Genomic DNA, 55,393 nt, shown 5'->3' with positions numbered 1-55,393 from the left:
TTTTACCCAGGGTGCCGGGCATGCAGAGGTGGCGCTGGCTGAAGTGCAGACTGCTGGCCGAGGCCGGCGGGGAAGGGCATGGAGCAGTCGCTGGGGGCAGGGTATTTATTTATCACTGGGCTGGCGGTTTAGTTGTGGTGTGGCTTCGCTTGAAGGATTAAGCCTTGCCATCGGTGTGGCCATTGCCGAGGTGTTGAGAGAGATTGGTGTGCCGGCCGAGCTCAAATGGCCCAACGATATTCTGATCAGCTGCCAGGGAGAGTATCGCAAGCTGGGGGGTATTCTGGTCGAAATACGGGGGGATGTTGAAGGGCCCTGTGATGTGGTGGCTGGGATAGGGCTAAATATGGACAAGCCTGATCTGTCCACGATCGAGTCCGTGCAGCCGGTAGCCGGGATCAGGCAATACAATGAGGCGCTGGGTCGTAATGTGCTCGTGGCTGCTCTGTTGAATCGACTTCTGGTCATGATGCCCTTGTTTGCCCAGGAAGGCTTTGCTGCATGGCAGCCGCGCTGGAATGAGTGGCACGCGTTCGCAGGTCGGCGCGTGACCATTCATCAGGGGGAGCATCAACGTCAGGGAGTGGCGGGAAGTGTGGATGGGTCCGGCCGGCTGGAGGTGGCCGTCGAGGGTCAGTCCGAGTGGCTTATGGGAGGGGAGATCAGCGTGCGAGATACGCCATGATTCTTGATCTGGATATTGGTAATACGCTGTCAAAGTGGCGCCTGAAGGATCCCCTGTCCAGTGAAATTCGCTCGCGGGGTGCAGTGTGGACGCGTGATCAATGGCAGCCTGGAGCAGATATACCTGATCTTAATGTGATTGAACGCGTCAGAATATCCAGTGTGGCACACAGTGATGTTCTGCGTGAAACCGTCTCCCTGTTGCGAAGGCGAGTTCCCACCGTTCATGTGGCACGGCCTGCTGCCGAGGCAGCAGGCGTGACATGCGGCTACGATGTGCCGGCGCGGCTGGGAGTGGATCGGTGGCTGGGGGCGTTGTCCGGGTACCAGTTGACTGGCGGATGTTGTGTAGTGGATTGCGGTAGCGCGATCACGATTGATTTTGTACTTCCCGGTGGGCAGCACCTGGGAGGGTATATCATTCCTGGTCTACGGCTCATGAAAGAAAGCCTGAAGCTCGGGACGCGACATGTTCGCATTGACCCTGAGGTTGAGGTGGCACGCCTTCATGCGCCAGGCCGTAATACTACGGATGCGGTCAATCATGGCGTCTTCATGGCGGCTGTCAGTGCTATTCATCGCATTTATTGCGATGTTTGTGATGAGCAGGGGGTTGCTCTGCCATTGCTATTGACCGGAGGGGATGCGCGCGTTGTGTCGGCCGCACTGTCCGTGCCTCATGGGCTTTGGCCCGATATGGTATATGGCGGGCTGGAAGTGCTTTATCCCATGACCAGTGCCGAGCGGGCGGGTCGCATGAGTGGTGCACCGGCAGTGCCGAGCGTTCCTCCCCTTGAAAAAATTCGAGCAGGGGTTGCTTTCTCCACGCTGCTTTGACACAATTCGCCGCGTCTTGAGGTGAGCCCTTCGCGCTGTGCAAGCAGTTGATATAAAAAGGGTTGACAACGCATTAATTTGATTTAAAATGCGTCGCCAGTTGGAGGGGTTCCCGAGTGGTCAAAGGGAGCAGACTGTAAATCTGCCGCGAGAGCTTCGAAGGTTCGAATCCTTCCCCCTCCACCATTTAGTCAGCAGGTTTTGCCTATTGGGCAAGATTGGATAGGCGGGCATAGTTCAATGGTAGAACCTCAGCCTTCCAAGCTGATGATGCGGGTTCGATCCCCGCTGCCCGCTCCAGATAGGCTCATGTAGCTCAGGGGTAGAGCACACCCTTGGTAAGGGTGAGGTCGACGGTTCAATTCCGTCCATGAGCTCCATAAGTCGCCATGATTTATGGGTATTCCTGTCAAAGTTTTGCTTTTTGGGGTTGTTAATAGTGTGGCTATCGGATAACATATCGGCCGCACTTTTTGTGCACCTTAAAGCAATATAGATAGGCCAGTAGCTCAATTGGCAGAGCAGCGGTCTCCAAAACCGCAGGTTGGGGGTTCGATTCCCTCCTGGCCTGCCACTCTTGAAAGCAAGAGTAGGCACTTCCTGTATATGTTCCAATGTGAATTGATCGGCTGTCGCACGCCCTGGGGAGTTTTTCCATGAGTCAAGAGGCTGAGGTGCAAGAGTCGCGCCACGATGTATTCAAGTGGGCGGTTGTTGTAGTCCTTGTGGCAGCTGTTGTTATCGGGAATTCCTATTTTTCTGATCAGGCTATTCTGTACCGCGTGCTGGGTATAACCGCGCTCGGTCTGATGGCTGTGTTCGTGGCTCTGTTGACCAAACAGGGGCGCGAGCTTTCAGCGCTTGCGAAAAATTCCCGCAAGGAGATTCAGCGTGTTGTCTGGCCTACTCGGCAAGAGACGTTCCAGACCACGGCTATTGTGCTTGCCGCGGTATTGCTGGTCGGGCTGGTGTTGTGGTTGATCGACACCTTCTTCGGTTGGGCGGTATCGGGAATCATTGGTTAGGAGGCTTCATGGCTAAGCGCTGGTACGTCGTTCACGCTTATTCCGGTTTTGAGAAATATGTAATGCGCGCCCTTAAAGAGCGCGTTCGCATGTATGAGGTGGAGGATCTCTTCGGTGAGATTCTGGTGCCTACTGAAGAAGTCGTCGAAATGCGTGACGGCAAGCGTCGCAAGAGCGAGCGCAAGTTTTATCCCGGTTATGTCCTTGTTGAAATGGACATGAACGATCAGACCTGGCACCTCGTTAATGAGACGCCACGTGTCATGGGTTTCATCGGCGGTACGCCGGAGAAGCCTGCTCCCATTACGCCGCGTGAAGCAGATGCGATTCTGCAGCGCGTTCAGGACGGTAATGACAGTCCTCGTCCGAAAACCATGTTTGACGCCGGTGAGACCGTTCGTGTGACCGATGGTCCCTTCGCGGATTTCAATGGTGTGGTCGAGGAAGTCAATTACGAGAAAAGCCGTCTTCAGGTAAGCGTATTGATTTTCGGGCGTTCAACGCCGGTAGAACTGGAGTTTTCTCAGGTCGAGAAAGACTGAGATTGCTCAAGCGTCTGTCCTGATGGGGCAGGCACCTAGGGGAGCCTTTTTGAGGCGCTACCACCCAACTGGAGGCCAACATGGCGAAGAAAGTCCAAGCATATATCAAGCTGCAGGTTGCAGCCGGCAAGGCTAACCCGAGTCCGCCCGTAGGTCCGGCTCTGGGTCAGCACGGTGTCAACATCATGGAGTTCTGCAAGGCGTTCAACGCTGAGACGCAGAACCTTGAAGTCGGCCTGCCGACGCCTGTAGTCATTACGGTTTATTCTGATCGTAGTTTCACGTTCGTTACCAAGACCCCGCCGGCGGCCGTTCTGCTCAAGAAGGCAGCAGGTATCAAGTCTGGTTCCGGCGTTCCGAACAAGACCAAGGTCGGTACCGTGACGCGTGAGCAGCTCGAAGAAATTGCTCGTGCCAAGGAACCTGATCTGACAGCTGCTGATCTTGATGCTGCTGTACGTACCATCGCTGGTAGTGCCCGTAGTATGGGTCTGAACGTGGAGGGGCTCTGAGATGGCTAAACTGAGTAAGCGCGTCAAGTCAATCCGCGAGAAAGTGGACCCGGCCAAAACGTACACCATTGAAGAAGCCGTTACTCTTCTGAGTGAGCTGTCTTCCGTGAAGTTCAAGGAATCGGTCGAAGTGGCTGTCAACCTTGGCGTTGATCCGCGTAAATCCGATCAGGTTGTTCGTGGCGCCACCGTCATGCCCAACGGTACAGGCAACGATGTTCGCGTCGCTGTTTTCGCCCAGGGTGCTGCGGCAGATGCAGCTAAAGAAGCTGGTGCAGACATCGTTGGCATGGAAGAGCTTGCCGATGACATCAAAAAGGGCAACATGGACTTTGATGTTGTTGTTGCCGCTCCTGATGCCATGCGTGTTGTTGGTCAGCTGGGTCAGATTCTCGGTCCGCGCGGCCTGATGCCAAACCCGAAGGTGGGTACGGTTACTCCTGATGTCGCCACGGCTGTCAAGAATGCCAAGGCTGGTCAGGTGCGTTTCCGTACAGACAAGAACGGCATCATTCACGCCGGTATCGGTAAGGTCGATTTCAGTGCTGCTGATATTCAGGGTAACCTGGATGCGCTGGTTGCCGAGCTCAAGAAGCTCAAGCCCAGCACGTCGAAGGGTGTTTACCTTAAGAAGGTCTCCCTGTCCTCGACGATGGGTCCCGGCCTTACAATTGATCATTCCTCCTGGGCGTAAATCCGGGCTGGAAGAACCTTTGCGGTCCCCGTATTCCGTGCGGGGTGCCGTCAAAGACCGCAGGTGCCAAGGCTTAATGTGCTGAGCATGCCTGCGCAGATGGTGCCAGTGTTCTGCACTGACCATCATTCATACTTCACCGGCTGTATCAGGTGGAGATAGATGGTAACCCTGCCGTCCGATTTACAGGACGGGTACGAAGGAGTGAAGAAAGTGCCATTAGGTCTCGAAGACAAAAAGGCAATTGTTGCTGAAGTCAGCGAAACCGCCAGCGCTGCGCTCTCCGTCGTTGTTGCCGACTCTCGTGGTGTTACTGTAAGCGCGATGACTGATCTGCGCAAACAGGCCCGCGACAATGGTGTCCAGTTGCGTGTTGTTCGTAACACCCTGGCCCGCCGTGCTCTTTCAGGTTCTACCTATGAATGCCTCAATGAGTCATTTGTTGGTCCTACCCTGCTGGCTTTCTCCATGGAACACCCGGGCGCTGGCGCTCGCTTGTTCAAGGAATTTGCCAAGAAGCAGCCGGCTTTTGAAGTCAAGGCAATGGCGTACGAAGGCGAATTCATCGCCGCATCTGATATCGATCGTCTGGCTACCCTGCCGACTTACGACGAAGCGATTGCAAAACTGATGTCGGTAATGAAGGAAGCATCTGCTGGCAAGCTGGTTCGTACTTTGGCTGCGCTGCGTGATCAAAAGGAAGAAGCTGCTGCCTGATGGCAGGCATTTACCTTCTGACGCAGTGTGACCATTCATTCGTTAGAGCACACGATGCTCCGCAAAGATTTAGGATTAGAGAATCATGGCATTGAACAAAGAAGACATCATCAACGCAGTTGCTGAAATGTCTGTCATGGAAGTTGTCGAACTGATCGAAGCAATGGAAGAGAAGTTCGGCGTATCTGCAGCAGCTGCTGTAGCTGCAGGTCCGGCGGCGGCTGAGGCTGCTGTTGAAGAACAGACCGAATTTGACCTCGTTCTGACCAGCGCTGGCGAGAAGAAAGTCAACGTCATCAAGGTTGTTCGTGAAATCACCGGTCTTGGCCTGAAAGAAGCCAAGGGTGCTGTCGACGGCGCACCGGCTACCATCAAGGAAGCCATGTCCAAGGACGACGCCGAAGCAGCCAAGAAGAAGCTTGAAGAAGCAGGCGCTTCCGTGGAACTCAAGTAATCCTCGTGGTTACAGCGTTGCACGCTGCTTAAGCGTCTACGGCTGGTGGCGGAACTCCGCCGCCAGCCTTTTTCTGTTGTTACCCGACAAACTCAAGCGTCAACTAACGTTATAGTGTGGGTTGTCGGACGAATCTCTCAACGGCGAGCACATGGCTTGCCGTTGGCGCCTGACAGGTAGGGTCCTGTCGCGGCGTGCCGACCGTGCCGGTCACTCATGGTGAACAAGCTGGGGAATACAGATGGCTTACTCATACACTGAGAAAAAACGCATCCGCAAGGATTTTGGCAAACTGCCGCAAGTGATGGATGTGCCTTACTTGCTGGCCATCCAGCTTGACTCCTATCACGATTTCCTTCAGCAGGAAATGACGCCTGAGCAGCGTCGTGATATCGGTCTGCATGCCGCTTTCCATTCGGTGTTTCCGATCGAGAGTTTTTCAGGCAATGCAGCCCTGGAGTACGTCAGTTATCGTTTCGGGACACCTGCCTTTGATGTCAAGGAATGTCAGCAGCGTGGCGTAACATATTCAGCGCCGTTGCGGGTCAAGGTTCGCCTGATCATTTACGATAAGGAATCATCGAACAAGGCGATCAAGGACATCAAGGAGCAGGAAGTCTATATGGGGGAAATCCCCCTTATGACGGAAAACGGTACTTTCGTTGTCAATGGCACCGAGCGGGTAATCGTTTCTCAGCTGCACAGAAGCCCTGGCGTCTTTTTTGATCACGACAAGGGCAAAAGCCACTCCTCCGGGAAGCTTTTGTACTCTGCACGGGTTATTCCGTACCGTGGTTCCTGGCTCGATTTCGAGTTTGATCCCAAGGATAACGTCTTTGTTCGTATTGACCGTCGCCGCAAACTGCCGGCGAGCGTGTTGCTGCGTGCTCTGGGCTTCTCCTCTGAAGAAATTCTTGATCGTTTCTTCGATACGACCGTTTATAACATTGAAAAATCCGGTTTCTCTGTCGAGCTGGTTCCTGCGCGTCTGCGCGGTGAGACTGCCAGCTTTGACATTCGCGACAACGAAGGTGGGTTGATCGTCGAAGAAGGGCGCCGTATTACACAAAAACATATCCGTCAGCTCGAGAAGGCCGGCATTGACCGCCTTGACGTGCCGATGGAATACCTCTTTGGCAAGACGCTTGCCAAGGATCAGGTTGACCCGAACACCGGTGAGCTGATCACCGAGTGTAATGTCGAGTTGACTCCGGAGCTGCTTGAAAAAATCGGGCAGGCCGGTATTACACGCTTTGAAGTCCTGTATACCAATGATCTGGATACCGGGGCGTTCATCTCCGACACGCTCAAGATCGATACTACCAGCTCGCAGCTTGAAGCACTGGTCGAGATTTATCGCATGATGCGTCCGGGCGAGCCGCCGACCAAGGATGCGGCTGAAACCCTGTTCAATAACCTGTTCTTCTCGGCAGATCGCTACGACCTGTCCGGAGTCGGTCGGATGAAATTCAACCGTCGTCTGCGCCGTGAGGGCGACGAAGGTGAAGGCATTCTGACTCATGAAGACATTGTCGATGTATTGCGTGAGCTGATCAGCATTCGTAACGGCGTGGGTGAAGTCGATGATATCGACCACCTGGGTAACCGTCGTATTCGTAGTGTTGGTGAAATGGCCGAAAACCAGTTCCGCGTTGGCTTGGTGCGTGTCGAGCGTGCAGTGCGTGAGCGCCTTTCCATGGCGGAAAGTGAAGGCTTGATGCCGCAGGATCTGATCAATGCCAAGCCGGTTGCCGCAGCCGTCAAGGAATTTTTCGGTTCCAGTCAGCTGTCCCAGTTCATGGATCAGAACAACCCGCTGTCGGAAGTGACGCACAAGCGTCGTGTTTCCGCGCTTGGGCCGGGTGGTCTGACACGTGAGCGTGCCGGCTTTGAAGTGCGTGACGTACATGCAACGCACTATGGTCGCCTGTGCCCGATCGAGACGCCTGAAGGTCCGAACATCGGCCTGATCAACTCTCTGGCGACCTACGCGCGCACCAACAGCTATGGTTTCCTCGAGACAACCTATCGCAAGGTCATTGACCGCAAGGTGACCGATGATGTCGTAAACCTGTCTGCGATTGAAGAAGGCGACTTCATCATCGCTCAGGCATCTGCCACGGTAGATGAGCAGGGTAACCTGATCGATGACCTGGTTCAGGTACGTCACAAGGGTGAAACAACCTTCATGACACCTGACAAGGTGACACTGATGGACGTATCGCCGCGGCAGGTTGTTTCCGTTGCTGCTGCACTTATTCCGTTCCTTGAACACGATGATGCCAACCGCGCCCTGATGGGCTCGAACATGCAGCGTCAGGCTGTTCCGACACTGAAGGCTGAAAAGCCGTTGGTGGGCACGGGCATGGAGCGTTTCGTGGCACGTGACTCCGGCGTATGTGCCGTGGCGCGTCGTGGTGGCGTAGTGGACTCCGTGGATGCCAAGCGTATCGTCATTCGTGTCAACGAAGATGAGATCATTGGTGGTGAAGCGGGTGTGGATATCTACAACCTCACCAAGTATGTGCGTTCCAACCAGAATACCTGCATGAATCAGCGTCCGATCGTGCGCCCGGGTCATCAGGTCTCCGTGGGTGATATTCTGGCGGATGGCCCTTCTGTCGACATGGGCGATCTTGCCCTGGGCCAGAACATGCGCCTGGCTTTCATGCCGTGGAACGGATACAACTTCGAGGATTCCATCCTCATTTCCGAGCGGGTTGTGGAAGAAGATCGCTTTACCACGATTCATATCCAGGAGCTGACCTGCGTTTCCCGTGATACGAAGCTTGGATCCGAGGAAATCTCGGCGGACATTCCCAATGTGGGCGAGTCTGCACTTTCCAAGCTGGATGATTCGGGGATCGTATATATCGGTGCCGAAATTCATCCGGGCGATATCCTGGTGGGTAAGGTCACGCCGAAAGGTGAGACTCAGCTGACACCTGAGGAAAAACTTCTGCGGGCCATCTTTGGCGAGAAGGCTTCCGATGTGAAGGATACGTCCCTGCGTGCCTCTACCGGCATGAAGGGCACGGTTATCGACGTTCAGGTTTTCACGCGCGACGGGGTCGAGAAGGATACTCGTGCACTGGCCATCGAGCAGATGCAGCTTGATGAGGTGCGCAAGGACCTTCAGGAAACCTATCGTATTGCTGAAGATGCCACGTTCGAGCGTCTGCAGCGCACCCTGTGTGGCCAGCCGGTCAATGGTGGTCCTCGCCTGAGCAAGGGCGACATCATTGATGACGAGTACATGAACGAGTTGCCGCGTCAGCAGTGGTTCAAGCTGCGGATGCAGGACGAGTCTCTCAATGAGCTGCTGGCTCAGGCTGATGAACAGCTTCAGAATCGTCGCAAGGAAATGGACGAGCGCTTCGAAGACAAGAAGCGCAAGCTGACCCAGGGTGATGATCTGGCGCCGGGCGTTCTCAAGATCGTCAAGGTCTATCTTGCAGTGCGTCGTCGCATTCAGCCGGGTGACAAGATGGCTGGTCGTCACGGTAACAAGGGTGTTATCTCCGCGATCATGCCGGTGGAAGACATGCCGTTCGACGAGACCGGTATGCCGGTGGACGTGGTGCTTAACCCGCTGGGTGTACCGTCGCGAATGAACGTCGGTCAGATCCTTGAAACGCACCTTGGTCTTGCAGCGTGGGGTCTGGGCGAAAAGATCAACCGTATGCTTCGTGATGCGCGTGAGCAGCAGCTCAGCGAGATTCGTGCATTCCTTGGGCGCGTGTACAACGAAAGTGGTGGCCGTCAGGAAACCCTCGATGAACTCGACGATAACGACATCATCGAGCTGGCCCGCAATCTGTCCAAGGGTGTGCCGATTGCCACGCCGGTCTTTGATGGTGCCAAGGAGCATGAGATCAAGGGTCTGCTGAGGCTGGCTGATCTGCCGGATTCCGGCCAGATGAAGTTGTTTGACGGGCGTACCGGCGAGAAGTTTGATCGCCCTGTAACCGTGGGTTACATGTATATGCTCAAGCTCAATCACCTGGTTGATGACAAGATGCATGCTCGTTCCACTGGTTCCTACTCGCTCGTTACTCAGCAGCCGCTGGGTGGCAAGGCGCAGTTCGGTGGTCAGCGCTTCGGTGAGATGGAAGTGTGGGCGCTGGAAGCCTATGGCGCTGCCTACACTCTGCAGGAAATGCTGACAGTCAAGTCTGACGACGTCGAAGGGCGTACCAAGATGTACAAGAACATTGTTGATGGTGATCACAGCATGCAACCAGGCATGCCGGAATCCTTCAACGTTCTTGTGAAGGAAATTCGCTCGCTGGGTATTGATATCGAGCTGGAAGGCTAAGGCTTTTCTTCGATCCCTTTGTTGGTCCGCGGGAGGGGTATTACCCTCCCGCTCATGACAACTCCGCAACGGAGCCGACCCCCATGAAAGATTTGGTCAAAGTTCTCAAATCGCAGGCACAGTCCGACGAATTTGATGCCATAAAAATTACGCTGGCGTCACCGGACATGATTCGCTCGTGGTCCTACGGCGAAGTCAAAAAGCCCGAAACCATTAACTACAGGACCTTCAAGCCCGAGCGCGATGGCCTGTTCTGTGCCAAGATTTTCGGCCCTGTAAAGGATTACGAGTGCCTCTGCGGCAAGTACAAGCGCATGAAGCACCGTGGCATCATTTGTGAAAAATGTGGTGTCGAAGTTACCAAGGCCGCGGTTCGCCGCGAGCGTATGGGCCATATTGAACTGGCTAGCCCTGTCGCACATATCTGGTTTTTGAAGTCGCTGCCGTCTCGTATCGGCATGCTGCTCGACATGACCCTGCGTGATATCGAACGTGTTCTTTACTTCGAGTCCTTTGTCGTCATTGATCCAGGCATGACAACGCTTGAGCGCGGTCAGCTTCTTAACGATGAGCAGTATTTCGAGGCTCTCGAAGAATTTGGCGACGATTTCGATGCTCGTATGGGTGCCGAGGCAGTACAGGCGCTTCTGTCCGACATCGAGCTGGACGAAGAAGTGGAGCAGCTGCGTGAAGAAATTCCGCAGACCAACTCCGAAACCAAGATCAAGAAGCTTTCCAAGCGTTTGAAGCTGATGGAAGCTTTCCAGAAATCCGGTAACAAGCCGGGCTGGATGATCATGGAAGTGCTGCCGGTGCTGCCGCCGGATCTGCGTCCGCTGGTGCCGCTGGATGGCGGTCGTTTTGCGACGTCTGATCTGAACGACCTTTATCGTCGCGTGATCAACCGTAATAACCGTCTGAAGCGTCTGCTCGACCTCAATGCGCCGGATATCATCGTGCGCAACGAGAAGCGCATGCTTCAGGAGTCTGTGGATGCGCTGCTGGACAACGGCCGTCGTGGTCGTGCCATTACCGGTTCCAACAAGCGTCCTCTGAAATCCCTTGCCGACATGATCAAGGGTAAACAGGGTCGTTTCCGTCAGAACCTGTTGGGCAAGCGCGTTGACTACTCTGGCCGTTCCGTTATCACGGTTGGTCCGCAGTTGCGTCTGCATCAGTGTGGTCTGCCGAAGAAAATGGCACTTGAGCTGTTCAAGCCTTTCATCTATTCCAAGCTGCAGTCGCTGGGCCATGCGTCCACGATCAAGGCTGCGAAGAAGATGGTTGAGCGTGAAGTGCCCGAGGTCTGGGATATCCTGGCCGATGTCATTCGTGAGCATCCGGTTATGCTTAACCGTGCGCCGACGCTGCACCGGTTGGGTATCCAGGCCTTCGAGCCGCTTCTGATCGAAGGCAAGGCGATTCAGCTGCACCCGCTGGTGTGTGCGGCTTACAACGCTGACTTTGATGGTGACCAGATGGCTGTTCACGTACCGTTGACGCTGGAAGCCCAGCTGGAAGCGCGTACGCTGATGATGTCGACCAATAACGTGCTGTCACCTGCCAATGGTGAGCCGATTATCGTCCCGTCTCAGGACGTGGTGCTTGGCCTTTACTACATGACGCGCGAAAAAATCGCCGCCAGGGGTGAAGGTATGGTATTTGCCAACCTGAATGAGCTTGAGCGCGCATTCGGTACGCAAAGCGTTGAGCTGCACGCTCGCGTCAAGGTGCGCTTGACCGAGTGGCTGGCCGAAGAGGACGGTGGCGAGTTCCTGCCGGTAACTTCCATCAAGGAAACCACGGTCGGTCGAGCGCTGCTGTTCCGAATTCTGCCGAAGGGACTGTCCTTCGAACTGGTCAATCGCCCGATGAAGAAAAAGGCGATTTCCCAGTTGATCAACTCGGGCTACCGCCAGGTAGGCCTGAAGGAAACGGTCATCTTTGCTGACCAGTTGATGTATACCGGCTTCCGCCTCGCGACCTGGTCTGGTGCATCCATCGGTGTCAATGATTTCGTTATTCCCGATTCCAAGAAGGCGATCATTGAAGCTGCCGAGGAAGAGGTCAAGGAAATCGAGGCGCAGTTCTCCTCCGGTCTGGTAACTGCCGGCGAGAAGTACAACAAGGTCATCGATATCTGGTCCAAGGCCAACGACAAGGTGGCCAAGGCGATGATGACGGGTATTTCCAAGGAAACCGTGACAGATCGTGAAGGAAACGAGGTTGAGCAGGATTCCTTCAACAGTGTCTTCATCATGGCCGATTCCGGTGCACGTGGTAGTGCAGCCCAGATTCGTCAGTTGGCGGGTATGCGTGGTCTGATGGCGAAGCCGGATGGCTCCATCATCGAAACGCCGATTACTGCCAACTTCCGTGAAGGTCTGAACGTACTTCAGTACTTCATCTCGACGCACGGGGCTCGTAAGGGTCTTGCGGATACCGCACTGAAAACGGCCAACTCCGGTTATCTGACACGCCGTCTGGTAGACGTGGCACAGGATCTGGTCATTACCGAGCATGATTGCGGCACGGAAGATGGCGTAACGCTGCACCCGGTAATCGAGGGTGGTGACATCATCGTTTCTCTGGCGCAGCGTGTACTGGGTCGTGTCGTGGCGCAGGATGTTGTTGATCCCAAAAGCCAGGATGTGCTGATCCCGCGCGGTACGCTGCTGGACGAAGCATGGTGCAGTAACCTGGAAACCATGGGTGTGGACGAGATTGTTGTCCGCAGTACCATCAACTGTAATACCCGTCACGGCGTGTGCTCCAACTGCTACGGACGTGATCTGGCGCGTGGCCATCTGGTGAACGTGGGCGAGGCGGTTGGTGTTATTGCAGCCCAGTCCATCGGTGAGCCGGGTACCCAGCTGACAATGCGTACGTTCCACATCGGTGGTGCCGCTTCGCGTGCGTCCGCGGTCGACAGTGTTCAGGTCAAGCACGGTGGCAGTGTCCGCCTGCACAACATCAAGTCGGTTGAGCGTGCTGATGGCAAGCTGATCGTGGTATCGCGCTCCAGTGCTCTGGCCGTCGCCGATGACCATGGCCGTGAGCGTGAGTACTACAAGCTGCCTTATGGTGCCGAGCTTTCCGTCAAGGATTACGATCCGGTCGAGCCTGGTCAGATCGTTGCCAAATGGGATCCGCACACCCACCCGATCATCGCGGAAGTAGCCGGACGGGTGCAGTTCACGGACATGGAAGAAGGCCTGACCATGAACCGCACGGTGGATGAGATGACGGGGCTCTCCTCGATCGAGATCACCGAAAGCGGAAACCGTCCAGCAGCAGGTCGGGACAAGCGTCCAATGATCATGCTGCAGGACGCAGCGGGTGAGTCCATTTCCCTGCCAGGCTCGAATACGCCGGTTCAGTACCTGCTGCCGGGTAATGCAATCGTATCGGTGGATAACAACGCACCTATCGATGTCGGCGAAGTTGTTGCCCGTATTCCGGTTGAGGCGTCCGGTAACAAGGACATCACCGGTGGTCTACCGCGTGTGGCGGACCTTTTCGAAGCGCGTAAGCCGAAAGAGCCGGCCATTCTGGCGGAGATTTCCGGTACCGTTACCTTCGGCAAGGAGACCAAGGGCAAGCGTCGCTTGATGATCACGCCTTCCGAAGGCGATGCCTTTGAGATGCTGATTCCGAAGTGGCGTCAGATCAGCGTCTTCGAGGGCGAGACGGTCGAGAAGGGCGAGGTTATTTCCGATGGTCCCAGCAACTCGCACGATATTCTGCGCCTGCTGGGTGTCGAGGAGCTCGCCAAGTATATTACGGTCGAGATTCAGGACGTTTATCGTCTGCAGGGTGTTGGCATCAATGACAAGCACATCGAAGTTATCGTGCGTCAGATGCTGCGCAAGGTAGAGATTCTGGATGCCGGCGATACGAACCTTATACCGGGCGACCAGGTTGATATTGATCGTGTTCAGGAAGTGAATGCGGCAGCTGAGGCGGAAAATCGCTTCCCGGCCAAGTTCTCGCGCGTGCTGCTGGGTATTACCAAGGCATCGCTGGCTACCGAGTCGTTCATCTCTGCCGCCTCGTTCCAGGAAACCACGCGCGTATTGACCGAGGCTGCCGTGACCGGCAAGCGCGATTATCTTCGCGGCCTGAAGGAAAACGTAGTGGTAGGTCGTCTGATTCCTGCCGGAACAGGTCTGGCACACCATGCCGAGCGCCGTCGTCGGCGTGAGGATTCAGAGCGCCATCTGCATCCTTCGGCTCTGGATGTAGAGCAGCAATTGGGCGAGCATCTGACGGCACTGGATGCTGATGACGATTTTTAAGGCTTTTAACGTGCTGCAGGCACCTTGTCTGCAGCACCGGGCTTGACTCCCCTTGCCTTGAAACCCTAAAATTCGCAGCCTTTAACAGTGGGCAAGGCTCAGCCTTGCTCACTGCCTTAGTGTCAAAAACCTCATTGGAGTGAGAAATGGCAACTGTTAACCAGCTCGTGCGCAAGCCGCGCAAGCGCCCCATCGCCAAGAGCGATGTACCCGCGCTGCAGGCCTGCCCACAAAAGCGTGGTGTCTGCACACGTGTATATACCACCACCCCGAAAAAACCGAACTCGGCCCTGCGTAAGGTCTGTCGTGTTCGTTTGACCAACGGGTTTGAGGTCACGTCCTATATCGGCGGTGAAGGTCACAACCTTCAGGAGCACTCTGTTGTGCTGATCCGCGGCGGTCGTGTAAAGGATTTGCCGGGTGTGCGTTATCACACCGTTCGTGGCGCGCTGGATACTTCCGGTGTTCAGAATCGTAGGCAGGGCCGTTCCAAATACGGTACCAAGCGTCCTAAATCCTAATTCAATTCCGGTCTGATAAGAGTAAGGTCGGACGCGCCCTGGCGTTGTTCCGAGGTTACCTGAAGGACTCTTTAACGTGAGGGCTTGTCATGCCTAGAAGGCGCATTGTTGCAAAACGCGAGATTCTGCCGGATCCGAAATTCGGAAGCACCCGTCTCGCGAAATTCATGAACCACCTGATGATCAGCGGCAAAAAATCTGCGGCCGAGCGCATCGTTTATGGTGCACTGGATCGCGTTGCCGAACGCTCCAATGAGGCGCCGCTGGACATGTTTGAGAAGGCTCTGGAAACCATTCAGCCCATGGTTGAGGTCAAGTCTCGCCGTGTGGGTGGTGCTACTTACCAGGTGCCTGTAGAAGTACGCCCGTCGCGTCGCCATGCGCTTGCCATGCGCTGGATGGTTGATGCTGCGCGTAACCGTGGCGAAAAAACCATGGTGCAACGTCTGGCCGGGGAAATCCTGGATGCGGCGGAAGGCAAGGGTGCCGCTGTCAAGAAGCGTGAAGACGTGCATCGCATGGCAGAAGCCAACAAGGCTTTCTCCCATTACCGCTTCTAAACCATAGGACTGACTATCGTGCCACGTAAGACACCACTTAAGCGTTACCGTAATATTGGTATCGTTGCACACGTCGACGCTGGTAAGACTACGACGACCGAACGTGTACTGTTCTATACCGGCCTGTCTCACAAGGTAGGCGAAGTTCATGAAGGCGCAGCCACCATGGACTGGATGGAACAGGAGCAGGAGCGTGGTATTACCATCACCTCTGCTGCAACAACCTGTTTCTGGCAGGGCATGAGCAAGCAGTTTGATGAACACCGTATCAATATCATCGATACACCAGGACACGTTGACTTTACTATCGAAGTCGAACGTTCCCTGCGTGTTCTTGATGGCGCTGTTGTCGTACTGTGTGGCTCTTCCGGCGTTCAGCCGCAGACTGAAACCGTCTGGCGTCAGGCCAACAAGTATGAAGTTCCCCGCATGGTGTTCGTCAACAAGATGGACCGTGCGGGCGCTGACTTCTTCATGGTTGTCAATCAGCTGAAGGAGCGCCTTGGCGCCAACACTGTGCCGATCCAGATCAACTGGGGTGCAGAGGATGAGTTCAAGGGCGTCATCGATCTTATCCAGATGAAAGCCATTGTCTGGGACGAAGATAACTTCGGCATGAACTACGAGTTGGCAGATATTCCTGCCGACCTGCAGGAAACTGCCGAGAAGTTCCGCGAAGAGATGGTCGAGGCTGCAGCTGAAGGCTCTGATGAGTTGATGGAGAAGTACCTTGAAGAAGGTGAGCTGACCATCGAGGAAATCAAGGCCGGTCTGCGTACTCGTACTCTGGCCAACGAAATTGTTCTCGTTACCTGTGGTAGCGCCTTCAAGAACAAGGGCGTACAGGCTGTGCTGGACGGCGTTATCGAATACATGCCGTCTCCGACTGAAGTCAAGGCCATCGAAGGTGAGCTTGACGACAAGGACGGCACCATCGAAACGCGTGAAGCTGATGACTCTGCGCCGTTTGCGGCGTTGGCCTTCAAGATCGCCACTGACCCGTTTGTTGGTACGTTAACCTTCATTCGCGTCTATTCGGGCGTGCTGAAGTCCGGCGACAGCATTTTCAACTCGGTCAAGTCCAAGAAAGAGCGTGTTGGTCGTATCGTTCAGATGCACTCCAACTCGCGTGAAGAGATCAAGGAAGTATATGCAGGCGATATCGCTGCCTGCATCGGTCTCAAGGACGTTACTACCGGTGATACCCTGTGCGACATCAATGACAAGATCATTCTTGAGCGTATGGAATTCCCGGATCCCGTCATTTCCGTAGCGGTTGAGCCTAAATCCAAGGCTGACCAGGAAAAAATGGGTGTGGCGCTTGGCAAGCTGGCTCAGGAGGATCCGTCCTTCCGTGTCAAGACTGATGAAGAGACTGGTCAGACCATCATTTCCGGTATGGGTGAGCTGCACCTGGACATCATCGTTGACCGTATGCGTCGCGAGTTCAAGGTCGAGGCCAATATCGGCAAGCCTCAGGTGGCTTACCGTGAAACCATTCGTACTGGTGTCGAGCAGGAAGGCAAGTTTGTTCGTCAGTCCGGTGGTCGCGGCCAGTTTGGTCATGTATACCTTCGCATCGAGCCCCTGACCGCAGAGGACAAGGGTGAAGATGAGGAAATGACCTTCAAGTTCAATTCCGAAATCGTTGGTGGTGTCGTACCGAAAGAGTACGTCCCTGCTGTCGAGAAAGGTGCATTTGAACAGCTTCAAAATGGTGTCATCGCGGGCTATCCCATGATTGACGTCAAGGTCACGCTGTTCGACGGTTCCTACCACGACGTTGACTCCAACGAAAACGCTTTCAAGATTGCCTCTTCCATGGCAGTCAAGGAAGGCGCTCGCAAGGCTGGGGCGGTACTTCTCGAGCCTATGATGCGGGTTGAAGTAGTTACCCCTGAAGATTTCATGGGTGACGTTATGGGCGACCTCAACCGTCGCCGTGGTTTGGTCCAGGGCATGGATGACTCGTCTTCAGGCAAGATCATTCGTGCAATGGTCCCGCTGGGCGAGATGTTCGGTTATGCAACCGATCTGCGCTCACAGACCCAGGGCCGCGCAAGCTACTCCATGGAGTTTGCGAAGTACGATGAGGCGCCCAACAGCGTCGTCGAAGCCGTTATCAACCAAAACGGATAACCGTTTAGTCAAGTAAAGAGGTTATAGCAGTGGCTAAGGAAAAATTTGAACGTTCCAAACCGCACGTAAACGTCGGCACCATCGGTCACGTTGACCACGGTAAAACGACGCTGACAGCGGCTCTGACTCGCGTATCTGCCGAAGTTTTCGGTGGTGACTGGCGTGAGTTCAATACCATCGATAACGCTCCTGAAGAGCGCGAGCGTGGTATTACCATCGCAACGGCACACGTCGAGTATCAGTCTGAAGAGCGTCACTACGCGCACGTTGACTGCCCTGGGCACGCTGACTACGTCAAGAACATGATCACCGGTGCTGCGCAGATGGATGGCGCTATCCTGGTATGTTCCGCAGCTGACGGCCCCATGCCGCAGACTCGTGAGCACATCCTGCTTTCTCGTCAGGTTGGCGTTCCGTACATCGTTGTCTTCCTGAACAAGGCAGACATGGTCGATGACGAAGAGCTGCTCGAGCTGGTCGAAATGGAAGTTCGTGAGCTTCTAAACGAATATGACTTCCCGGGCGATGACACGCCGATCATCATCGGTTCTGCACTGATGGCGCTTGAAGGCAAGGACGACAACGGCATGGGTACTACTGCTGTTGCCAGCCTGATCAAGGCGCTTGACGAGTACATTCCGGAGCCGGAACGTGCCATCGATCAGCCGTTCCTGATGCCGATCGAAGATGTTTTCTCCATCTCCGGTCGTGGTACTGTTGTTACCGGTCGTATCGAGCGCGGTATCGTCAAGACTGGTGATGAAGTCGAAGTTGTCGGTATTCACGACACTACCAAGACTACCGTTACCGGTGTTGAGATGTTCCGTAAGCTGCTCGACGAAGGTCGTGCAGGTGAGAACGTTGGTGCGCTGCTGCGTGGCACCAAGCGTGATGACGTCGAGCGTGGTCAGGTTCTGGCCAAGACCGGCACCATCAAGCCGCACACCAAGTTCGAGTCCGAAGTTTATATCCTGTCCAAGGAAGAAGGTGGTCGTCATACGCCGTTCTTCAAGGGCTATCGTCCGCAGTTCTACTTCCGTACCACCGACGTGACCGGAACCTGTGAGCTGCCGGAAGGCGTTGAGATGGTAATGCCGGGCGACAACGTCCAGATGGTTATTACTCTGATCGCTCCGATCGCCATGGAAGACGGTCTGCGTTTCGCAATTCGTGAAGGCGGCCGTACCGTTGGCGCTGGCGTTGTAGCTAAAATCATCGAGTAATTTCGTTACTCGGGTATAAATAAGGGGGCTCGTCTCGAGCCCCTTTGTCATGTGTGTTTGACACTCATAGTTGGTCTGCCTATAATGCGCATCCTTTTAATGCGTAGGCGGGCGGCCAGGTTATAGTCGTCAGGTCGCCTTAATCCGTTGGAGTTCAGGGCTAATGCAGAACCAAAAAATTCGCATTCGGTTGAAAGCGTTCGACCATCGCCTGATTGATCAGTCCGCTCAGGAAATTGTTGAAACTGCCAAGCGTACTGGTGCACAGGTTCGTGGGCCGATCCCGCTGCCAACCAATCGCGAGCGTTACACCATTCTGGTCTCACCGCACGTCAACAAGGATGCGCGTGACCAGTATGAAATTCGTACACACAAGCGTGTGCTGGATATCGTCGAGCCGACAGAGAAAACTGTCGATGCCTTGATGAAGCTTGATCTGGCTGCTGGTGTTGACGTTCAAATTAAAGTTGATTAACCACCACACTAGTCACTTTGGTCTTCGCAAATAGAGCGAAACCACCGCGTCGGGATGACGCCATACAATGTGCTAGTGGAATGCTCTGGAAAGGGCAGCCATAGCGGGTGATAGCCCCGTACACTATAGGAGACTGAACATGACGATCGGTTTAGTCGGCAAGAAGAGCGGTATGACCCGCGTCTTCACCGAAGACGGCACGTCTGTGCCTGTAACCGTTATCGAAGTTGACCCTAATCGCGTAACTGCCGTCAAGACTCTTGAAGTCGATGGCTACCGTGCGATCCAGGTGACTTCTGGTTCCCGTAAAGCCAAGCACCTTTCTGAATCTGTTCGCGGCCAGTTCGCGAAAGCAGGTGTCGAGGCTGGACGGTCCCTGTCCGAGTTCCGCCTGGCGGATGGCGAAGAAGCGCCTGAAGTTGGTGGTGAGCTCACCGTATCCCTCTTTGAAGCTGGTCAGATGATTGACGTGACCGGCACGTCCAAGGGCAAGGGTTTTGCCGGTGCTGTCAAGCGCTGGAATTTCCGCACCCAGGACATGACTCACGGCAACTCCCTTTCTCACCGTGCACCAGGCTCCATTGGCCAGTGTCAGACCCCCGGTCGTGTCTTTAAAGGCAAGAAGATGGCGGGTCAGATGGGTAATGTGCGCAGCACTGTGCAGGGTCTTGAAATCGTGCGTGTAGACGCTGAGCGCAACCTGTTGCTCGTCAAGGGCGCCGTTCCCGGTGCACCAGGCAGCGACGTTGTTGTACGCAATGCCGTCAAAGCTCGCTGAGGGGTAGTTTCCAATGAATCTGAATCTTGCTGGAACAGGCGCTGGAGCTGTAGAGCTCTCTGAAGCGACCTTTGGTAAAGAGTTTAATGAAGCACTGGTTCATCAGGTGGTAACTGCCTATCTGGCAGGTGGTCGCCAGGGTACCCGTGCACAGAAAACCCGTAGTGATGTCAGCGGCGGAGGCAAGAAGCCGTGGCGTCAAAAAGGTACTGGCCGTGCTCGTGCCGGTACTATCCGTTCTCCGATCTGGCGCTCGGGCGGTGTTACCTTTGCGGCGCGTCCTCAGGACTTCTCGCAGAAGGTCAACCGCAAGATGTACCGTGCGGCCATGCGCTCCATTCTCTCCGAGCTGGTCCGTCAGGATCGCCTTGTGGCTGTTGAGTCCTTCAGCGTTGATGCGCCGAAGACCAAGCAGCTGGTTGGCAAGCTCAAGGAACTGGATCTCGAGAAGGTTCTTATCGTCACTGAAGATGTCGATCAGAATCTGTTCCTGGCTGCGCGTAATGTTCAAGACATTGACGTTGTCGATGTAGCTGCTGCTGATCCTGTTCGTCTGGTCGCCTATGACAAGGTGCTGATGACTGTTGCAGCACTGCGGAAGTTCGAGGAGAAGTTGGCATGAACCAGGAACGCATCTTCAAAGTGCTGCTCGGTCCGCACATGACCGAAAAGGCAGCCTTCGCTGCAGAGAAGAGCAACCAGTACGTGTTCAAGGTGGCCGCTGATGCGACCAAACCAGAGATCAAGAAAGCTGTTGAATCCCTGTTTGAAACTCGGGTCGCCGGCGTTCAGGTCCTGAACATGAAAGGCAAGGTCAAGCGCAGCGTTCGTGGCGAAGGTCGTCGTAAAGGGTATCGCAAGGCCTATGTAACACTGGCCCAGGGCGAAACTCTCGAAGACTTCACCGGTAACGAGTGAGGCAGGAGAACGGATCATGGCAGTAGTCAAGACTAAACCAACGTCCGCAGGTCGTCGTCACAAGGTTAAGATTGTAGACGAGTCCTTGCACAAGGGACGTCCTTACGCTCCGTTGCTCGAAGCACAGCATCGCAACGGTGGTCGTAACAATTATGGCCGTATCACCACACGTCACGTGGGTGGTGGTCATCGCCAGCATTACCGTTTGATCGATTTCAAACGGACCAAGGATGGCATTCCGGCAACTGTTGAGCGGATCGAATATGATCCCAACCGCAGCGCCAATATTGCTCTTCTGAAATATGCAGACGGCGAGCGTCGCTACATCATTGCACCGAAAGCCGTAGTGGCAGGTGATCGGCTTGAGTCTGGTGTCAACGCACCGATCAAGCGTGGTAATACGCTTCCGCTTCGTAATATCCCTGTGGGCTCTACCATCCACTGCATCGAGCTGAAGCCTGGCAAGGGCGCTCAGATGATCCGCAGTGCCGGTGCAAGCGCTCAGCTGGTTGCACGGGAAGGCAACTACGCCACCATTCGTCTGCGTTCAGGCGAGATGCGTCGTGTATTGTCCGAGTGTCGTGCCACCCTGGGTGAAGTAGGCAACTCCGAGCATAGCCTGCGTCAATTGGGCAAGGCCGGTGCCAAACGTTGGAAAGGGGTTCGCCCGACCGTTCGCGGCGTCGCGATGAACCCGGTTGACCACCCGCACGGCGGTGGTGAAGGTCGCACCAGTGGCGGTCGTCACCCGGTTAGTCCGTGGGGCATGCCGACCAAGGGTCACAAGACGCGCAAGAACAAGCGTACTGACAAGCTTATTGTCCGTCGCCGGAAAGCCAAGTAACAGGATATTAAGGGGTAACGGCTGTGCCACGTTCATTGAAGAAAGGTCCTTTTATTGACCTTCATCTTTTGAAGAAGGTCGAGGCGGCTGTGGAAAAGAACGACCGTAAACCAATCAAGACCTGGTCGCGTCGTTCAATGGTCCTGCCGAATATGGTTGGACTCACCATCGCTGTCCATAATGGTCGTCAGCATGTACCGGTCTATGTCTCTGAAGAGATGGTCGGTCACAAGCTCGGCGAATTTGCTGCCACCCGTACCTACCGCGGCCACGCGGCAGACAAGAAAGCCAAGCGGTAAGGAGCAAAGAAATGGAAGAAGTAGCTGCTAAATTGCGCGGCGCTAGTCTCTCTGCTCAGAAAGCTCGTTTGGTTGCTGATCAGGTACGGGGCAAGCCGGTTGCAGAAGCTATCGATCTGCTTACTTTTTCACCGAAAAAAGCGGCAACTCTGGTGAAAAAGGTTCTGCAGTCAGCGATTGCGAACGCTGAAGAAAACAACGGCATGGACATTGACGAGCTGCGAGTCTCGACTATCTGTGTCGATGAGGGCACGACGCTCAAGCGTATCCGCCCGCGAGCGAAAGGTCGCGCGGACCGGATCCTGAAGCGCACTTGCCACATCACCGTCAAGGTAGCTGAGAAGTAGGAGTCGACCAGATGGGTCAGAAAGTAAATCCAATTGGCATTCGCCTCGGGATCGTCAAGGACCATACGTCAGTCTGGTTCGCCGAGGGCGGTGCTTATGCAGACAAGTTGAACAACGATCTCAAGGTTCGTCGTTTTCTTGAAGAGCGTTTGAAGAACGCTTCTGTTAGCCGTATTCAGATCGAGCGTCCGGCCAACAATGCGCGTATCACCATTCATACTGCTCGTCCGGGCATCGTGATTGGCAAGAAAGGGGAAGACGTCGATCGTCTTCGTCGCGAACTGACCGAGATGATGGGCGTGCCTGTGCATGTCAACATCGAGGAAATTCGCAAGCCCGAGCTGGACGCCCAGCTGGTTGCACAGAATATCGCTGGTCAGCTTGAGCGCCGCGTCATGTTCCGTCGTGCCATGAAGCGCGCGGTACAGAATGCGATGCGCCTCGGCGCCAAGGGTATCAAGGTGCAGCTGTCAGGTCGTCTTGGTGGTGCTGAAATCGCACGTACTGAATGGTATCGCGAAGGTCGCGTGCCGCTTCATACGCTGCGTGCAGACATCGACTACTCGACGTACGAAGCACATACCACTTACGGCGTTATCGGCGTGAAAGTATGGGTCTTCAAAGGCGAAATCCTTGGCGGGATCGAAGAGGTGCGTGCCAAGCAGAAGCAGCCGCAGCAGCCTTCATCACCCAAGAAGAAAGGTTCAAGGTAAGGGGGTAGTCGATGTTACAGCCCAAACGTACAAAGTTCCGTAAGCAGCAGAAGGGCCGCAACCGCGGTCTGGCGCATCGCGGTAGCGATGTGAGCTTCGGCGAGTTTGGTCTCAAGGCCACGGGTCGTGGTCGTATTACGGCACGTCAGATCGAAGCCGGTCGTCGTGCAATTACCCGTCACGTAAAACGTGGCGGCAAGATCTGGATCCGCGTTTTCCCGGACAAGCCGATCTCCAACAAGCCGCTCGAAGTCCGTATGGGTAAAGGGAAAGGCTCAGTTGAATATTGGGTAGCCCAGATCCAGCCTGGCAAGGTGTTGTACGAGATCGAAGGCGTTTCTGAAGACCTCGCGCGTGAAGCATTCACGCTCGCAGCACAGAAAATGCCGATATCCACCACCTTTGTTAAACGGACGGTGATGTGATGAAAGCACAAGAACTTCGTGAACAGTCTGTCGAGTCGCTTCAGGGTCGGTTGCTGGAGCTTCTCCGCGAGCAGTTCAACCTGCGGATGCAGAAAAACACCGGTCAGTTGACCCAGGTGCATATGCTCAAGCAGGTCCGTCGCGACATCGCACGCGTCAAGACCACGCTCAATGAGAAGTCAGGTGACTGAGATGGCTGAAGAAAAGAAAGCACGCCGGCTCACTGGCAAGGTAGTGAGCGACAAGATGGAGAAATCCGTCGTTGTAATGATCGAGCGTCGTGAGCGCCATCCCATTTACGGGAAGTACATGAAGCGCTCCACGAAGCTGCACGCCCATGACGAAACCAACCAGGCACGTCTTGGCGATACTGTTTCAATTGAAGAGTGTCGTCCGCTTTCCAAAAAGAAAGCATGGACTCTGGTCGAAGTGGTAGAGCAGTCCAAGGGGTAATCCCCTGGGCTCTCCCGTGCAGTCAATAGGTTTGGAGAAAACCAATGATTCAAACGCAAACAATGCTGGATGTTGCGGACAATAGCGGCGCTCGCCGTGTCCAGTGCATCAAGGTGCTGGGCGGGTCCCATCGCCGTTATGCACGTGTTGGCGACGTCATCAAAGTTACGGTCAAGGAAGCTATTCCGCGCGGCCGTGTCAAGAAAGGCCAGGTCTTGAAGGCCGTGGTCGTTCGTACACGCAGCGGTGTTCGTCGTCCGGATGGATCTTTGATCCGCTTCGATGGAAATGCAGCCGTTCTGTTGAATAACACCAACGAGCAGCCCATTGGTACTCGTATCTTCGGGCCGGTGACTCGTGAACTTCGTACTGAAAAGTTCATGAAAATCATTTCCTTGGCGCCTGAAGTGCTGTAAGGAGCGAGGCGGAAATATGCGCAAGATCAAACGTGACGACGAAGTGATCGTCATCGCCGGAAAAGACAAGGGCAAACGTGGTACCGTTAAACGTGTACTGCACGATGGCCGCTTTGTCATAGCTGGTGTGAATATGGTTAAACGTCACACCAAGCCAAACCCGATGCTGGGTACTCAAGGGGGTATCGTCGAGCGCGAAGCTCCGATCCACGGTTCCAATGTCGCTATCTTCAACCAGGAGACAGGCAAGGCGGATCGGGTCGGCTTTCTGGTGCAAGATGACGGTACCAAGGTCCGTATCTTCAAGTCGACGCAAAAGCAGATCGACGCCTAACGCGACTCGGGTGGCAACATGGCGAATTTGAAAGAGCAGTATCAAAACGAGGTCAAAGCCAAGCTCAAGGAGCATTTTGGCTATGACAGTGTGATGCAGGTTCCAAGCATCACAAAAATTACACTGAACATGGGTGTCGGTGAAGCGACCAGCGACAAGAAGCTGATCGAGAACGCTGCTGCGGATCTCGAAAAGCTGTCCGGTCAAAAGCCCATCATTACCAAGGCGCGCAAATCCGTTGCTGGCTTCAAGGTCCGCGAAGGTTGGCCCATTGGTGTGAAGGTGACACTGCGTCGCGAACGTATGTGGGAATTCCTCGATCGTCTCGTTAACATTGCGATTCCGCGTGTTCGTGACTTCCGTGGTCTGAACCCCAAGTCGTTCGATGGTCGCGGCAACTACTCCATGGGTGTCCGTGAGCAGATCATTTTCCCGGAAATCGAATATGACAAGGTCGATCGGGTTCGTGGTCTGGATATCACGATCACTACCAGTGCCAACTCTGACGAGGAAGGCCGTGCGCTGCTGAGCGCGCTTAGCTTCCCGTTCAAGAAATAAGGTTGAGTCATGGCTAAAAAGAGCATGGTTGAGCGTGAACTGAAGCGTACCAAACTGGTAGAAAAGTATGCTGCCAAGCGCGCTCAGCTCAAGGCCGTTATCCTGGATGTTAATTCATCTGAAGAAGAGCGCTTCGAAGCCCAGCTTCAGTTACAGAAGCTGCCGCGTGATTCCAGCCCGGTGCGTCAGCGTAATCGCTGCCGTATCACCGGCCGTCCCCATGGTTTCTACAACAAGTTCGGCCTTGGCCGTAACAAGTTGCGTGAAGCAGCCATGCGTGGTGACGTGCCCGGTTTGACCAAGTCCAGCTGGTAATCACGTTAATCAGGAGCGCACTATATGAGCATGCAAGACACTCTAGCGGATATGCTTACCCGCATCCGCAATGCGCAAGCCGCCACCAAGGAGACGGTTTCCATGCCGTCTTCGAAGTTGAAAGTGCAAGTGGCTCGCGTTTTGAAAGAAGAAGGCTATATCGCGGATTCCGTGGTGGAAGGTGAAGAGAAGCCTCAGCTGGTTGTGACCCTCAAGTACTTTGAAGGTCGCCCGGTCATTGAGCATCTTCAGCGTGTTTCCAAGCCTTCCCTTCGCATCTACAAGGGCAAGGACGAGTTGCCGCGTGTGTCTGACGGTCTGGGTGTGGCGATTGTTTCCACGTCCCAGGGTGTCATGACTGATCGCGCTGCGCGCCAGGCCGGCGTTGGCGGTGAAGTTATCTGCACCGTATTCTAGGAGTGATGAATGTCCAGGATCGCAAAGTATCCCGTTACACTGCCTAACGGTGTTGAGGTTAACCTCGACAGTAACAAGCTGACTGTTAAAGGCAGTCAGGGTCAGCTTGAGATAGCTATCCACAACGAAGTGGTTGTCGGTCAGGAAGACAACCAGTTGACCTTCAAGCCCAGCGAGTCAGCCAAAAGCTGGGCCATGGCCGGGACCACCCGTGCTCTGGTCAACAATATGGTCGTTGGTGTAACCACCGGCTTCACCCGCACCCTTGAAATCAATGGCGTGGGTTACCGTGCTCAGGTCAGCGGAGACACGCTGAATCTGACACTCGGTTTTTCCCACCCGGTCGAGTACAAGCTGCCTGAAGGTGTAACGGCCGAAACGCCCAAAAACACCGTTATCGTTCTGAAAAGTGCGGACAAGCAGCGTCTCGGTCAGGTTGCAGCCGAGATTCGTGCGTTCCGTCCGCCGGAACCTTACAAGGGCAAGGGTATTCGTTATGGCGACGAACAGGTTCGCCGTAAAGAAGCCAAAAAGAAATAGGGCAGGGTTATGAACGCGAAGAAAGAATCCCGTCTCCGTCGCGCCCGCCGCACGCGTGCCAAGATCCGCGAGCTGGGCATCGACCGCCTGTGCGTCAATCGCACGCCCCGTCATATGTACGCGCAGATCATTTCTGCCGACGGTGGCAAGGTACTGGCGAGCGCATCTACGCTGGACAGCTCGCTGCGTGATGGCGCGTCCGGCAATATCGAGGCTGCCGCCAAGGTCGGTACTCTTCTGGCCGAGCGTGCCAAGGAAGCCGGCATTACTGACGTAGCCTTTGACCGTTCCGGTTTCCGTTTTCACGGTCGCGTAAAGGCTCTTGCCGACGCGGCTCGTGAAGGCGGTCTGCAATTCTAAAGGGTTCTACGATGGCGAATAATGAACAGAAAGCAAACGGTGATCTGCAGGAAAAGCTGGTTCAGATCAACCGTGTTGCCAAGGTAGTCAAGGGTGGCCGTATCTTCGGTTTCACCGCTCTGACTGTCGTTGGTGACGGCAAGGGCAAGGTCGGCTTCGGTCGCGGCAAGGCACGTGAAGTGCCTGTTGCTATCCAGAAAGCCATGGACCAGGCTCATCGCAACATGGTCAAGGTTGAGCTGAAAGGCCATACCCTGCAGTATCCTGTACGTGCCAACCATGGTGCGTCCAAGGTGTACATGCAGCCAGCTTCCGAAGGTACTGGAATCATTGCCGGTGGTGCCATGCGTTCCGTACTGGAACTGGCCGGTGTTCATGACGTTCTGGCCAAGTGCTACGGCTCCACCAATCCGGTGAACGTGGTTCGCGCAACTGTCAAGGGTCTGGCGTCCATGCGCTCTCCCGAAGACATTGCTGCGAAACGTGGCCTCTCCGTCGAAGCTATTACGGGGTAATGACCATGGCAGCTACTATCAAAATCACCCAGGTTCGCAGCACGATCGGCGTTCTTGAAAAGCACAGGGCCACCATGCGTGGCCTTGGACTTCGCCGCATCAATCACACTGTTGAACTGGAAGACACCCCTGCCGTACGCGGTATGATCAACAAGGTTAATTACCTTGTACGTGTTGAGGGAGAGTAATCCATGAAACTGAATACGCTTAGCCCGGCTCCGGGTTCCAAGCAGGCTGCCAAACGTGTCGGACGCGGTATCGGTTCCGGCCTTGGCAAGACCGGCGGTCGCGGTCACAAGGGTCTGAAGTCCCGCTCTGGCGGGTCTGTCAAGCCTGGTTTTGAAGGCGGTCAGATGCCGCTGCAGCGTCGTCTGCCCAAGTTCGGCTTTACATCTCACAAGGCGCTCAAGTCTGAAGAGATCCGTCTTGCCGAACTCGGTCTGGTCGAAGGCGATGTGGCCGATCTGGACAGCCTGAAGAAAGCCAACGTCCTGAAGGATTCGACCCTGTTTGCAAAGGTCATTCTTTCCGGTGAACTGAACAAGGCAGTTACTGTTCGCGGTCTCAAGGTCACCAAGGGTGCCCGTGCTGCGATTGAAGCTGCCGGCGGCAAGGTAGAGGACTAAATGGCGAAGTCAGGAAAAATGCCGGCGAACGCGCAAGGTGGCTTGAGCGAGCTTTGGGCTCGCCTTCGCTTCGTGTTTCTTGCGATTGTGGTGTATCGCCTAGGTGCCCACATTCCCGTTCCCGGCGTCAATCCTGACCAGCTTGCTGCCCTGTTCAGGGAAAACCAGGGCACCATCCTGAGTCTGTTCAATATGTTCTCAGGGGGTGCGCTGGAGCGAATGAGCATCTTCGCGCTGGGCATTATGCCCTACATTTCCGCGTCGATTATCATGCAGCTCCTGACCGTGGTCTCTCCTCAGCTTGAACAGCTGAAAAAGGAGGGGGAGGCTGGCCGTCGCAAGATCAGTCAGTACACCCGTTACGCCACGGTCGTTCTTGCATTGGTTCAGTCGATCGGTATGGCAGTAGGTCTGGTCGGAAATGGAGTCGCCTACAGTGCCGACATCAGTTTCTATTTCACTGCTGTCGTAACATTTGTGGCCGGTGCCGTCTTCCTTATGTGGCTAGGCGAGCAGATTACCGAGAAGGGTATCGGTAACGGTATTTCCCTGATCATCTTTTCAGGCATCGTTGCAGGGCTTCCCAGTGCGCTGGGACAGTCTTTCGAGCTTGCCAGAAATGATGGTGCATGGAACGTGCTTCCCTTGCTGGCGCTGGGTGCGCTGGCCATTGCTACCGTTGCTTTCGTTGTGTTCATCGAACGTGGGCAGCGTCGTATCAAGGTCAACTATCCGCGTCGTCAGGTCGGCAACAAGATGTATGCGGGCCAAAGCAGCTATCTCCCGATGAAGGTCAACATGGCGGGTGTTATTCCACCGATCTTTGCCTCGAGTATCCTGCTGTTCCCGGCTTCCATTGGTCAGTGGTTCGGCCAGGGATCCGGAATGGAATGGCTTCAGACCGTATCTCAGGCTCTGGGCCCAGGCCAACCGCTTTACATCTTGCTTTTTGCTGTTGCCGTAGTATTCTTCTGCTTCTTTTATACGGCTCTCGTCTTCAATCCGAAGGACGTGGCCGATAACTTGAAGAAATCCGGTGCCTTCCTGCCCGGTATTCGGCCAGGTGAGCAAACCACGCGTTACATCGACAAGGTGATGACGCGACTCACGCTATTTGGCGCACTTTACATCACGCTTGTATCCCTGATGCCTCAATTCCTCATGGTGGCGTGGCAGGTTCCGTTCTACTTCGGTGGCACGTCCCTGTTGATCGTTGTTGTGGTGATTATGGATTTCATGGCTCAAGTGCAGTCGCACCTTATGTCTCACCAGTATGAATCGGTGATGAAAAAGGCCAACCTCAAGGGGTACGGCAGCGGCAGTATGATGCGTTGATGCACCAGCTGAGCAACTTGGAGTGAACGATGAAAGTTCGAGCCTCTGTAAAAAAGATTTGCCGAAACTGCAAGATTATTCGGCGTCGTGGCGCGGTTCGCGTAATCTGCGATGAGCCTCGTCACAAACAGCGTCAGGGTTAATTACCCAGTCACTGTTCGTTATAAGAGGTGCGGCGGTTATCCTTGCCCATCCGGGCAATAAGGGATATACTGTCGCGCCTTTTTATAGACTTATCAACCGAGCAAGCCGCTCAATAGTCGGAGAAAGCTGATGGCCCGTATTGCAGGCGTCAATATCCCGGACAACAAGCATGCGGCGATCTCGCTGACTTACATCTACGGGATCGGCCGGACTCGCGCGCAGCAAATCTGCGCAGCTGTCGGCATCGAAGCAAGTTCCAAGGTAGGCGAACTGTCTGCTGAAAAACTTGATGAGGTGCGCAGTGAAGTCGGCAAATATATCGTAGAAGGCGATCTTCGCCGTGAGATTACGCTTAACATCAAGCGTCTCATGGACCTGGGTTGCTATCGTGGTCTGCGCCATCGTCGCAGTCTTCCGATGCGTGGACAACGCACGAAGACGAATGCGCGTACCCGTAAAGGTCCGCGTAAACCGATTCGCAAATAACGCACGTTCCGGCGTTTGACATCAGGAAACATCAACATGGCTAACCCGCGTACTAATCGCAAAAAGGTTAAAAAGCAGGTTGTGGACGCTATCGCCCACATCCATGCCTCTTTTAACAACACGATCGTTACGATCACAGACCGCCAGGGCAATGCGCTCTCCTGGGCCACTGCCGGTGGGTCGGGTTTTCGTGGTTCTCGCAAGAGCACCCCGTTCGCTGCTCAAGTAGCAAGCGAACGTGCAGCGACTGCTGCAGCCGAGTATGGTGTGAAAAACGTCGACGTGCTGGTCAAGGGCCCGGGCCCAGGCCGTGAGTCCGCCGTGCGGGCATTGAATGCCGCCGGTTTCCGCGTGCAAAGCATCACAGACGCGACACCCGTTCCCCACAACGGTTGCCGTCCGCCTAAGAAACGCCGCGTTTAAGGAGAAGGACTTATGGCACGTTATACAGGACCAAGTTGCAAGCTTTCTCGTCGTGAAGGTACTGACCTCTTTCTGAAAAGTGGCGTTACCCCGTTCGAGAAGAAGTGCAAGTCCGAACAGCCCCCGGGCCAGCATGGCCAGCGCCGTCAACGTCTTTCCGACTACGGCATGCAGCTTCGTGAGAAGCAAAAAGTTCGCCGCATGTATGGCGTACTTGAAAAACAGTTCCGCAATTACTACAAAGCGGCCGCTCGTCAGAAGGGCGCAACAGGTGAAGTACTGCTTCAGCTGCTTGAAACCCGTCTGGACAATGTCGTCTATCGTATGGGCTTCGGGTCTACCCGGGCCGAGGCGCGTCAGCTGGTCAGCCACAAGGCGATTTCCGTCAATGGCAAGACAGTTAACGTTGCTTCTTACAAGGTACGGCCGGGTGACGTGATTGCTGTTCGTGAAAAGTCCAAGAATCAGTCTCGTATCCAGAGTGCCCTGCAGATTGCCGGGAACCGTGGTGACGTGTCCTGGATCGATGTGGACAGCAAGAAAATGGAAGGTTCCTTCAAGTCCCTTCCGGAGCGTAGCGATTTGTCTGCCGACATCAACGAGAATCTTATCGTTGAGCTGTACTCCAAGTAATCCCAAAGCCGCAACGAAGAGTATCCGTTTGGCAGCCTTAAAGGTGTTCTTATGCAGCGTTCAGTGACCGAGTTTCTTCGCCCCCGTGATATCAAGGTCGAAGAAATCAATGCCAACCACGCCAAGATTGTTCTCGAACCGTTCGAGCGTGGTTTTGGCCACACTTTGGGGAACGCATTGCGTCGTATCCTCTTGTCTTCCATGCCTGGTTGTGCGGTCGTGGAAGCCGAGATCGAAGGCGTCTTGCATGAGTACAGCGCGGTAGAAGGGGTCCAGGAGGACGTCATTGAGATTCTTCTGAATCTCAAGGATGTGGCGTTCAGAATGCACGGACGTGATGAAGCATCTGTCACGCTGAGCAAGAAGGGGCCGGGTGTGCTGACGGCCGGTGATATCGTTGTCGATCACGACATTGATATCGTTAATCCGGATCACGTCATTGCTCACCTCAATGATGGTGGCGAGCTCAAGATGCAGCTTCATGTCGCACGTGGACGTGGCTATGAGCCAGCAGACGTGCGTACTCAGGCTGAAGACGAGTCTCGCCCCATCGGTCGCCTGCAGCTGGATGCTACCTTCAGCCCTGTGCGTCGGGTCTCTTATTCCGTTGAGGCCGCCCGTGTCGAACAGCGTACGGACCTCGATAAGCTTGTTATCGATCTGGAAACTGATGGCACGCTCGACCCGGAAGAAGCTATTCGTCGCAGCGCTACAATCTTGCAAGAGCAGCTTGCAGCTTTCGTTGACCTCGAAGCCGATAAAGAGCAAGAGGTTGAAGAGGAAGAAGAGCAAATCGATCCGATTCTGCTTCGCCCTGTAGACGATCTCGAGTTGACCGTTCGCAGCGCCAACTGTCTCAAGGCCGAGAATATTTATTACATCGGTGACCTGATTCAGCGCTCTGAAGTAGAGCTTCTGAAAACGCCGAACCTCGGTAAAAAGTCCTTGAATGAAATCAAGGATGTACTTGAGGCTCGTGGCCTGTCTCTCGGCATGCGGCTTGATAATTGGCCGCCCGCGAGTTTGAAAGACGACAAGGCCTCCGCCTGAACGGGTGACCCGAGTCCAAGACTGGTAAGGAATCACAACCATGCGTCATCGTAAGAGTGGTCGTCACCTGAATCGTACCAGCTCGCACCGTCATGCCATGTTCAAGAACATGTGTGTGTCACTGGTCGAGCACGAAGTGATCAAAACCACACTCCCTAAAGCCAAGGAACTGCGTCGTCATATCGAGCCGCTGATTACCCTGGCAAAGAATGACAGCGTCGCTAATCGTCGTCTGGCATTCGATCGTACTCGCTCCAAAGAAGCGGTAGGCAAGCTGTTCAACGACCTCGGTCCTCGCTACGTGAATCGCCCTGGCGGTTACGTACGTGTCCTCAAGTGCGGTTTCCGCGCTGGTGACAATGCGCCGATGGCTTATGTTGAACTGGTTGACCGTCCCGTTGTCGAGAGCGACAACGACGAATAACACCTTGTGTTATTTCAATAAACCGGCCCTTGTGGCCGGTTTTTTTGTGCGCTGGTGTTTCTCTTTTACAGTTGAAGTACTGTTTGTCGATATTATCCTGCAGGGATTATCTTCTTCACTGGACAGGAAACGTGCATGTCATGTGTAGCTCCGGCACAGTGCCTGTGTCATCAGCCCCTAGGTTTTGACATTGTCATGGCATTTCAGCCCATTGTGGATCTTGGCAGTGGTCATGTGCATGCTCATGAAGCCCTGGTAAGGGGTGTAAATGGTGAGGGTGCCGGCGATGTACTGGCTCAAGTCGATGAAAAGAATATTTATCAATTTGATCAGCGCTGCCGCACACAGTCACTCAGGCAAATTGCTGCCCTTGGCAGCACGGTTCCAGTGTCCATCAATTTCATGCCCAATGCTGTTTATGAGCCCGAGGCCTGTCTCGCGTCTACCATTGCCACTGCGCGCCGCCTCGGCTGGGATCTACGTAATATCATTTTCGAGATTACTGAAACCGAACATGTCAGGGATCAGGCACATCTGGCGCATATCGTTTCGATGTATCGCCAGATGGGGCTGGCTGTAGCGCTGGATGACTTTGGCGCAGGCAATTCAAACCTTGAGACGTTGACCTATATGCACCCGGACTATCTGAAGCTGGATCGCTCATTGATAGGAGGGGTTTGCGGTAGTACGACTAAACAGAATATCGTTGATGCGATGCTGTCTCTTGCATCGGCTGAGCACATAAACGTTGTGGCGGAAGGTGTCGAAGCCGAAGAGGATGCCCATTGGCTGTATCAGCGTGGCATCCGTCTTCAGCAGGGATATTTTTTTGCCAGGCCAGCAGTTGATGGGCTGCCTGATGTCTACTGGCCTGACTGGGTGGGCTGCTAGTAGCCACGCTCCAGCAATGGACGAAGGAAATGGCCGGTATAGGATGCCTTCGTTGCTGCAATCTGTTCCGGCGTTCCCTCTGCGATAATTCGACCACCGCCCGATCCACCTTCGGGCCCAAGGTCAATCAGCCAGTCTGCGGTTTTAATGACGTCCAGATTATGTTCGATCACTACCACGCTATTGCCCTGATCACGCAGGCGATGCAATACGCCCAGTAACTGCCTGATGTCCTCGAAGTGCAATCCTGTTGTGGGCTCATCAAGAATGTACAGCGTCTTGCCGGTATCCCGTTTGGCCAGTTCCCGAGCAAGCTTGACGCGCTGAGCTTCACCGCCTGAGAGGGTGGTAGCGCTTTGGCCCAGCTTGACGTAGGACAGGCCGACATCCATCAGCGTTTGAAGCCGTCTGGCAATTGCCGGTACGGGACTGAAATATGTCAGTGCGTCCTCAATTGTCATTTCCAGCACTTCGTGAATATTCTTGCCCTTGTACTGAATATCTAGTGTCTCGCGGTTATACCGCTTCCCCTTGCAGACGTCGCAAGGGACGTAGATATCCGGTAAAAAGTGCATCTCGACCTTGATCAGCCCCTCTCCCTGACAGGCTTCGCACCGGCCGCCTTTTACGTTGAAGGAAAAGCGGCCAGGCTTGTAGCCACGTGAGCGAGCTTCTTCCGTACCTGCAAATAATTCACGAATGGGTGTGAAGATGCCGGTATAAGTCGCCGGGTTCGAGCGAGGTGTCCGCCCGATCGGGCTTTGGTCGATATCTATGATCTTGTCCAGCAGCTCCAGGCCTTCAATGGAGGTATAGGGCGCCGGCTTGAGAGTGGTGGCCCGATTCAGCTCACGCGCCGCGATGGGCATCAGGGTGCCGTTGATCAGGGTTGACTTGCCTGAGCCGGAGACCCCGGTCACACAGACAAACATGCCCAGTGGCAGGGTAAGGTCTACATCGGTCAGGTTATTGCCGCTGGCTCCCCGTAGGTGAAGCTGCTGGTCGGGATGTGCCGGCTTTCGATGGGGGGGGATCTCGATTCGGCGTTGTCCGGATAGATACTGGCCGGTCAATGAGTTCGTATCCTGAATAATATGCTCTGGTGTGCCCTGCGACACGATTTTGCCACCATGCACGCCGGCGCCTGGCCCGATATCAACGACGTGGTCTGCCGCCCGGATGGCATCTTCGTCATGCTCGACCACGATGACGGTATTGCCTAGATCGCGAAGCCGCTCAAGGGTTTTCAGAAGGCGGTCATTGTCGCGCTGGTGCAGTCCGATCGAGGGTTCATCCAGTATATACATGACACCTACAAGGCCTGCACCGATCTGGCTGGCCAGACGTATGCGCTGCGCCTCACCGCCTGAAAGGGTGTCGGCACTTCGTTCAAGTGTCAGGTAGTCGAGACCGACGTTGGCTAGAAACTGAAGTCGGCTGGTAATTTCGTTAAGAATCTTGAGTGCGATTTCACCCTTGCGTCCAGGCAATTCCAGTTGCTCGAAGAATGTCAGACACTCACCAATGGGGTCGCGCACGATGTCAGGCAAGGGCCGTTCTGCCACAAATACATGGCGAGCCTCCTTGCGTAGCCGGGTGCCATGACAGGTCGGGCAGGGTTGTATTGACAGCAGTTTGGCCAGGTCTTCACGGACCATGTTCGATTCGGTTTCGCGATAGCGTCGCTCCATGTTGGGCAAAATGCCTTCAAAGGCATGCTTTCGCTCTATCTTGCGACCACGGTCGTTGACATAGCTGAACGGCACTTCTTCCCGGCCGCTGCCATGAAGCACTGTACGCTGCACTGCATTGTCGAGCTCATTCCAGGGCGTTTCGAGTGCAAAGCCATAGTGCTTGGCTACAGCTTCAAGCTGCGAGAAATAGTACACGCTACGCCTGTCCCAGCCTTTGATGACCCCTTCAGCCAACGACAGCTCCGGTTGACGGATCAACTTTTCCGGATCAAAGAACTGGTGGTTGCCCAGACCGTCACAGCTGGGGCATGCCCCGGCAGGATTGTTGAAGGAAAACATTCGCGGTTCAAGCTCTGAAATCGAGTAACCGCAGACAGGACAGGCAAATCGCGATGAAAATACCAGATCTTCCTGTTCGCCATCCATGAAATGAAGCAGCGCGCTGCCATCAGAGAGGTTCAGAGCGGTTTCAAAGGACTCTGCCAGACGTTGCTGAATGTCTTCACGTACTTTCAGCCGGTCAACCACCACGCTGATATCATGCTTCTTGTTCTTTTCCAGTGTGCGGACATCATCAAGTTCCAGAATCTGGCCGTCGATCATGGCCCGAACAAAGCCCTGAGAGCGTAACTCGGCAATCAGTTGGAGATGTTCACCCTTGCGACCACTGACCACTGGGGCCAGTAACATGGCGCGGGTGCCTTCCGGCAGGGCAACGACCTGGTCCACCATCTGCGAAATGGTTTGCGCCGAAAGATCCGTGCCATGCTCGGGGCAGCGTGGTGTACCAGCGCGGGCATAGAGCAGTCGCAGATAGTCATAGATCTCGGTGATGGTCCCTACGGTGGAGCGTGGGTTGTGTGATGTGGATTTCTGTTCGATCGAGATGGCGGGGGACAGACCTTCAATATGGTCAATGTCCGGTTTTTCCATCATGGATAGAAACTGGCGTGCGTAGGTTGAGAGGGATTCAACGTAGCGCCGTTGCCCTTCGGCATAGAGCGTATCAAAGGCCAGCGAGGACTTGCCTGAGCCGGAAAGCCCGGTAATGACAATCAGCCTGTCGCGAGGAAGATCTACATCAATGTTTTTCAGGTTATGGGTGCGAGCACCGCGTACCAGAATCTGGTCCATAAATCGCTTCTCGGCCGAGGTAAAACCTCCAGTATAGGAGGGGGAGGCACCAGGCAGCAAAGCCGGGCAGGTAATCTTTACGAAGGGCGCGTTTATATGTCAGTGATGATAAACTGACAGGTTGATTTAGGTAGCCGCTCAGCGCGGCGCGGCAGCAAGTTCACCATGATGGCGCGGGGCGCCAGTAACGAGGGAGGCCTTCATGGCTCGTGGAATAAACAAGGTTATTTTGATCGGCAATCTGGGTCAGGATCCGGAAGTGCGCTTTACCCCGTCCGGTACCGCGGTCGCGAATCTTAACCTGGCAACGTCTGATACCTGGAATGATCGCCAGACCGGTCAGCGTCAGGAGCGTACCGAGTGGCACCGTGTCGTGCTGTTCAACAAACTGGCTGAAGTCGCCCAGCAGTACGTCAAGAAAGGCTCCAAGGTCTATATTGAAGGCCGCCTGCAAACACGCAAGTGGCAGGATCAGAATGGGCAGGATCGTTACAGCACTGAAATCGTGGCCAACGACATGCAGATGCTTGATGGTCGTGGAGGCCAGGGTGGCGATTACGATCAGGGGCAGGGTGGTGGGTATGGCCAGAACCAGCAGCCCGCTCGCCAGCAGCCGGCACCTCAGGGCAATTACGGTCAACAGGGGGGTGGCCAGGGCAACTATGGCCAGCAGGGCAATCAGCCTTCCGGTCAGCGAGCTCCGGCTCAGCCGGCACCGGCACAGAACAATGCTCCTCAGCCGGGCGGGTTTGACGATTTTGATGACGAGATCCCGTTCTGATGAACAGGGATATGCCGTAGTGAAAAGGCCATGCTTCCGGCATGGCCTTTTTGCATCAATGCGAGCAGCTTGTGCGGGGCCTGATGGCTAACGACAGTGCTGATGCAGCGGCGTATAGTAGGAGTTTTCATGTCCTGGGCGTATGACAGCCTTGTCGTTTGGAACCGTCAATAAAAGGGATTGTGTGAAATTTCTCGTTCTTGGAGCATCCCATTGCCTTAGCCGTGCGCTGGCCCGAGAGGGACGCAGGCGCGCCGATATTGTCGTTGAGACTCATGAAATCTCTGCGCTGCAGCAGAAGGGGTGGGTGTTTGAGCAGTGTGATGCCGTGATTGTTCCGCCGCTGTCTCATCCTGCCTCGGCTACACCGGCTGAGGTGGTGGCCCATGCTGCTCTGGTGGAAGAGGTACTGTCGCACTGCGTGGCACAGAACCTGCCGCTGGTCTGGTGCGTCAGTGATGAAATGTTCGAGGCCGGTAGCCCGACCCCCATCAGTGAAAGTCTGGTGCCGGATCCGATCGACAAGGGGCTCCGCCGTCTGGTTGAGGCTGGAATGCGGGTCCGTGAAGAGCTTCCCCATCATATCATCCTTCGTGTCGGCCCCCTGTTTGCGCTGGATGGCGAGCATGCCTGGTTACCGGATATTATTGCGACGCTGGCAGGCGGGAATGACGTGCGCGTGCCTGAAGATGTTGTCGTTGGCCCAGCGTCGGCAGAGTCACTGGCCATGGCCATGATTGGTATCCTGATGCAGCTCAAATACGGAGCAGATAGCTGGGGTAGTTATCATTTATCTGGTATCGAACCTGTCAGCCTGTATGCCTTCTGCGGTGTCGTACGTACGCAGCTGGTGACACTACTGGAAGGGCAGGGACTGCCGGCTGATTTTGGCGACGTGAAGCCTCTGAGTCATCATCACGATCAGCCACTCAGACGCGTGCTGAGCTGCCAGCGGCTGCTGGATACGTTCGGGATCCATCAGCGGCCCTGGCGTATCGAGCTGGAACGTCTGCTGATGCAGTGGTGCGAAACTCAAACTCAACAGGGTGTGTCTCAACCGTGATGTGGTGTCGAAGTCTTGTGTTCTACTGTGGCTATTTTCTGGCCATTCTTTTTTTTGGCGTAATAATGGCACCCATCGCGAGGCTGTTTCCCCTGCGAAAACGCTTTGCCGTGCTGAATACCTATAATTACGTGACGGTTCGATGGCTACGAATGACCTGTGGCGTACGCTTTCAGGTGGAGCATCAGGGAAGGCTGCCGGATGGGCCGTGTGTCCTTGTATCCAATCACCAAAGCGAGTGGGAAACCCTGTTTTTACAAACCATCAAGCATTCGATGTGTACTGTAATCAAGCGTGAGCTGCTGAACCTGCCTATTTTTGGCTGGGGGCTTCGGCTGTTGCAGCCTATACCGCTGGATCGTTCCAAGCCCTCAGTGGCGCTACGTGCCGTGCTTTCCGTTGGTGTGGAGCGATTAAAGAGCGGGATGTCAGTCCTTATCTTTCCTGAAGGGACGCGCGTCAATGCCGGCGAGCGAAAGCGTTTCAATAAAAGCGGCGCTGTGATTGCCTGTAATACAGGCGTTCCCGTGGTGCCTGTGGCACACAATGCTGGGGAGTGCTGGCCAGGAAAGACCTTTATCAAGAAGCCTGGCATGATTACCGTTGTGATCGGTGCGCCTATCGATACCTCGGGTCGTACCGCCAAGGAAATCATGGCGGAAGTGGAAGAATGGGTCGATGATCAGCTGGAGCGTATTTCTTCGGTGCCTTATACACCTCCGGGTTGAAGGTGCATGTCGTGTTCTGACACTAAAAAGCCGGTGCTGAAAAGCACCGGCTTTTTTTGGTCTACCGTAGACTTCAGGCGTCCTGATAACGATCAAAGATCAGGCATGCGTTGGTTCCACCAAATCCGAAGCTGTTTGACAGGACTCGGTTCAATGTTGTCTCACGGCATGTGCTGACAATATCAAAGCCTTGGGCATCAGGGTCCTGTTCATCCAGATTGGCAGACGCGCAGATGAAGTCATTCTGCATCATCAGCAGGGAGTAAATGGCTTCCTGTGCACCTGTGGCGCCAAGCGAGTGGCCCGTCAACGATTTGGTCGATGACAGCGGCGGCACGTCATCACCGAACAGGGCACGCAGGGCCTTGAGTTCGGACATGTCTCCAACCGGTGTAGAGGTACCATGGGTATTGATGTAATCAATTTTGGGGTGTTGGTCACCCAGCATGGCGATAGCCTGCTGCATGCAACGAACCGCTCCCTCACCCGATGGCGCTACCATGTCGTAGCCATCGGAGTTGGCACCGTAGCCCGTGAGCTCCGCGTAGATTTTTGCACCACGTGCCCGCGCATGCTCCAGTTCTTCAAGCACGAGCATGGCGCCACCACCGGCAATGACAAAGCCGTCGCGGGCCGTATCATAAGGGCGCGAAGCACGTTCAGGTGTGTCGTTGTAGCTGGTGGAGAGCGCACCCATGGCGTCAAAGAGACAGGACAGTGTCCAGTGCTCTTCTTCACCACCGCCGGCAAAGACTACATCCTGCTTGCCGAGCTGTATCTGCTCCATGGCGCTGCCGATGCAGTGTGCGGATGTGGAGCAGGCCGAAGAAATGGAGTAGTTGATACCCTTGATTTCAAACGGTGTTGCCAGGCAGGCGGAGACCGTGCTGCCCATGGTGCGGGTTACACGGTAGGGGCCGACACGCCGTAATCCCTTTTCACGCAGGATATCAGCGGCTTCCACCTGGTTGGCAGACGATGCGCCTCCCGAGCCGGCAATCAGCCCGGTACGCGGGTTGGACACCTGTTCCGGTGTCAGCCCGGCATCGTCTATGGCCTGCTGCATAGAGATGTAGGCATAGGCCGCCGCATCTCCCATAAAACGAAGTCGCTTTCGGTCGACGTGGGCATCTATATCAATGTCTACGGCGCCGGCCACATGGCTGCGCATGCCGCGCTCAGCGTACTCTTCACGATAGCGAATACCGGAGCGCCCGAGCTTGAGGGACTCCAGAACCTGATGCTGGTCATTGCCCAGGCAGGATACGATGCCCAGGCCGGTGACTACCACTCGTCGCATGGGAGCCTCCCGGTTAAAAATTCGAGGTAGAAGTGAACAGGCCGACACGTAAATCGTTGGCCTGGTAGATCGGGCGACCATCAACACTGACGGTACCATCGGCGATGCCAAGAATCAGGCGCCGCGTGATAACACGCTTGATGTTGATATGATAGGTCACCTTGTTTGCTTCAGGCAGAATCTGCCCTGAAAACTTGACCTCGCCACAGCCCAGAGCGCGTCCGCGCCCGGGGTTGCCAAGCCAGCCAAGATGAAAGCCTACCAGCTGCCACATGGCGTCCAGTCCCAGACAGCCGGGCATTACCGGGTCGCCAGGAAAGTGGCATTCAAAAAACCAGAGGTCCGGCCTGATGTCCAGCTCGGCAATCAGCTCGCCCTTGCCGTACTGTCCGCCTTCCTCGTGGATATGAGTGATGCGGTCAAGCATCAGCATGTTCGGCGCGGGAAGCTGGGCATTGCCAGGTCCGAAAAGTTCACCCTGGCTGCATTGCAGCAATTCATCGCGTGTAAAAGAGTGTTGCTTGGTCACTGACTCGTTCCGAGAATCGTAAGGATTGTGCTCTGTCTCTGGAGCGCGTCCTAGTCTACTTGACGAAGGCAGACGTTACTATGTGCCTGCCCGGCGTGAAACACTCCCTGCATTATCGCACACAATTACTCCCGGTTTCGACGCTCACGGTTAAGGTGAGCTTTATTTCAGGGACTTGAATGTCTCCAGCGCCCGTTCACGCGCAGCGCGATGATCCACGATGGTCTCTGGATAGTGGAGTTCGCGGCGCTGTGAGGCCGTAGGTTCATGGCGATGCTTTTCAGACAGGTTACTCAGGGCCGGCAGGTAATGGATGATGAATCGCCCGGCCGGATCGAACCGCTTTGATTGTGTGGTCGGATTGAAGATCCGGAAATAGGGGGAGGCATCGGTACCGGTTGACGCTGACCACTGCCATCCTCCGTTGTTTGCTCCCAGTTCACCATCCACCAGGTGCTCAAGGAAGAAAGCTTCCCCCCAGTGCCAGTCAATCAGCAGATGCTTGGTCAGGAACATGGCCGTTACCATGCGAAGACGGTTATGCATCCAGCCTGTCTGAACCAGTTGCTTCATCGCGGCATCCACCAGGGGATAGCCGGTATTGCCTTCACACCAGGCCTTGAAGTCCTTTTTGCTCTGGCGCCATTTGATGTTGCGTGTTTCGCTCTTGAAGGGCTCATGCCTGCTCACCTTCGGGAATCCGACCAGAACGTGCTGGTAAAAATCCCGCCATGCAAGCTCGCTGATCCAGCTGGTCAGGTTATTGTCCCCATCGCCTGCATGGCCGCCGTTTTTATGAATGGCCGCAGTAAGGCACTGGCGAGGCGAAATCATGCCCAGCGCCAGATAGGGGGACAGGGTGCTGGTAGCCTGATCGAAGGGAAAATCGCGACGGTCCTTGTAATGCCTGGCTCGTGAGCCAAGAAAACGCTCGAGGCGATCTTCCGCTTCCTCTGTGCCCGCCGGCCAGAGCGAATTGTCTACGGCGTCGGGGGTGTCCGGTGCCGGTACCTTGTCGCTGTCAATGGACTTCAGCGATTTCTGGCGAGAGGGCGCTTCGTGAATGTCGAGGGATTGCTGGTCGAGGGCTTTCAGCCACGCCTTGTAGAATGGGGTAAAGACCTTGTAATACTCATCGTTACCAGTCAGCAGGTCGCCCGGAGGAATAATAACGCCATCATCGTAGCGTTGAACGGTGCGCCCATCCTGCTTGAACAGTCGAACGGTTTCATCGTCCCGGTTACGCTCGTTAATGCCATAGTCATTATTGAAATGCAGCTGCTGACAGTCGAGTGACTGTGCCAGCTCGAGTACTGCTTCAGGGCATGCGCTGAACTGGTCGGGAGACAATACCTTGAGAGGGATATTCAACTGATCCAGATCATCTGCCAGCGCAGAAAATCCTCGGTACCAGAAGGAAAGCTTGTTATCCCCGTGGCCATGAGCCTTCCACTGTTTGCGGGTAAGGGTAATCACGGCGATGACCGGACCTTGGCGTGCAGCTTCTGCCAGCGCCGAATTATCATGAGTGCGCAGGTCGGTACGGAACCACACCAGTTGTCGAGCGGACATTCAACCTCCTTGTTGAGAGTGTCCGAAAATTCAGGTCTGGCCGGGTCAGTCGACGAGTTGTCTTACCGTACGCGCACCATGACCGGGGTTGTCGTCCAGTAATGTCAGTCCACCGAAGGAAAGCGCCTTTCGATGCAGCCGAGTGACCGGCCCGGACAGGCAGACGGGCACATGCATTGCTGCCGTCAGTTCCTTGAGACGGTCTACCATATCGGCCGGCTGCTGCTCGCCTCCCGTCAATATCACAACGTCGGCGCGGCAACGCTGAGTCAGGCCGATCAGCACGTTGTCTGTGGTGGCATTGTCAATCAATGACACATGGAAACCACTGGCACCCAGGTGCGTCGCCGCAAGAAGAAGGTGCAGGGAGTCCTTTTCTTCCGGCAGTCGAGCCAGAAGTAGCCTGGGGGTACTGACATCGAGATTACTGTAGTACAGGCGAAGTGCGAGCCGGGTGCGAAGAAATGACTCGAGAAACAACCGCGATACATCATCGTCACCCTGCTGCGATACATGATCAGCAACCGGCTTCCATACGTTTTCGAGTACGGTCAGTGTGGGGTAGCGGCCAAACAGATGTGTATACAGCTGATCGAGACCCTTTTCGTCAAACCGCTCGATCAGGGCGCAAGCATCTGTAACCTGGTCATGCCAGTCGATGCCGGCGGGGTTATCCGTTGCCGGTGTCACGGGGGGAGTGGGTTCAAGCTCTTCCTGAACGCCATCACCATCCAGCAGGTCACCTACCTGACTTACGGGCACACCGCGATTCAGCCATTGAACAATACGTTCTACTCGCTCTATATCATCTCGAGCATACAGGCGATGCCCCTTGGGAGTGCGTCGTGGCTGGATCAATCCATAGCGGCGCTCCCAGGCGCGTAACGTGACTGAATTGACGCCTGTCAATCGAGACACTTCACGAATGGGGTATAACGGCCCACCTGCCGAGGTAACGGGATTGTCGCTCATTGTTCCATGCCTCCTTTCACACAACGTTGCATCCTGGCGTCATAAGTAGCGATTCGTCGCCCTGGCTATATTACCTGGCCAGAGCGCTGTTTGCCCTGAACTTGAGGAGCTGTGTCATGCGCTATACCAGATAAAACAAGCGAAACTTATACGTGACAGATGAATATACAAATAGTGTACAAGATTAATCCACCTTTTGCCCACTAATTCCCTCTTCAACAATGCGGATCAGGGCATCGGTGAATGCCGGGTGTTGTCCAACCGGTGGCAGCAGGTTCAAGGCAAGTGTCGGGAAGCGTATTGAAAGTGCGTCGACCTGTCCGGGCACATCTTCTCTTAAATGTCGGCCTACCGCGAAAAACAGCGGCAGGATATCGATGTCCTGAGCGCCGCCCTGATGGAGCTCAGCGACGACATCTTCCAGCAGGGGATCACACAGCTCCATATACGCCATGCGCAGTTGCGCAGATGACCGGGTCTGAAGCCGTTTCTCGAGATCGCGGAACGGCTGCTGCCACTGCTCGTCTGGTGAGCCATGGGCCAGCAGAATGTATGCCTTAGTCATTGTGCAATTCCTTTCACGAAGAAGAGGTGAGGTAAGTGATGAGTTCGCTGGCGCATCGCTGGCCGGCCAGCCAGGCCGCCTCGACATTGTTTCCCGCACACCAGTCTCCGCACAGCGCCAGCGTATGACGTGCATTCCAGAGCGGGGATGTCCGTGAAAGAGAATGAGTGGCCTGTGCAAAACGCCATCGGTGGGCGTCAGCTGTCCTGAATGCCGGACGAGGCATCATGTTCATGTCGATAAAGGCAGCCTTCAGGCGGCAAGCGACGTCTTCCGGTGCCAGCTCCAGATGCTGCTGACTCCACTCCGGTGTAGCAATCAGTCGAAGGGTTGGAGCGCTCTCCCGGCCGGGCTTGCTTTCCTGTCTAGAGGCCCAGTACAGCGTCCCATTTTCGAAAAACAGGGCGTCCCAGGGAACATCCAGTGGAGCGTCGAGCCGGTAATGGGCATGCCAAGAGGGTGCAAGAGTGACGCTGTTACACTGCGACAACAATCCGGTTTCTTCGTCAGGCAACAGCGCTTGAGCCTGCGGCGCGGGAAGTGCCAGCACAACATGCCCAAAAGGGCCGTAGCGCTCGAGGCCTTCGCAGGTGAGCCAGTACTCGTCGGCAATCCTTTCGATGGATGTAATGCGCGTTGACAGGGTGATGTCGAGCCCGCCTGCCAGGTGACGTGTTAATGCGCTCATACGCGGGGTGGCTGCATAGCGCGGATGTTCTGCCGAATACGCAGTGAGTTGCCCATCGGCGCGGCGTGTCCAGGGCGAAACCGGCCATGGCGCAATCACACCTGCCTTGAGCCACTGCGCCACTCTGTCCTTGAAGGCATCGCTGCGTGCAGTGAAGCAGGGGGCACCCAGATCGATGGCGCCTTCGGAGTCGTGGCGTGATGCAAGACGCCCGCCGGGGCCGCGTGCCTTGTCAAACACCTGTACGCTGTGCCTGTCCGCAGCAAGGGTGGTGGCAGCACTCAGTCCCGAAAGCCCTGCACCGATGATCGCAATCCGGGGTGGAACCGGCATCATGACCCGTATCTCTGGTTGAATATCGGTTCAATGTATCAGTTTGGTACAGGTTTATTCCAGTCCGTACAAGAAAATATGACGGCAGGGGTCTACAGTGTCTGGCAATGGGACAACCCCTTTAAGCCCTTCGGGAGGCAGCATGAATATTTTGATTACCGGTGCAACCGGGTTTGTCGGTCAGGCACTGTGTCCGGCCTTGAAGGCACAGGGGCATTCTCTTTACGTGCTGTCGCGCACACCGGCATCTGTTGTCGAGCGTATTGGCGTAGAGGTTGAGGCGCATTCGGACGCGATGGCGTTCAGGGATACGCCGCTGGATGCCATCATCAACCTGGCGGGTGCCTCCATCGCCGGTGGGCCGTGGACCGCATCGCGCAAGCAGACCCTGGTCGACAGCCGGGTCAGTGTTACCGAGTCGCTTGAAGCCTTGTGCAAGGCGCGGGACACCTTGCCTCAGGTGCTGATATCAGGGTCGGCGATGGGCTATTACGGCAACCAGGGCGACACCGTGGTGACCGAGCAGACCCCTCCACATCAGGAGTTTGCCCATGAGCTGTGTGCCCGTTGGGAAGCGGCTGCACAGCGTATCGAGGCATTGGGAGTGAGAACGGCCATTATTCGGATCGGACTGGTTCTGGATCGGGATGGTGGGTCGCTGAAGCCGATGTTACCGGTTTATCGATGCGGACTGGGGGCAACGCTGGGCTCGGGGACGCAGTACATGCCCTGGATTCACCGAACGGATCTAGTCCGTATCATCATGCATTTGTTGAATGATGGGGCTTTGTCAGGCCCGGTCAACAGCAGTGCACCGCATCCGGTGACCAACCGTGAGTTCACCAAAACCCTGGCGCGAGTGCTGCATCGACCAGCGCCATGGCGCATACCGGCATTTGTGTTGAAAACCGCGATGGGTGAAATGTCTCGATTGTTGCTGACGGGTGCAAGAATGACACCGGCACGCCTTGAGCATACCGGATTTGCCTTTGAGTACCCGACGCTTGAAAAGGCCCTGCAGGCCATTGTGAACCGGGCCTGATGGCCCGGTTCGGTACTGCCTTATTGGTGGGCATCGACGGTCAGGATGACCCGAACCGCATCCAGTCTCAGGCGTGACTGAGTGATGGCGTCATCCAGTTGTGCCTTCTCGTCGCGAAGCAGTGAAAGCTCTGCTTCCGGCACGCTGCCATGCCGTGCTGCCAGCGCCGTCAGGCGGTCCAGTTCGGCGTCCATGGTGAGTGTCATTTCTTCATGGGCCTTGCGCACTACGCCTGACAGGGCCCGCTCGGCGACGGTATCTGCCTGATCCATCAATTCGCGCACCATCACATGGCGGTCCTTGATCAGGTTCCGGGCAATACCTTTCTTCACGTGCTGCAGATTCTTGGCCAGTCCACCGAACGACACGCTATTGGACAGGTCATTACCGGATTCATCCACCAGTACTCGCACGGTGGTCGGCGGGAGGAACCGGCCGACGTGAATACCGGATGGTGCCGGTGTTGATGTGCAGAACACTGCTTCCAGCATGACACGTCCACCCGGGATGCTGGGATGCTGTAACAGCCCGAGGGCTGTATTGCCCATGGCGCCGGTCGCCATGTGAGACAGCATTTCCTGAACCAGCGGGTGCTCCCAGGACAGACGCTGAATATCATCCCGGCTCAGGGCGGTCTCACGCGACAGGGTCATGGTGAAGCCTTCCTCGCCCCGAATCAGGCCAGGCAGCCCCTCGACCATGTGGCCACCGGGGTGAAGGTAGGTCAGTCCGCCATCCAGATCCCGTGTATCAACCCCGAAGATATCGAAGGCCTGATCCAGGTACTTCGGCAGGGTGGGGTCGTTGTCCAGTTCCTCGATCTGCGCGGCAATCTGTTCGGCATGGGCCGGGTTCTGCGAGCCCATCTCCAGCAGACGATTTCGTCCGGCCAGTCGCTCCTGGATGAGAACATCGAAGCGCTCGCGTGTTTCGCTGACCAGCGCTTGAATGTCATCGGCATCCAGCAGGCTGTCAGCCAGCCTGTCGCCGAACTCGTCAAACAGCGTACTGCCGATCCCATGGGGAAAACTGAACGCATCCATGCCATCGCGGTACCAGTTCAGCAGGCGAGCCATCGGGCTGTCCGGGAAGATGGGCAGATGGATATCGATCGGAAAGCGCTGACCGATGCGATCAAGCCGGCCGATGCGCTGTTCCAGCTGGTCCGGATGGGGCGGCAGATCGAACATGATCAGATGATGGCAGAACTGGAAGTTACGGCCTTCGGAGCCGATTTCCGAGCAGATCAGCAACGGGCTGCCTTCGCTGGCATCCTGTTCGGCAAAGGCAGCCGCGGCGCGGTCACGCTCGATCAGCGTCATGCCTTCATGAAATACCGGAACATGCAGGCCGGTCAGGACCTGAAGACCGGCAGACAGTTCACGGGCGGTATCTGCGAAATGGCAGATCAGCAGGGCCTTTTCGCCCGGATGCTGCTTCAGCCACTGTTTCAGCCATTCCACTCGGGTATCGGTTTTCCACCAGGGGGTGCCATCGCCATTCATCCGCTCGCGGTCGAGGGCTGTCTGGGTCTCTTCCAGATACAGCAGCACATCCGGATGATCGAGGCCGGTATCAATCAGCAGCTCATCAAGGTAGTCCTCATCCCTGTCCAGCTTTTTCAGCATCCGCTGATACGGGGCCGGCATGTCAAGCTCATGGACGTGAAGGCGACGTTCCGGAAATCCTTCAACATGGCGGCGGCTGTTGCGAAATACCACGCGGCCGGTGCCATGGCGGTCCAGTAGATGGCGACGCAGCGACTGGCGTAACCGGGTCTGGTCTTCCGGCGTGTCGGCGGCAGCCAGCTGATCAAGCAGGGACTGGCTATCGGCATCATCCAGAATGGCATCCAGCGTATCGCGCCGGCAGGCGTCTTCCGGCCAGGCATCGAGGGCCTCGACTGCTTCGGCGACGTGGGAATAACGTTGCTCTTCGGCCTGAAAGGTGTCCAGGTCCGGGTAGCGCTGCGGGTCCAGCAGTTTAAGACGTGCAAAGTGGCTGTCGGGTCCCATCTGTTCAGGGGTTGCCGTCAGCAGCAGAACACCGTGGCTGACGTTGGCCAGATGTTCGATGGTCTGGTAACCGGTGTCGCCGCCTTCCGGGGTCCAGGCCAGGTGGTGCGCCTCATCGACAATCAGCATGTCCCAGTGGCTGCCAGTGGCCTGCGCCTGCCGGTGAGGGTTGGCAAACAGCCACTGCTGGCTGGCCAGAATCAGCTGGCGGCTTTCGAACGGGTTCTGCGCTCGGTCGAGTTCGGCGCACTGTTGTTCGTCCAGCAGGGTAACGTCGATCGAGAAGCGGCGCAGCAGCTCGACCAGCCACTGGTGCGTCAGGCTCTCGGGCACCAGAATCAGGGCGCGCGACGCCCGGCCGGTCTGCAACAGACGATGAAGGATCAACCCAGCCTCGATGGTCTTGCCCAGACCCACTTCGTCAGCCAGCAGGACGCGCGGCAGGCGTCGACGTGAGACATCATCGGCAATGAAAAGCTGGTGGGGAACCAGATCAATCCGGGGGCCGGAAAGTCCCAGCGCGGGATGGCGTTGAAGGCGGTTCATGATCTGAAGGCTGCGATAGCGCAGGTTGAACCAGTCATTGCGGTCGATCTGACCAGTGAGCAGGCGGTCACGGGCCTGGTGGAACTGCATTCGGTCGCTGATTTTCGGCTCGGGCAGTTCTTTCAGTTCGCCTTGTTCATCAACGCCGATATAGGTAATCAGGCCACGCTGTTCCTTGGTGTCTTCTACAGTCAGTACCCAGCCTTCGCTGGATTCGACCCGGTCACCACTGCCGAATACCACCCGGGTCAGGGGCGCGTCCTTGGAGGAATAGGTGCGGGTTTCGTCACTGGCGTTGAACAGCACCGTGACGCTTCGAAAGTCGACATTCAGTATCGTGCCCAGACCAAGTTCGGCTTCGCCATCGCTGATATAGCGCTGGCCGGGAGAGAAATCGCTCATGCTGTTAATCGGGCCTCACATTTACAGGTTCATGCCGGCGGGCGCGGTATCTTACCTTAAAGCCCGGCAGGGCTTAACCCTTGATGCGTGCAGATGAACGTCCGAGGCCGCAGGCGCCCTGCAATGAGCTCGCTGAGGCCATCTCAGGACTGGTCGATCCCATCCTTCAGCAGTTCATCGAATGTGCAGGGCGTACCGCATTTATCCGGCGTATATCCGGCCAGGTGATCAACGGCGCTTAGAAACGAGTCAGAGCCCATGGCTTCCATCAACTGGCACAGGTTGTGCTGACGAAGCTGGCTCTCATGACAGACCAGCAGGTAGTGCTCCGTGGCCAGATTTATGAACTCGAGGCCGAACTGCGCGGCGGCAGCCTCGACGCCAAACCCCACATCGGCCATGCCGGCAGCCACATAAGCGGCGACGGCGGTGTGAGTGAACTCCTCCTGAGCAGCATTGGTGAGGTGCGCTTCATCGATGTGGTGTGCTTCCAGCAGCAGGTTGAACAGTACCCGGGTGCCGGAGTGTTCATCGCGGTTGATAAAGCGGAGCCCGGGCCGGGTAAGGTCCGCAAGGCCGTGAACCTGCTGTCGTGTCTCGGCACGCAGGATCAGGCCTTGGCGCCGAGTGACAAATCGAATGACGCGAAGGTTTTGACCGGCAAGCTGGTCGTGATAGGCGGCCATGACACGTGCCGCCAGTGGCGGCGAAGCCGGCAGGTGAAAGCTGGCAAGATCGCAGTCGCCCCGATTCAGGGCGCTGAGGGCTTCCAGCGGGTTGCAGTAACGCAGGTCCAGCTCGCCCGGCAGCTCCGCGAGCAGTGCGACGGCGTAGCCGTGACTGGCGTGCAGGCGCAGCACCGGATGGGCCCCTTCCAGCAGTTGCTGCAGCTGGTGGTTGAGTTCCGAAGCCATGCTGTCGAGTTGAGGCTCGAGTCGTGCCCTGAGGCGTTGTTCTGACCACAGCAGCTGTTCACCCAGCGGCGAGAGCCGCGTTCCGTACCCCTTGCGCATGGTTACCATGGGCATGCCAAAGAAAAGCTCACCCCGGGTAAGCAGGTTCCAGGCATGGCGGTAAGAGATTCCGGCCTTCTGCGCTGCACGCGTCAGCTTGCCGGTGTCGTGTACGCCATTGAGCAACGCAAAAATGACAGGATCCAGCAGGTCATTTTCCTCGTTTCTGAACAGCCAGGTCGGGGTGATATGCAACTTTGTCTTAAGCATTTTCATTCATATTTTTCGGGTTGCCCGGGTGTGCTAGTTTGGCCGTCACGTGACTTAAGCATAAAGCAATTAAGAACAATTATTCCTATACGACGTTCGAACACATGCTGCCGGTCGTCTGACCCCGTCCGACACGTTCGACTACTTGATGAGGCAACCAGGTCATGTCTACTACCAGCTCGCCAGCCGCCGGCGCCTGGACGCCGGCGCTGATCCAGGAAGTGATCGACGACCACAAGTCGATGCCCGGCGCCATGCTGCCCACCCTCCATGCGCTTCAGGATCGTTTCGGACATATTCCCGATGGTGCGGTGCCACTCATTGCCGAGACGCTGAGCTGCACCCGCGCCGATGTGCACGGGGTCATCAGCTTCTATCACCATTTTCGAACCCGGCCGGCCGGTCGAAGCGTTATTCATGTCTGTCGCGCCGAAGCCTGTCAGGCTGTCGGAAGCCGGCAGCTTGAAGCACATATCAAGGCGTCCCTGAAGGTGGATTACCATCAGACAACGCCGGATCATGAGTTCACGCTGGAGCCGGTTTACTGTCTTGGCAATTGCGCCTGTGGCCCCTCCATTCGCATCAATGACGATGTTCACGGGCGCGTTACGCCAGCCCGGTTTGATGAGCTGGCCGACGAGCTGACGACGACTGTCGTGGAGGTGAAATAATGGCAATAACCGTTTATGTACCCAGTGATACCACGGCACGTGCCCTTCAGGCTGACCGGGTCGCAGAGCACATCGCGCGTGCGGCAGCGTCGCGCTCCGTGGATGTTCGTATCGTGCGTAACGGCTCGCGCGGCCTGTTCTGGCTGGAGCCGCTGGTCGAGGTCGATACTCCGGACGGTCGGGCAGCCTTTGGCCCGGTAACGCCCGGCGCGGTAGACAGCCTTGTGGAGTCTGGACTGTTCGACGGGCGGCAGGATCATGAGCTGGCACTCGGACTGACCGAGGAAATCGCCTACCTCAAGCAGCAGCAGCGACTGACCTTTTCACGCATCGGCATCATTGACCCCCTCTCGCTTGAGGATTACACCTCACTGCGCGGCTTCCATGGTCTCAGGGCCGCACTGGCACGTGACGGTCAGTCCATTGTCGACGAAGTGAAGACCTCCGGGCTGCGTGGCCGCGGTGGGGCCGCCTTCCCGACCGGCATCAAGTGGCAGACCGTTCATGACGAAGCGCCCGGCCAGAAATATATTGTCTGCAATGCCGATGAAGGCGACTCGGGGACCTTTGCCGATCGTCTGGTGATGGAATGCGATCCGTATATGCTGATCGAGGGCATGACCATTGCCGGTCTCGCCGTGGGCGCGGACCAGGGCTATATCTATCTGCGTTCCGAGTACCCACTGGCGCATACCATCCTCAATGACGCCATTGCCCGTGCCTGCGAAGCCGGCTATCTGGGCGACAACCTGCTGGGCACCGACAAGGCCTTCCATCTGGAAGTTCGGCTGGGGGCCGGGGCCTATATCTGCGGCGAGGAAACCTCCCTGCTTGAAAGCCTGGAAGGACGTCGTGGTCTGGTGCGTGCCAAGCCGCCGCTGCCGGCCATCGAAGGTCTGTTTGGTCGTCCAACGGTCGTTAACAACGTGCTGTCGTTCGCTGCCGTGCCCTTTATTCTGGATCAGGGGGGGCAGGCCTACGCCGATTACGGCATGGGTCGTTCCCGTGGAACGCTGGCCATACAGCTGGCGGGCAATGTGAAACGTGGCGGGCTGGTCGAGCTGGCATTCGGCACCAGCCTGCTCTCGCTGATGGAGGATTTTGGGGGCGGTACGTTGAGTGGACGCCCGCTCAAGGCGGTCCAGGTCGGTGGCCCGCTCGGGGCCTACCTGCCGGAAAGTCAGTGGGATAATCCGCTGGACTACGAAGGCTTTGCCGCGTTTGGCGGGGTAGTGGGGCATGGTGGCGTTGTAATGTTTGACGACACGGTCGACATGGGCGATCAGGCCCGGTTTGCAATGGAGTTCTGCACGGTTGAATCCTGTGGCAAGTGTACGCCGTGCCGCATCGGGGCCGTACGCGGTGTAGAAGTCATCGATCGCATTCGTGCCGGTGAAAATGCCGACATGAATCTCACATTGCTCGGTGAGCTGTGTGAAACCATGGTCGATGGCTCGCTGTGTGCGATGGGCGGCATGACGCCGTTCCCGGTGCAGAGTGTAATGGAGCATTTCCCTGACGATTTGACACCGCGACACGCCCGGGTGGCGGGAGGCATACCATGCTGAACCATTTTGATCCCAAGCAGTACCTTGCAGGCCAGGTCAACAGCTACGACCCCACGTTATTTGATCGCGACCTGGGGACCCCGGGGAGCACCTCAACGACGGCGATCGGTCTGGTGATCGATGGCGTCGAGATCAGCGTGCCGGAAGGCACGTCGGTCATGCGCGCCGCCGCGCTGGCCGGAATCACGGTGCCCAAACTGTGTGCGACTGACAACATGGAGGCCTTCGGCTCCTGTCGCCTGTGTGCAGTGGAAATCGAAGGGCGTCGAGGCTACCCGGCCTCTTGTACGACCCCGGTCAGCGAAGGCATGTCGGTTACCACGCAGAACGGCAAGCTTGCCAAACTGCGCCGCAACATCATGGAGCTTTATATTTCCGATCACCCGCTGGACTGTCTGACCTGTCCCGCCAACGGTGATTGCGAGCTTCAGGACATGGCTGGTGCAGTTGGCCTGCGTGAAGTGCGCTACGGGTATGAAGGTGCCAATCACCTCGATGCCAAAATCGACGATTCCAACCCGTATTTCAGCTTCGACCCCAGCAAGTGCATCGTCTGTTCGCGCTGCGTGCGTGCCTGTGGCGAAGTGCAGGGCACATTCGCACTGACCATCGACGGTCGCGGGTTCGGTTCCATGGTGTCTGCCGGACAGAACGAGCCCTTCATGGACTCCGAGTGCGTGTCCTGCGGCGCCTGCGTGCAGGCCTGCCCGACATCCACGCTGATGGAAAAGAGCGTTATCGATGAGGGTGTGCCCGAGCACAGTGTGGTCACCACCTGCGCCTACTGTGGTGTCGGCTGTTCGTTTGAAGCCCAGATGAAGGGTGACAAGTTGATTCGCATGGTGCCGTACAAGGGCGGTGATGCCAATCACGGCCACTCCTGCGTCAAGGGGCGCTTCGCCTTCGGCTATGCCACCCACAAGGACCGTATCCGTGAGCCGATGATCCGCGACTCGATCGATCAGCCGTGGCGCGCGGTGTCCTGGGAGGAGGCGCTCTCGTTCTCGGCGAAGCGGCTGAAGGACATTCAGGAAAAATACGGACGTGACAGCGTGGGGGGTATTACCTCTTCACGCTGCACCAACGAAGAAACCTATCTGGTTCAGAAACTGATTCGCGCAGCGTTCGGCAACAACAATACCGACACCTGTGCCCGTGTCTGCCACTCGCCGACCGGTTATGGCCTCAAGACCACGCTGGGTGAGTCGGCAGGTACCCAGACGTTTGATTCCGTCATGAAGGCCGATACGATCCTGGTGATTGGTGCCAACCCAACGGATGCACACCCGGTGTTTGCCTCATTGATGAAGCGCCGCCTGCGTGAGGGTGCTGATCTGATCGTGGCCGACCCGCGCCGCATCGATCTTCTGAAAACGCCGCACGCCGAGAAAGGGTTGCATCTGGCCCTCAAGCCCGGCACCAACGTGGCACTGGTCAACGCGCTGGCGCACGTGGTGATTACCGAAGGACTTGAAGACGAAGCGTTCGTGGCCAGCCGCTGCGGCACCGAGGGCTATCAGAAGTGGCGCACGTTCATTCAGGAAGAGCGCCATGCGCCGGAAGCCTCCGAGTCTGAAACCGGGGTGCCTGCAGCGCTAGTGCGCACGGCTGCGCGCAAGTACGCCACGGCCGGCAATGGCGCCATCTATTACGGGCTGGGCGTGACCGAGCACAGTCAGGGCTCTACCACCGTCATGGCGATCGCAAACCTGGCGATGGCCACCGGCAACATCGGACGGGAAGGCGTCGGGGTTAACCCGTTGCGCGGTCAGAACAACGTGCAGGGGTCATGTGACATGGGCTCCTTCCCGCATGAGCTGCCAGGCTATCAGCATGTGGCCGATACCGAGGTGCGTCAGCGCTTCGAGCGGGTATGGAATACTACGCTGGATGACGAGCCGGGCCTGCGTATCCCCAACATGTTTGATGCCGCCGTAGCCGGTACCTTCAAGGCGTTGTATGTACAGGGTGAAGACATTGCCCAGTCGGATCCGAACACCCAGCACGTCGAAGCAGCGCTTTCCGCGCTGGATTGCCTGATCGTTCAGGATATCTTTCTGAACGAAACGGCCAAGTACGCCCACGTACTGTTGCCAGGTGCTACCTTCCTCGAGAAAAACGGCACCTTCACCAATGCGGAGCGTCGCATCAACCGCGTCCGGCGCGTCATGGCACCCGTGGCGGGCATGGAAGACTGGGAAGTGACGCAGGCGTTGTCCAATGCGCTCGGCTATCCCATGAACTACAGTCATCCGTCTGAAATCATGGACGAGATCGCGCAGCTGGCACCGACGTTTACCGGGGTGAATTACAGCAAGCTTGACACCCTGGGCAGCATTCAGTGGCCGTGCAACGATGATTATCCGATCGGCACGCCGACGATGCATGGCGTGGACTTTCCGATTGGCAAGGGAAATTTCGCCATTACCGAGTACGTGGCTACCGAGGAGCGTGTCAATCGACGTTATCCGCTGCTGCTGACGACCGGGCGGATTCTCAGCCAGTACAATGTTGGAGCGCAGACGCGCCGTACCGCCAATAGTGCCTGGCATAAGGAAGACGTACTGGAAATTCATCCGACGGATGCCGAAGACCGTGGCCTGAAGGATGGCGACTGGCTGGGTATTCGCAGTCGCGTAGGGCATACCGTACTACGCTGTCGTGTCAGCGACCGCATGGCTCCGGGGGTGGTGTATACCACGTTCCATCATCCGGGCAGCGGCGCCAACGTGATTACCACGGATAACTCGGACTGGGCTACCAACTGTCCCGAATACAAGGTGACGGCGGTTCAGGTCGAAAAGGTCACGCAGCCCTCTGACTGGCAGCAGCGGTTCCAGCAGTTCGATGAACAGCAGCAACGGTATCTGGATCATGCCGATGCGGGGGAGGTGGCGCTCAAGTGAGCGCCGTTTCACGGGCGATGTCACAGGAGGATACCTTGCATGAATGAAATGGATACGCTGGTCAGGATGGTGAATCAGATCAGCATCAACAATCGTCATCATGGCGAAGATGCACTCGCGGCCGAAGCGGTCGCGATGCACCTCAAGAAATTCTGGGCCCGCCGGATGAAGCAGCAGATCATCGACTATGCAGAGAACGATGGAGGCGCACTGGAGCCGGTTTCCCTGCTCGCGGTGGTGCGGCTCAGGAACATGTCTGATGAAGTAAGGGATTGGTCCGATACGTCCGATGCAGGCTGAACGACCCTGACTCATGATGAAACAAGGGCCACCCGGAGGTGGCCTTTTTCATTCCTGCATCGCCTGCCTTGCCGGCAGTGCGGGGCGAGGGACATGCCCTCAGGCGGCAGGCCCTGAC

61 protein-coding genes and 4 tRNA genes (2 of these 65 cut by a window edge) are annotated in these 55,393 nt (G+C 56.1%); 55 read left to right on the top strand and 10 right to left on the bottom strand.

All coding sequences use genetic code 11. From position 1 onward, the window contains the following. From OQ287_RS15095 to OQ287_RS14865, 47 genes are all read left to right on the top strand, one after another. Positions 1–685, top strand: partial view of a biotin--[acetyl-CoA-carboxylase] ligase gene (locus OQ287_RS15095; protein WP_250939631.1) — the 3' portion only. It extends 296 nt beyond the left edge of the window; the window shows 685 of its 981 coding nt (coding positions 297–981); the start codon falls outside the window, past its left edge; the stop codon is at positions 683–685. Next, positions 682–1,521 (top strand): type III pantothenate kinase, encoded by an 840-nt coding sequence (locus tag OQ287_RS15090; RefSeq protein WP_265896963.1) that lies wholly within the window; start codon positions 682–684, stop codon positions 1,519–1,521. Before OQ287_RS15095 ends, OQ287_RS15090 begins: the two co-directional genes overlap by 4 nt. A gap of 102 nt (positions 1,522–1,623) precedes the next feature. After that, a tRNA-Tyr gene (locus OQ287_RS15085) sits at positions 1,624–1,707 on the top strand. Positions 1,708–1,747: 40 nt separating this feature from the next. Continuing rightward, a tRNA-Gly gene (locus OQ287_RS15080) sits at positions 1,748–1,821 on the top strand. Between the two features lie 5 nt (positions 1,822–1,826). After that, positions 1,827–1,901 (top strand) — tRNA-Thr (locus OQ287_RS15075). A gap of 118 nt (positions 1,902–2,019) precedes the next feature. Further along, positions 2,020–2,095: transfer RNA gene (locus OQ287_RS15070), tRNA-Trp, on the top strand. 82 nt (positions 2,096–2,177) lie between these two features. Continuing rightward, entirely contained in the window at positions 2,178–2,546 is a 369-nt protein-coding gene (gene secE / locus OQ287_RS15065) for a preprotein translocase subunit SecE (RefSeq protein WP_250939633.1), read from the top strand. 8 nt (positions 2,547–2,554) lie between these two features. Next, positions 2,555–3,088, top strand: coding sequence for a transcription termination/antitermination protein NusG (nusG, locus tag OQ287_RS15060; protein ID WP_250939634.1), 534 nt, complete (start codon positions 2,555–2,557; stop codon positions 3,086–3,088). A gap of 80 nt (positions 3,089–3,168) precedes the next feature. Continuing rightward, the gene (rplK, locus tag OQ287_RS15055; RefSeq protein ID WP_250939635.1) at positions 3,169–3,600 is read left to right on the top strand and encodes a 50S ribosomal protein L11; all 432 of its coding nucleotides are present in this window, start codon (positions 3,169–3,171) and stop codon (positions 3,598–3,600) included. Position 3,601: 1 nt separating this feature from the next. Continuing rightward, on the top strand, positions 3,602–4,294 hold the full coding sequence (gene rplA, locus OQ287_RS15050; RefSeq protein WP_265896962.1) for a 50S ribosomal protein L1: 693 nt from the start codon (positions 3,602–3,604) through the stop codon (positions 4,292–4,294). Between the two features lie 213 nt (positions 4,295–4,507). Next, positions 4,508–5,011, top strand: a complete 504-nt coding sequence (gene rplJ, locus OQ287_RS15045) for a 50S ribosomal protein L10 (RefSeq protein ID WP_250939826.1) — start codon at positions 4,508–4,510, stop codon at positions 5,009–5,011. Between the two features lie 85 nt (positions 5,012–5,096). Then, positions 5,097–5,465 carry a 50S ribosomal protein L7/L12 gene (gene rplL / locus OQ287_RS15040; RefSeq protein WP_250939637.1) on the top strand — a complete coding sequence of 123 codons (369 nt, stop codon included), beginning with the start codon at positions 5,097–5,099 and terminating at the stop codon, positions 5,463–5,465. 241 nt (positions 5,466–5,706) lie between these two features. Continuing rightward, the gene (rpoB, locus tag OQ287_RS15035) at positions 5,707–9,783 is read left to right on the top strand and encodes a DNA-directed RNA polymerase subunit beta (protein WP_250939638.1); all 4,077 of its coding nucleotides are present in this window, start codon (positions 5,707–5,709) and stop codon (positions 9,781–9,783) included. A gap of 83 nt (positions 9,784–9,866) precedes the next feature. After that, positions 9,867–14,081, top strand: a complete 4,215-nt coding sequence (rpoC, locus tag OQ287_RS15030; RefSeq protein WP_265896961.1) for a DNA-directed RNA polymerase subunit beta' — start codon at positions 9,867–9,869, stop codon at positions 14,079–14,081. Between the two features lie 146 nt (positions 14,082–14,227). After that, a complete protein-coding gene (gene rpsL, locus OQ287_RS15025) occupies positions 14,228–14,602 on the top strand; it encodes a 30S ribosomal protein S12 (protein WP_250939640.1) in 375 nt (124 codons plus the stop codon). An 89-nt stretch (positions 14,603–14,691) separates the two neighbouring features. Further along, positions 14,692–15,162 carry a 30S ribosomal protein S7 gene (rpsG, locus tag OQ287_RS15020; protein ID WP_250939641.1) on the top strand — a complete coding sequence of 157 codons (471 nt, stop codon included), beginning with the start codon at positions 14,692–14,694 and terminating at the stop codon, positions 15,160–15,162. A gap of 18 nt (positions 15,163–15,180) precedes the next feature. Then, complete coding sequence (gene fusA / locus OQ287_RS15015; protein ID WP_250939642.1) at positions 15,181–17,301, top strand: elongation factor G; 2,121 nt, start codon at positions 15,181–15,183, stop codon at positions 17,299–17,301. 29 nt (positions 17,302–17,330) lie between these two features. After that, complete coding sequence (tuf, locus tag OQ287_RS15010) at positions 17,331–18,524, top strand: elongation factor Tu (RefSeq protein ID WP_250939643.1); 1,194 nt, start codon at positions 17,331–17,333, stop codon at positions 18,522–18,524. A gap of 163 nt (positions 18,525–18,687) precedes the next feature. Then, positions 18,688–18,999 carry a 30S ribosomal protein S10 gene (gene rpsJ, locus OQ287_RS15005; protein ID WP_250939644.1) on the top strand — a complete coding sequence of 104 codons (312 nt, stop codon included), beginning with the start codon at positions 18,688–18,690 and terminating at the stop codon, positions 18,997–18,999. A gap of 139 nt (positions 19,000–19,138) precedes the next feature. Next, on the top strand, positions 19,139–19,777 hold the full coding sequence (gene rplC, locus OQ287_RS15000; protein ID WP_250939645.1) for a 50S ribosomal protein L3: 639 nt from the start codon (positions 19,139–19,141) through the stop codon (positions 19,775–19,777). A gap of 13 nt (positions 19,778–19,790) precedes the next feature. Continuing rightward, positions 19,791–20,399 carry a 50S ribosomal protein L4 gene (rplD, locus tag OQ287_RS14995; protein ID WP_250939646.1) on the top strand — a complete coding sequence of 203 codons (609 nt, stop codon included), beginning with the start codon at positions 19,791–19,793 and terminating at the stop codon, positions 20,397–20,399. Continuing rightward, positions 20,396–20,695 carry a 50S ribosomal protein L23 gene (gene rplW / locus OQ287_RS14990; protein ID WP_250939648.1) on the top strand — a complete coding sequence of 100 codons (300 nt, stop codon included), beginning with the start codon at positions 20,396–20,398 and terminating at the stop codon, positions 20,693–20,695. The genes rplD and rplW overlap by 4 nt, the downstream gene beginning before the upstream one ends. A 16-nt stretch (positions 20,696–20,711) precedes the next feature. Then, positions 20,712–21,539, top strand: a complete 828-nt coding sequence (rplB, locus tag OQ287_RS14985) for a 50S ribosomal protein L2 (protein WP_250939650.1) — start codon at positions 20,712–20,714, stop codon at positions 21,537–21,539. Positions 21,540–21,562: 23 nt separating this feature from the next. Next, complete coding sequence (rpsS, locus tag OQ287_RS14980) at positions 21,563–21,838, top strand: 30S ribosomal protein S19 (protein ID WP_250939651.1); 276 nt, start codon at positions 21,563–21,565, stop codon at positions 21,836–21,838. A gap of 11 nt (positions 21,839–21,849) precedes the next feature. After that, positions 21,850–22,185: a 50S ribosomal protein L22 gene (gene rplV / locus OQ287_RS14975; protein WP_250939653.1), complete on the top strand. Its 336-nt coding sequence runs from the start codon at positions 21,850–21,852 to the stop codon at positions 22,183–22,185. 11 nt (positions 22,186–22,196) lie between these two features. After that, positions 22,197–22,898, top strand: a complete 702-nt coding sequence (gene rpsC, locus OQ287_RS14970; protein WP_250939655.1) for a 30S ribosomal protein S3 — start codon at positions 22,197–22,199, stop codon at positions 22,896–22,898. An 11-nt stretch (positions 22,899–22,909) separates the two neighbouring features. Next, on the top strand, positions 22,910–23,323 hold the full coding sequence (rplP, locus tag OQ287_RS14965; RefSeq protein ID WP_250939657.1) for a 50S ribosomal protein L16: 414 nt from the start codon (positions 22,910–22,912) through the stop codon (positions 23,321–23,323). After that, positions 23,323–23,514 (top strand): 50S ribosomal protein L29, encoded by a 192-nt coding sequence (rpmC, locus tag OQ287_RS14960; protein WP_250939659.1) that lies wholly within the window; start codon positions 23,323–23,325, stop codon positions 23,512–23,514. Before rplP ends, rpmC begins: the two co-directional genes overlap by 1 nt. 1 nt (position 23,515) lies before the next feature. Next, positions 23,516–23,776, top strand: a complete 261-nt coding sequence (gene rpsQ / locus OQ287_RS14955; protein ID WP_250939830.1) for a 30S ribosomal protein S17 — start codon at positions 23,516–23,518, stop codon at positions 23,774–23,776. Between the two features lie 44 nt (positions 23,777–23,820). Beyond that, a complete protein-coding gene (gene rplN / locus OQ287_RS14950) occupies positions 23,821–24,192 on the top strand; it encodes a 50S ribosomal protein L14 (protein WP_250939661.1) in 372 nt (123 codons plus the stop codon). Positions 24,193–24,208: 16 nt separating this feature from the next. Continuing rightward, entirely contained in the window at positions 24,209–24,526 is a 318-nt protein-coding gene (rplX, locus tag OQ287_RS14945; RefSeq protein ID WP_250939664.1) for a 50S ribosomal protein L24, read from the top strand. Between the two features lie 18 nt (positions 24,527–24,544). Then, positions 24,545–25,084, top strand: a complete 540-nt coding sequence (rplE, locus tag OQ287_RS14940) for a 50S ribosomal protein L5 (protein ID WP_250939666.1) — start codon at positions 24,545–24,547, stop codon at positions 25,082–25,084. Between the two features lie 9 nt (positions 25,085–25,093). Then, the gene (rpsN, locus tag OQ287_RS14935; RefSeq protein ID WP_250939668.1) at positions 25,094–25,399 is read left to right on the top strand and encodes a 30S ribosomal protein S14; all 306 of its coding nucleotides are present in this window, start codon (positions 25,094–25,096) and stop codon (positions 25,397–25,399) included. Positions 25,400–25,423: 24 nt separating this feature from the next. Next, positions 25,424–25,816, top strand: coding sequence for a 30S ribosomal protein S8 (gene rpsH, locus OQ287_RS14930; protein ID WP_250939670.1), 393 nt, complete (start codon positions 25,424–25,426; stop codon positions 25,814–25,816). Positions 25,817–25,825: 9 nt separating this feature from the next. After that, positions 25,826–26,356 (top strand): 50S ribosomal protein L6, encoded by a 531-nt coding sequence (gene rplF / locus OQ287_RS14925; protein ID WP_250939672.1) that lies wholly within the window; start codon positions 25,826–25,828, stop codon positions 26,354–26,356. A 9-nt stretch (positions 26,357–26,365) separates the two neighbouring features. Then, positions 26,366–26,716 carry a 50S ribosomal protein L18 gene (gene rplR, locus OQ287_RS14920; protein ID WP_250939674.1) on the top strand — a complete coding sequence of 117 codons (351 nt, stop codon included), beginning with the start codon at positions 26,366–26,368 and terminating at the stop codon, positions 26,714–26,716. Positions 26,717–26,727: 11 nt separating this feature from the next. Beyond that, on the top strand, positions 26,728–27,231 hold the full coding sequence (rpsE, locus tag OQ287_RS14915) for a 30S ribosomal protein S5 (RefSeq protein WP_250939676.1): 504 nt from the start codon (positions 26,728–26,730) through the stop codon (positions 27,229–27,231). A gap of 5 nt (positions 27,232–27,236) precedes the next feature. Further along, positions 27,237–27,419 (top strand): 50S ribosomal protein L30, encoded by a 183-nt coding sequence (rpmD, locus tag OQ287_RS14910; protein ID WP_250939678.1) that lies wholly within the window; start codon positions 27,237–27,239, stop codon positions 27,417–27,419. Between the two features lie 3 nt (positions 27,420–27,422). Further along, entirely contained in the window at positions 27,423–27,857 is a 435-nt protein-coding gene (gene rplO, locus OQ287_RS14905; protein ID WP_250939680.1) for a 50S ribosomal protein L15, read from the top strand. Then, positions 27,858–29,192, top strand: a complete 1,335-nt coding sequence (gene secY, locus OQ287_RS14900; protein ID WP_250939682.1) for a preprotein translocase subunit SecY — start codon at positions 27,858–27,860, stop codon at positions 29,190–29,192. 29 nt (positions 29,193–29,221) lie between these two features. Beyond that, on the top strand, positions 29,222–29,335 hold the full coding sequence (gene rpmJ / locus OQ287_RS14895; RefSeq protein ID WP_250939684.1) for a 50S ribosomal protein L36: 114 nt from the start codon (positions 29,222–29,224) through the stop codon (positions 29,333–29,335). 130 nt (positions 29,336–29,465) lie between these two features. Next, a complete protein-coding gene (gene rpsM, locus OQ287_RS14890) occupies positions 29,466–29,822 on the top strand; it encodes a 30S ribosomal protein S13 (protein ID WP_250939686.1) in 357 nt (118 codons plus the stop codon). A 36-nt stretch (positions 29,823–29,858) separates the two neighbouring features. Then, on the top strand, positions 29,859–30,245 hold the full coding sequence (gene rpsK, locus OQ287_RS14885; RefSeq protein WP_250939688.1) for a 30S ribosomal protein S11: 387 nt from the start codon (positions 29,859–29,861) through the stop codon (positions 30,243–30,245). Between the two features lie 12 nt (positions 30,246–30,257). Beyond that, a complete protein-coding gene (gene rpsD, locus OQ287_RS14880) occupies positions 30,258–30,878 on the top strand; it encodes a 30S ribosomal protein S4 (protein WP_250939690.1) in 621 nt (206 codons plus the stop codon). Between the two features lie 51 nt (positions 30,879–30,929). Then, the gene (locus OQ287_RS14875) at positions 30,930–31,928 is read left to right on the top strand and encodes a DNA-directed RNA polymerase subunit alpha (RefSeq protein WP_250939692.1); all 999 of its coding nucleotides are present in this window, start codon (positions 30,930–30,932) and stop codon (positions 31,926–31,928) included. A 40-nt stretch (positions 31,929–31,968) separates the two neighbouring features. Then, entirely contained in the window at positions 31,969–32,352 is a 384-nt protein-coding gene (rplQ, locus tag OQ287_RS14870; protein WP_250939694.1) for a 50S ribosomal protein L17, read from the top strand. Between the two features lie 195 nt (positions 32,353–32,547). Continuing rightward, the gene (locus OQ287_RS14865) at positions 32,548–33,243 is read left to right on the top strand and encodes an EAL domain-containing protein (protein ID WP_265896960.1); all 696 of its coding nucleotides are present in this window, start codon (positions 32,548–32,550) and stop codon (positions 33,241–33,243) included. Here OQ287_RS14865 and uvrA read toward each other — a convergent pair. After that, positions 33,240–36,071 carry an excinuclease ABC subunit UvrA gene (uvrA, locus tag OQ287_RS14860; RefSeq protein WP_265896959.1) on the bottom strand — a complete coding sequence of 944 codons (2,832 nt, stop codon included), beginning with the start codon at positions 36,069–36,071 and terminating at the stop codon, positions 33,240–33,242. The two genes, OQ287_RS14865 and uvrA, sit on opposite strands and share 4 nt — an antisense overlap. A 202-nt stretch (positions 36,072–36,273) precedes the next feature. On the opposite strand from uvrA, the gene ssb reads away from it, so the two are divergent. The 3 genes from ssb to OQ287_RS14845 all read left to right on the top strand — a co-directional run bounded on the left by ssb (position 36,274) and on the right by OQ287_RS14845 (position 38,643). Next, a complete protein-coding gene (ssb, locus tag OQ287_RS14855; RefSeq protein WP_250939700.1) occupies positions 36,274–36,852 on the top strand; it encodes a single-stranded DNA-binding protein in 579 nt (192 codons plus the stop codon). A gap of 184 nt (positions 36,853–37,036) precedes the next feature. Then, positions 37,037–37,915, top strand: a complete 879-nt coding sequence (locus OQ287_RS14850; protein ID WP_265896958.1) for a sugar nucleotide-binding protein — start codon at positions 37,037–37,039, stop codon at positions 37,913–37,915. Positions 37,916–37,980: 65 nt separating this feature from the next. Beyond that, positions 37,981–38,643 (top strand): lysophospholipid acyltransferase family protein, encoded by a 663-nt coding sequence (locus OQ287_RS14845; RefSeq protein WP_265896957.1) that lies wholly within the window; start codon positions 37,981–37,983, stop codon positions 38,641–38,643. A gap of 73 nt (positions 38,644–38,716) precedes the next feature. On the opposite strand, the gene fabB is transcribed toward OQ287_RS14845, so the two are convergent. The 6 genes from fabB to OQ287_RS14815 form a co-directional block, all read right to left on the bottom strand. After that, complete coding sequence (gene fabB / locus OQ287_RS14840) at positions 38,717–39,943, bottom strand: beta-ketoacyl-ACP synthase I (protein WP_250939704.1); 1,227 nt, start codon at positions 39,941–39,943, stop codon at positions 38,717–38,719. 13 nt (positions 39,944–39,956) lie between these two features. Beyond that, positions 39,957–40,472: a 3-hydroxyacyl-[acyl-carrier-protein] dehydratase FabA gene (gene fabA / locus OQ287_RS14835; protein ID WP_265896956.1), complete on the bottom strand. Its 516-nt coding sequence runs from the start codon at positions 40,470–40,472 to the stop codon at positions 39,957–39,959. Between the two features lie 162 nt (positions 40,473–40,634). Beyond that, positions 40,635–42,044 carry a deoxyribodipyrimidine photo-lyase gene (gene phrB / locus OQ287_RS14830; RefSeq protein WP_265896954.1) on the bottom strand — a complete coding sequence of 470 codons (1,410 nt, stop codon included), beginning with the start codon at positions 42,042–42,044 and terminating at the stop codon, positions 40,635–40,637. 45 nt (positions 42,045–42,089) lie between these two features. Further along, the gene (locus OQ287_RS14825) at positions 42,090–43,016 is read right to left on the bottom strand and encodes a MerR family transcriptional regulator (RefSeq protein WP_265896952.1); all 927 of its coding nucleotides are present in this window, start codon (positions 43,014–43,016) and stop codon (positions 42,090–42,092) included. Between the two features lie 184 nt (positions 43,017–43,200). Then, on the bottom strand, positions 43,201–43,581 hold the full coding sequence (locus tag OQ287_RS14820) for a sirohydrochlorin chelatase (RefSeq protein WP_250939712.1): 381 nt from the start codon (positions 43,579–43,581) through the stop codon (positions 43,201–43,203). 13 nt (positions 43,582–43,594) lie between these two features. Further along, on the bottom strand, positions 43,595–44,605 hold the full coding sequence (locus OQ287_RS14815; RefSeq protein ID WP_250939714.1) for an NAD(P)/FAD-dependent oxidoreductase: 1,011 nt from the start codon (positions 44,603–44,605) through the stop codon (positions 43,595–43,597). Positions 44,606–44,744: 139 nt separating this feature from the next. Between OQ287_RS14815 and OQ287_RS14810 the strand changes: the two genes are divergently transcribed. Further along, positions 44,745–45,644, top strand: coding sequence for a TIGR01777 family oxidoreductase (locus OQ287_RS14810; RefSeq protein WP_250939716.1), 900 nt, complete (start codon positions 44,745–44,747; stop codon positions 45,642–45,644). A 20-nt stretch (positions 45,645–45,664) separates the two neighbouring features. Here the strand turns inward: OQ287_RS14810 and rapA are convergent, their stop codons facing one another. Continuing rightward, the gene (gene rapA / locus OQ287_RS14805; RefSeq protein WP_265896951.1) at positions 45,665–48,607 is read right to left on the bottom strand and encodes an RNA polymerase-associated protein RapA; all 2,943 of its coding nucleotides are present in this window, start codon (positions 48,605–48,607) and stop codon (positions 45,665–45,667) included. A gap of 143 nt (positions 48,608–48,750) precedes the next feature. Beyond that, positions 48,751–49,830, bottom strand: coding sequence for a substrate-binding domain-containing protein (locus OQ287_RS14800; RefSeq protein WP_265896950.1), 1,080 nt, complete (start codon positions 49,828–49,830; stop codon positions 48,751–48,753). 164 nt (positions 49,831–49,994) lie between these two features. On the opposite strand from OQ287_RS14800, the gene OQ287_RS14795 reads away from it, so the two are divergent. Genes OQ287_RS14795 through OQ287_RS14780 form a run of 4 tightly spaced genes read left to right on the top strand, consistent with a single transcriptional unit; the run spans position 49,995 to position 55,275 of the window. After that, positions 49,995–50,501 (top strand): formate dehydrogenase subunit gamma, encoded by a 507-nt coding sequence (locus OQ287_RS14795; RefSeq protein ID WP_250939722.1) that lies wholly within the window; start codon positions 49,995–49,997, stop codon positions 50,499–50,501. After that, the gene (locus OQ287_RS14790) at positions 50,501–52,069 is read left to right on the top strand and encodes a formate dehydrogenase beta subunit (protein ID WP_265896948.1); all 1,569 of its coding nucleotides are present in this window, start codon (positions 50,501–50,503) and stop codon (positions 52,067–52,069) included. The genes OQ287_RS14795 and OQ287_RS14790 overlap by 1 nt, the downstream gene beginning before the upstream one ends. Next, positions 52,063–54,975: a formate dehydrogenase subunit alpha gene (fdhF, locus tag OQ287_RS14785; protein ID WP_265896946.1), complete on the top strand. Its 2,913-nt coding sequence runs from the start codon at positions 52,063–52,065 to the stop codon at positions 54,973–54,975. Before OQ287_RS14790 ends, fdhF begins: the two co-directional genes overlap by 7 nt. A gap of 39 nt (positions 54,976–55,014) precedes the next feature. After that, a complete protein-coding gene (locus OQ287_RS14780) occupies positions 55,015–55,275 on the top strand; it encodes a formate dehydrogenase subunit delta (RefSeq protein ID WP_265896944.1) in 261 nt (86 codons plus the stop codon). Between the two features lie 99 nt (positions 55,276–55,374). On the opposite strand, the gene OQ287_RS14775 is transcribed toward OQ287_RS14780, so the two are convergent. Then, positions 55,375–55,393 carry the final stretch of a carbon-nitrogen hydrolase family protein gene (locus tag OQ287_RS14775; protein ID WP_265896943.1) on the bottom strand. It continues 860 nt past the right edge of the window, so only the last 19 of its 879 coding nucleotides appear in the window; its start codon lies beyond the right edge, outside the window; its stop codon occupies positions 55,375–55,377.

Origin of the sequence: Larsenimonas rhizosphaerae (assembly GCF_026240105.1) — a bacterium.
Lineage (GTDB): Bacteria > Pseudomonadota > Gammaproteobacteria > Pseudomonadales > Halomonadaceae > Larsenimonas > Larsenimonas rhizosphaerae.
The sequence above is the reverse complement of the archived record's forward strand: the minus strand, read 5'-3'. Positions and strand labels throughout refer to the sequence as shown.

Excerpts from the sequence above, each read along its gene's own strand:
- OQ287_RS15090 (WP_265896963.1), top strand. The coding sequence starts at position 682 with ATGATTCTTGATCTGGATATTGGTAATACGCTGTCAAAGTGGCGCCTG.
- secE (WP_250939633.1), top strand. The coding sequence starts at position 2,178 with ATGAGTCAAGAGGCTGAGGTGCAAGAGTCGCGCCACGATGTATTCAAG.
- nusG (WP_250939634.1), top strand. The coding sequence starts at position 2,555 with ATGGCTAAGCGCTGGTACGTCGTTCACGCTTATTCCGGTTTTGAGAAA.
- rplK (WP_250939635.1), top strand. The coding sequence starts at position 3,169 with ATGGCGAAGAAAGTCCAAGCATATATCAAGCTGCAGGTTGCAGCCGGC.
- rplA (WP_265896962.1), top strand. The coding sequence starts at position 3,602 with ATGGCTAAACTGAGTAAGCGCGTCAAGTCAATCCGCGAGAAAGTGGAC.
- rplL (WP_250939637.1), top strand. The coding sequence starts at position 5,097 with ATGGCATTGAACAAAGAAGACATCATCAACGCAGTTGCTGAAATGTCT.
- rpoB (WP_250939638.1), top strand. The coding sequence starts at position 5,707 with ATGGCTTACTCATACACTGAGAAAAAACGCATCCGCAAGGATTTTGGC.
- rpoC (WP_265896961.1), top strand. The coding sequence starts at position 9,867 with ATGAAAGATTTGGTCAAAGTTCTCAAATCGCAGGCACAGTCCGACGAA.
- rpsL (WP_250939640.1), top strand. The coding sequence starts at position 14,228 with ATGGCAACTGTTAACCAGCTCGTGCGCAAGCCGCGCAAGCGCCCCATC.
- rpsG (WP_250939641.1), top strand. The coding sequence starts at position 14,692 with ATGCCTAGAAGGCGCATTGTTGCAAAACGCGAGATTCTGCCGGATCCG.
- rpsJ (WP_250939644.1), top strand. The coding sequence starts at position 18,688 with ATGCAGAACCAAAAAATTCGCATTCGGTTGAAAGCGTTCGACCATCGC.
- rplC (WP_250939645.1), top strand. The coding sequence starts at position 19,139 with ATGACGATCGGTTTAGTCGGCAAGAAGAGCGGTATGACCCGCGTCTTC.
- rplD (WP_250939646.1), top strand. The coding sequence starts at position 19,791 with ATGAATCTGAATCTTGCTGGAACAGGCGCTGGAGCTGTAGAGCTCTCT.
- rplW (WP_250939648.1), top strand. The coding sequence starts at position 20,396 with ATGAACCAGGAACGCATCTTCAAAGTGCTGCTCGGTCCGCACATGACC.
- rplB (WP_250939650.1), top strand. The coding sequence starts at position 20,712 with ATGGCAGTAGTCAAGACTAAACCAACGTCCGCAGGTCGTCGTCACAAG.
- rplV (WP_250939653.1), top strand. The coding sequence starts at position 21,850 with ATGGAAGAAGTAGCTGCTAAATTGCGCGGCGCTAGTCTCTCTGCTCAG.
- rpsC (WP_250939655.1), top strand. The coding sequence starts at position 22,197 with ATGGGTCAGAAAGTAAATCCAATTGGCATTCGCCTCGGGATCGTCAAG.
- rplP (WP_250939657.1), top strand. The coding sequence starts at position 22,910 with ATGTTACAGCCCAAACGTACAAAGTTCCGTAAGCAGCAGAAGGGCCGC.
- rpmC (WP_250939659.1), top strand. The coding sequence starts at position 23,323 with ATGAAAGCACAAGAACTTCGTGAACAGTCTGTCGAGTCGCTTCAGGGT.
- rpsQ (WP_250939830.1), top strand. The coding sequence starts at position 23,516 with ATGGCTGAAGAAAAGAAAGCACGCCGGCTCACTGGCAAGGTAGTGAGC.
- rplN (WP_250939661.1), top strand. The coding sequence starts at position 23,821 with ATGATTCAAACGCAAACAATGCTGGATGTTGCGGACAATAGCGGCGCT.
- rplX (WP_250939664.1), top strand. The coding sequence starts at position 24,209 with ATGCGCAAGATCAAACGTGACGACGAAGTGATCGTCATCGCCGGAAAA.
- rplE (WP_250939666.1), top strand. The coding sequence starts at position 24,545 with ATGGCGAATTTGAAAGAGCAGTATCAAAACGAGGTCAAAGCCAAGCTC.
- rpsN (WP_250939668.1), top strand. The coding sequence starts at position 25,094 with ATGGCTAAAAAGAGCATGGTTGAGCGTGAACTGAAGCGTACCAAACTG.
- rpsH (WP_250939670.1), top strand. The coding sequence starts at position 25,424 with ATGAGCATGCAAGACACTCTAGCGGATATGCTTACCCGCATCCGCAAT.
- rplF (WP_250939672.1), top strand. The coding sequence starts at position 25,826 with ATGTCCAGGATCGCAAAGTATCCCGTTACACTGCCTAACGGTGTTGAG.
- rplR (WP_250939674.1), top strand. The coding sequence starts at position 26,366 with ATGAACGCGAAGAAAGAATCCCGTCTCCGTCGCGCCCGCCGCACGCGT.
- rpsE (WP_250939676.1), top strand. The coding sequence starts at position 26,728 with ATGGCGAATAATGAACAGAAAGCAAACGGTGATCTGCAGGAAAAGCTG.
- rpmD (WP_250939678.1), top strand. The coding sequence starts at position 27,237 with ATGGCAGCTACTATCAAAATCACCCAGGTTCGCAGCACGATCGGCGTT.
- rplO (WP_250939680.1), top strand. The coding sequence starts at position 27,423 with ATGAAACTGAATACGCTTAGCCCGGCTCCGGGTTCCAAGCAGGCTGCC.
- secY (WP_250939682.1), top strand. The coding sequence starts at position 27,858 with ATGGCGAAGTCAGGAAAAATGCCGGCGAACGCGCAAGGTGGCTTGAGC.
- rpmJ (WP_250939684.1), top strand. The coding sequence starts at position 29,222 with ATGAAAGTTCGAGCCTCTGTAAAAAAGATTTGCCGAAACTGCAAGATT.
- rpsM (WP_250939686.1), top strand. The coding sequence starts at position 29,466 with ATGGCCCGTATTGCAGGCGTCAATATCCCGGACAACAAGCATGCGGCG.
- rpsK (WP_250939688.1), top strand. The coding sequence starts at position 29,859 with ATGGCTAACCCGCGTACTAATCGCAAAAAGGTTAAAAAGCAGGTTGTG.
- rpsD (WP_250939690.1), top strand. The coding sequence starts at position 30,258 with ATGGCACGTTATACAGGACCAAGTTGCAAGCTTTCTCGTCGTGAAGGT.
- OQ287_RS14875 (WP_250939692.1), top strand. The coding sequence starts at position 30,930 with ATGCAGCGTTCAGTGACCGAGTTTCTTCGCCCCCGTGATATCAAGGTC.
- rplQ (WP_250939694.1), top strand. The coding sequence starts at position 31,969 with ATGCGTCATCGTAAGAGTGGTCGTCACCTGAATCGTACCAGCTCGCAC.
- OQ287_RS14865 (WP_265896960.1), top strand. The coding sequence starts at position 32,548 with ATGGCATTTCAGCCCATTGTGGATCTTGGCAGTGGTCATGTGCATGCT.
- uvrA (WP_265896959.1), bottom strand. The coding sequence starts at position 36,071 with ATGGACCAGATTCTGGTACGCGGTGCTCGCACCCATAACCTGAAAAAC.
- ssb (WP_250939700.1), top strand. The coding sequence starts at position 36,274 with ATGGCTCGTGGAATAAACAAGGTTATTTTGATCGGCAATCTGGGTCAG.
- OQ287_RS14845 (WP_265896957.1), top strand. The coding sequence starts at position 37,981 with ATGGCACCCATCGCGAGGCTGTTTCCCCTGCGAAAACGCTTTGCCGTG.
- fabB (WP_250939704.1), bottom strand. The coding sequence starts at position 39,943 with ATGCGACGAGTGGTAGTCACCGGCCTGGGCATCGTATCCTGCCTGGGC.
- phrB (WP_265896954.1), bottom strand. The coding sequence starts at position 42,044 with ATGTCCGCTCGACAACTGGTGTGGTTCCGTACCGACCTGCGCACTCAT.
- OQ287_RS14825 (WP_265896952.1), bottom strand. The coding sequence starts at position 43,016 with ATGAGCGACAATCCCGTTACCTCGGCAGGTGGGCCGTTATACCCCATT.
- OQ287_RS14820 (WP_250939712.1), bottom strand. The coding sequence starts at position 43,581 with ATGACTAAGGCATACATTCTGCTGGCCCATGGCTCACCAGACGAGCAG.
- OQ287_RS14815 (WP_250939714.1), bottom strand. The coding sequence starts at position 44,605 with ATGATGCCGGTTCCACCCCGGATTGCGATCATCGGTGCAGGGCTTTCG.
- OQ287_RS14810 (WP_250939716.1), top strand. The coding sequence starts at position 44,745 with ATGAATATTTTGATTACCGGTGCAACCGGGTTTGTCGGTCAGGCACTG.
- rapA (WP_265896951.1), bottom strand. The coding sequence starts at position 48,607 with ATGAGCGATTTCTCTCCCGGCCAGCGCTATATCAGCGATGGCGAAGCC.
- OQ287_RS14800 (WP_265896950.1), bottom strand. The coding sequence starts at position 49,830 with ATGCTTAAGACAAAGTTGCATATCACCCCGACCTGGCTGTTCAGAAAC.
- OQ287_RS14795 (WP_250939722.1), top strand. The coding sequence starts at position 49,995 with ATGTCTACTACCAGCTCGCCAGCCGCCGGCGCCTGGACGCCGGCGCTG.
- OQ287_RS14790 (WP_265896948.1), top strand. The coding sequence starts at position 50,501 with ATGGCAATAACCGTTTATGTACCCAGTGATACCACGGCACGTGCCCTT.
- fdhF (WP_265896946.1), top strand. The coding sequence starts at position 52,063 with ATGCTGAACCATTTTGATCCCAAGCAGTACCTTGCAGGCCAGGTCAAC.
- OQ287_RS14780 (WP_265896944.1), top strand. The coding sequence starts at position 55,015 with ATGAATGAAATGGATACGCTGGTCAGGATGGTGAATCAGATCAGCATC.